The sequence below is a fragment of the Arthrobacter sp. NPDC057013 genome, from assembly GCF_042674585.1.
GTDB lineage: Bacteria > Actinomycetota > Actinomycetes > Actinomycetales > Micrococcaceae > Arthrobacter.
In genome coordinates, this window is sequence record NZ_JBHUSE010000001.1 from 613,901 (window position 1) to 671,163 (window position 57,263).

At 66.2% G+C, this 57,263-nt stretch carries 54 protein-coding genes (2 of these 54 running past the window's edge); 25 read left to right on the top strand and 29 right to left on the bottom strand.

All coding sequences use genetic code 11. From position 1 onward, the window contains the following. Positions 1-72 carry the 5' end (the start) of a sensor histidine kinase gene (locus tag ACFTSA_RS02885; protein WP_377949469.1) on the bottom strand. It extends 1,596 nt beyond the left edge of the window, so the window shows 72 of its 1,668 coding nt (coding positions 1-72); its start codon is at positions 70-72; its stop codon lies beyond the left edge, outside the window. A 251-nt stretch (positions 73-323) separates the two neighbouring features. Between ACFTSA_RS02885 and ACFTSA_RS02890 the strand changes: the two genes are divergently transcribed. Next, positions 324-1,103: a response regulator transcription factor gene (locus ACFTSA_RS02890; RefSeq protein WP_377949472.1), complete on the top strand. Its 780-nt coding sequence runs from the start codon at positions 324-326 to the stop codon at positions 1,101-1,103. A 65-nt stretch (positions 1,104-1,168) separates the two neighbouring features. Here the strand turns inward: ACFTSA_RS02890 and ACFTSA_RS02895 are convergent, their stop codons facing one another. The 18 genes from ACFTSA_RS02895 to ACFTSA_RS02980 form a co-directional block, all read right to left on the bottom strand. Continuing rightward, entirely contained in the window at positions 1,169-1,630 is a 462-nt protein-coding gene (locus tag ACFTSA_RS02895) for an Hpt domain-containing protein (RefSeq protein ID WP_377949475.1), read from the bottom strand. Between the two features lie 104 nt (positions 1,631-1,734). Continuing rightward, positions 1,735-2,607, bottom strand: coding sequence for a type II secretion system F family protein (locus ACFTSA_RS02900; protein WP_377949476.1), 873 nt, complete (start codon positions 2,605-2,607; stop codon positions 1,735-1,737). Between the two features lie 19 nt (positions 2,608-2,626). Then, a complete protein-coding gene (locus ACFTSA_RS02905) occupies positions 2,627-3,559 on the bottom strand; it encodes a type II secretion system F family protein (RefSeq protein ID WP_377949478.1) in 933 nt (310 codons plus the stop codon). A gap of 5 nt (positions 3,560-3,564) precedes the next feature. Then, positions 3,565-4,953 carry a CpaF family protein gene (locus ACFTSA_RS02910; protein WP_377949816.1) on the bottom strand — a complete coding sequence of 463 codons (1,389 nt, stop codon included), beginning with the start codon at positions 4,951-4,953 and terminating at the stop codon, positions 3,565-3,567. Positions 4,954-5,319: 366 nt separating this feature from the next. Further along, on the bottom strand, positions 5,320-6,513 hold the full coding sequence (locus ACFTSA_RS02915) for a CpaE family protein (RefSeq protein WP_377949479.1): 1,194 nt from the start codon (positions 6,511-6,513) through the stop codon (positions 5,320-5,322). Continuing rightward, on the bottom strand, positions 6,510-7,286 hold the full coding sequence (cpaB, locus tag ACFTSA_RS02920; RefSeq protein WP_377949481.1) for a Flp pilus assembly protein CpaB: 777 nt from the start codon (positions 7,284-7,286) through the stop codon (positions 6,510-6,512). The genes ACFTSA_RS02915 and cpaB overlap by 4 nt, the downstream gene beginning before the upstream one ends. A gap of 56 nt (positions 7,287-7,342) precedes the next feature. Next, on the bottom strand, positions 7,343-8,365 hold the full coding sequence (locus ACFTSA_RS02925; RefSeq protein WP_377949482.1) for a pilus assembly protein TadG-related protein: 1,023 nt from the start codon (positions 8,363-8,365) through the stop codon (positions 7,343-7,345). Next, positions 8,353-8,727, bottom strand: coding sequence for a TadE/TadG family type IV pilus assembly protein (locus tag ACFTSA_RS02930; RefSeq protein WP_377949483.1), 375 nt, complete (start codon positions 8,725-8,727; stop codon positions 8,353-8,355). Before ACFTSA_RS02930 ends, ACFTSA_RS02925 begins: the two co-directional genes overlap by 13 nt. Before the next feature lie 111 nt (positions 8,728-8,838). Beyond that, complete coding sequence (locus ACFTSA_RS02935) at positions 8,839-9,072, bottom strand: Flp family type IVb pilin (protein WP_377949484.1); 234 nt, start codon at positions 9,070-9,072, stop codon at positions 8,839-8,841. Positions 9,073-9,311: 239 nt separating this feature from the next. Beyond that, positions 9,312-10,190 carry a type II secretion system F family protein gene (locus tag ACFTSA_RS02940; protein WP_377949486.1) on the bottom strand — a complete coding sequence of 293 codons (879 nt, stop codon included), beginning with the start codon at positions 10,188-10,190 and terminating at the stop codon, positions 9,312-9,314. 16 nt (positions 10,191-10,206) lie between these two features. After that, on the bottom strand, positions 10,207-11,157 hold the full coding sequence (locus ACFTSA_RS02945; RefSeq protein ID WP_377949487.1) for a type II secretion system F family protein: 951 nt from the start codon (positions 11,155-11,157) through the stop codon (positions 10,207-10,209). Then, positions 11,154-12,659: a CpaF family protein gene (locus ACFTSA_RS02950; RefSeq protein ID WP_377949489.1), complete on the bottom strand. Its 1,506-nt coding sequence runs from the start codon at positions 12,657-12,659 to the stop codon at positions 11,154-11,156. The genes ACFTSA_RS02945 and ACFTSA_RS02950 overlap by 4 nt, the downstream gene beginning before the upstream one ends. Continuing rightward, on the bottom strand, positions 12,656-13,861 hold the full coding sequence (locus ACFTSA_RS02955; protein ID WP_377949490.1) for a CpaE family protein: 1,206 nt from the start codon (positions 13,859-13,861) through the stop codon (positions 12,656-12,658). The genes ACFTSA_RS02950 and ACFTSA_RS02955 overlap by 4 nt, the downstream gene beginning before the upstream one ends. Next, the gene (locus ACFTSA_RS02960; RefSeq protein ID WP_377949492.1) at positions 13,858-14,625 is read right to left on the bottom strand and encodes a Flp pilus assembly protein CpaB; all 768 of its coding nucleotides are present in this window, start codon (positions 14,623-14,625) and stop codon (positions 13,858-13,860) included. The genes ACFTSA_RS02955 and ACFTSA_RS02960 overlap by 4 nt, the downstream gene beginning before the upstream one ends. 49 nt (positions 14,626-14,674) lie before the next feature. Next, positions 14,675-15,694: a TadE/TadG family type IV pilus assembly protein gene (locus ACFTSA_RS02965; RefSeq protein ID WP_377949493.1), complete on the bottom strand. Its 1,020-nt coding sequence runs from the start codon at positions 15,692-15,694 to the stop codon at positions 14,675-14,677. Further along, positions 15,682-16,086 (bottom strand): TadE/TadG family type IV pilus assembly protein, encoded by a 405-nt coding sequence (locus ACFTSA_RS02970; RefSeq protein WP_377949495.1) that lies wholly within the window; start codon positions 16,084-16,086, stop codon positions 15,682-15,684. Before ACFTSA_RS02970 ends, ACFTSA_RS02965 begins: the two co-directional genes overlap by 13 nt. Positions 16,087-16,181: 95 nt before the next feature. Then, positions 16,182-16,388 (bottom strand): Flp family type IVb pilin, encoded by a 207-nt coding sequence (locus tag ACFTSA_RS02975; RefSeq protein WP_377949496.1) that lies wholly within the window; start codon positions 16,386-16,388, stop codon positions 16,182-16,184. A gap of 281 nt (positions 16,389-16,669) precedes the next feature. Beyond that, a complete protein-coding gene (locus tag ACFTSA_RS02980; RefSeq protein ID WP_377949497.1) occupies positions 16,670-17,365 on the bottom strand; it encodes a prepilin peptidase in 696 nt (231 codons plus the stop codon). 304 nt (positions 17,366-17,669) lie between these two features. On the opposite strand from ACFTSA_RS02980, the gene rplM reads away from it, so the two are divergent. The 3 genes from rplM to glmM all read left to right on the top strand — a co-directional run bounded on the left by rplM (position 17,670) and on the right by glmM (position 20,234). Beyond that, positions 17,670-18,113, top strand: a complete 444-nt coding sequence (gene rplM / locus ACFTSA_RS02985) for a 50S ribosomal protein L13 (RefSeq protein WP_003805351.1) — start codon at positions 17,670-17,672, stop codon at positions 18,111-18,113. Positions 18,114-18,149: 36 nt separating this feature from the next. Next, positions 18,150-18,656, top strand: coding sequence for a 30S ribosomal protein S9 (gene rpsI / locus ACFTSA_RS02990; RefSeq protein ID WP_354257882.1), 507 nt, complete (start codon positions 18,150-18,152; stop codon positions 18,654-18,656). 216 nt (positions 18,657-18,872) lie between these two features. Then, positions 18,873-20,234, top strand: coding sequence for a phosphoglucosamine mutase (gene glmM / locus ACFTSA_RS02995; protein WP_377949499.1), 1,362 nt, complete (start codon positions 18,873-18,875; stop codon positions 20,232-20,234). 94 nt (positions 20,235-20,328) lie between these two features. Here glmM and mscL read toward each other — a convergent pair whose 3' ends face one another. From mscL to coaA, 3 genes are all read right to left on the bottom strand, one after another. Then, the gene (mscL, locus tag ACFTSA_RS03000; RefSeq protein WP_377949501.1) at positions 20,329-20,730 is read right to left on the bottom strand and encodes a large conductance mechanosensitive channel protein MscL; all 402 of its coding nucleotides are present in this window, start codon (positions 20,728-20,730) and stop codon (positions 20,329-20,331) included. A gap of 80 nt (positions 20,731-20,810) precedes the next feature. Next, positions 20,811-21,803 carry a D-alanyl-D-alanine carboxypeptidase family protein gene (locus ACFTSA_RS03005; protein WP_377949503.1) on the bottom strand — a complete coding sequence of 331 codons (993 nt, stop codon included), beginning with the start codon at positions 21,801-21,803 and terminating at the stop codon, positions 20,811-20,813. 5 nt (positions 21,804-21,808) lie between these two features. Next, positions 21,809-22,774 (bottom strand): type I pantothenate kinase, encoded by a 966-nt coding sequence (coaA, locus tag ACFTSA_RS03010; RefSeq protein WP_377949505.1) that lies wholly within the window; start codon positions 22,772-22,774, stop codon positions 21,809-21,811. A gap of 148 nt (positions 22,775-22,922) precedes the next feature. Between coaA and ACFTSA_RS03015 the strand changes: the two genes are divergently transcribed. From ACFTSA_RS03015 to ACFTSA_RS03055, 9 genes are all read left to right on the top strand, one after another. Continuing rightward, a complete protein-coding gene (locus tag ACFTSA_RS03015) occupies positions 22,923-23,546 on the top strand; it encodes a signal peptidase I (RefSeq protein WP_377949507.1) in 624 nt (207 codons plus the stop codon). A 46-nt stretch (positions 23,547-23,592) separates the two neighbouring features. Next, positions 23,593-25,485: a glutamine--fructose-6-phosphate transaminase (isomerizing) gene (gene glmS, locus ACFTSA_RS03020; protein WP_377949509.1), complete on the top strand. Its 1,893-nt coding sequence runs from the start codon at positions 23,593-23,595 to the stop codon at positions 25,483-25,485. A gap of 4 nt (positions 25,486-25,489) precedes the next feature. Then, the gene (locus tag ACFTSA_RS03025; RefSeq protein ID WP_104136634.1) at positions 25,490-25,837 is read left to right on the top strand and encodes a holo-ACP synthase; all 348 of its coding nucleotides are present in this window, start codon (positions 25,490-25,492) and stop codon (positions 25,835-25,837) included. 19 nt (positions 25,838-25,856) lie between these two features. Beyond that, the gene (locus tag ACFTSA_RS03030) at positions 25,857-27,386 is read left to right on the top strand and encodes an NAD(P)H-hydrate epimerase (protein WP_377949511.1); all 1,530 of its coding nucleotides are present in this window, start codon (positions 25,857-25,859) and stop codon (positions 27,384-27,386) included. Between the two features lie 110 nt (positions 27,387-27,496). Then, positions 27,497-29,971: a glycogen debranching protein GlgX gene (gene glgX, locus ACFTSA_RS03035; RefSeq protein ID WP_377949513.1), complete on the top strand. Its 2,475-nt coding sequence runs from the start codon at positions 27,497-27,499 to the stop codon at positions 29,969-29,971. Beyond that, positions 29,968-32,295: a malto-oligosyltrehalose synthase gene (gene treY, locus ACFTSA_RS03040; protein ID WP_377949515.1), complete on the top strand. Its 2,328-nt coding sequence runs from the start codon at positions 29,968-29,970 to the stop codon at positions 32,293-32,295. Before glgX ends, treY begins: the two co-directional genes overlap by 4 nt. Then, the gene (gene treZ, locus ACFTSA_RS03045) at positions 32,292-34,088 is read left to right on the top strand and encodes a malto-oligosyltrehalose trehalohydrolase (RefSeq protein WP_377949517.1); all 1,797 of its coding nucleotides are present in this window, start codon (positions 32,292-32,294) and stop codon (positions 34,086-34,088) included. Before treY ends, treZ begins: the two co-directional genes overlap by 4 nt. Positions 34,089-34,175: 87 nt before the next feature. Then, positions 34,176-35,216: an L-glyceraldehyde 3-phosphate reductase gene (mgrA, locus tag ACFTSA_RS03050; RefSeq protein WP_377949519.1), complete on the top strand. Its 1,041-nt coding sequence runs from the start codon at positions 34,176-34,178 to the stop codon at positions 35,214-35,216. Between the two features lie 176 nt (positions 35,217-35,392). After that, complete coding sequence (locus tag ACFTSA_RS03055; protein WP_377949521.1) at positions 35,393-36,478, top strand: inositol-3-phosphate synthase; 1,086 nt, start codon at positions 35,393-35,395, stop codon at positions 36,476-36,478. 132 nt (positions 36,479-36,610) lie between these two features. Here ACFTSA_RS03055 and ACFTSA_RS03060 read toward each other — a convergent pair whose 3' ends face one another. Further along, complete coding sequence (locus ACFTSA_RS03060; RefSeq protein ID WP_377949523.1) at positions 36,611-37,234, bottom strand: MerR family transcriptional regulator; 624 nt, start codon at positions 37,232-37,234, stop codon at positions 36,611-36,613. A 98-nt stretch (positions 37,235-37,332) separates the two neighbouring features. Between ACFTSA_RS03060 and ACFTSA_RS03065 the strand changes: the two genes are divergently transcribed. Next, entirely contained in the window at positions 37,333-37,881 is a 549-nt protein-coding gene (locus ACFTSA_RS03065; RefSeq protein WP_377949525.1) for a DUF2306 domain-containing protein, read from the top strand. A gap of 76 nt (positions 37,882-37,957) precedes the next feature. Here the strand turns inward: ACFTSA_RS03065 and ACFTSA_RS03070 are convergent, their stop codons facing one another. From ACFTSA_RS03070 to ACFTSA_RS03085, 4 genes are all read right to left on the bottom strand, one after another. Next, on the bottom strand, positions 37,958-38,917 hold the full coding sequence (locus ACFTSA_RS03070) for a hypothetical protein (protein ID WP_377949527.1): 960 nt from the start codon (positions 38,915-38,917) through the stop codon (positions 37,958-37,960). A gap of 253 nt (positions 38,918-39,170) precedes the next feature. Then, on the bottom strand, positions 39,171-40,853 hold the full coding sequence (locus ACFTSA_RS03075; RefSeq protein ID WP_377949529.1) for a formate--tetrahydrofolate ligase: 1,683 nt from the start codon (positions 40,851-40,853) through the stop codon (positions 39,171-39,173). Between the two features lie 21 nt (positions 40,854-40,874). Continuing rightward, entirely contained in the window at positions 40,875-42,152 is a 1,278-nt protein-coding gene (mshA, locus tag ACFTSA_RS03080) for a D-inositol-3-phosphate glycosyltransferase (protein ID WP_377949531.1), read from the bottom strand. Between the two features lie 179 nt (positions 42,153-42,331). Further along, positions 42,332-43,774, bottom strand: coding sequence for a 6-phospho-beta-glucosidase (locus ACFTSA_RS03085; RefSeq protein WP_377949533.1), 1,443 nt, complete (start codon positions 43,772-43,774; stop codon positions 42,332-42,334). 125 nt (positions 43,775-43,899) lie between these two features. Here ACFTSA_RS03085 and ACFTSA_RS03090 point away from each other — a divergent pair, with 125 nt between their 5' ends. From ACFTSA_RS03090 to tsaD, 6 genes are all read left to right on the top strand, one after another. Beyond that, positions 43,900-44,991 carry a carbohydrate kinase family protein gene (locus ACFTSA_RS03090; RefSeq protein ID WP_377949535.1) on the top strand — a complete coding sequence of 364 codons (1,092 nt, stop codon included), beginning with the start codon at positions 43,900-43,902 and terminating at the stop codon, positions 44,989-44,991. A 245-nt stretch (positions 44,992-45,236) separates the two neighbouring features. Further along, complete coding sequence (alr, locus tag ACFTSA_RS03095) at positions 45,237-46,475, top strand: alanine racemase (protein WP_377949536.1); 1,239 nt, start codon at positions 45,237-45,239, stop codon at positions 46,473-46,475. After that, a complete protein-coding gene (tsaE, locus tag ACFTSA_RS03100; RefSeq protein ID WP_377949538.1) occupies positions 46,472-47,092 on the top strand; it encodes a tRNA (adenosine(37)-N6)-threonylcarbamoyltransferase complex ATPase subunit type 1 TsaE in 621 nt (206 codons plus the stop codon). Before alr ends, tsaE begins: the two co-directional genes overlap by 4 nt. After that, complete coding sequence (gene tsaB, locus ACFTSA_RS03105; protein WP_377949540.1) at positions 47,092-47,763, top strand: tRNA (adenosine(37)-N6)-threonylcarbamoyltransferase complex dimerization subunit type 1 TsaB; 672 nt, start codon at positions 47,092-47,094, stop codon at positions 47,761-47,763. Before tsaE ends, tsaB begins: the two co-directional genes overlap by 1 nt. 98 nt (positions 47,764-47,861) lie before the next feature. After that, on the top strand, positions 47,862-48,413 hold the full coding sequence (rimI, locus tag ACFTSA_RS03110) for a ribosomal protein S18-alanine N-acetyltransferase (RefSeq protein WP_377949817.1): 552 nt from the start codon (positions 47,862-47,864) through the stop codon (positions 48,411-48,413). After that, positions 48,410-49,552, top strand: a complete 1,143-nt coding sequence (gene tsaD, locus ACFTSA_RS03115) for a tRNA (adenosine(37)-N6)-threonylcarbamoyltransferase complex transferase subunit TsaD (RefSeq protein WP_377949542.1) — start codon at positions 48,410-48,412, stop codon at positions 49,550-49,552. The genes rimI and tsaD overlap by 4 nt, the downstream gene beginning before the upstream one ends. Positions 49,553-49,604: 52 nt before the next feature. Here tsaD and ACFTSA_RS03120 read toward each other — a convergent pair whose 3' ends face one another. Then, positions 49,605-50,756 (bottom strand): glutamate--cysteine ligase, encoded by a 1,152-nt coding sequence (locus tag ACFTSA_RS03120; protein ID WP_377949544.1) that lies wholly within the window; start codon positions 50,754-50,756, stop codon positions 49,605-49,607. Between the two features lie 467 nt (positions 50,757-51,223). On the opposite strand from ACFTSA_RS03120, the gene ACFTSA_RS03125 reads away from it, so the two are divergent. Then, positions 51,224-52,663 carry a glycoside hydrolase family 3 N-terminal domain-containing protein gene (locus tag ACFTSA_RS03125; RefSeq protein WP_377949546.1) on the top strand — a complete coding sequence of 480 codons (1,440 nt, stop codon included), beginning with the start codon at positions 51,224-51,226 and terminating at the stop codon, positions 52,661-52,663. Positions 52,664-52,705: 42 nt separating this feature from the next. Beyond that, the gene (locus ACFTSA_RS03130; protein ID WP_377949548.1) at positions 52,706-53,533 is read left to right on the top strand and encodes a shikimate 5-dehydrogenase; all 828 of its coding nucleotides are present in this window, start codon (positions 52,706-52,708) and stop codon (positions 53,531-53,533) included. Between the two features lie 21 nt (positions 53,534-53,554). On the opposite strand, the gene ACFTSA_RS03135 is transcribed toward ACFTSA_RS03130, so the two are convergent. Beyond that, positions 53,555-54,784 carry an SAM-dependent methyltransferase gene (locus ACFTSA_RS03135; protein ID WP_377949550.1) on the bottom strand — a complete coding sequence of 410 codons (1,230 nt, stop codon included), beginning with the start codon at positions 54,782-54,784 and terminating at the stop codon, positions 53,555-53,557. 55 nt (positions 54,785-54,839) lie between these two features. On the opposite strand from ACFTSA_RS03135, the gene ACFTSA_RS03140 reads away from it, so the two are divergent. The 3 genes from ACFTSA_RS03140 to groL form a co-directional block, all read left to right on the top strand. After that, the gene (locus ACFTSA_RS03140) at positions 54,840-55,241 is read left to right on the top strand and encodes a hypothetical protein (protein ID WP_377949552.1); all 402 of its coding nucleotides are present in this window, start codon (positions 54,840-54,842) and stop codon (positions 55,239-55,241) included. A 218-nt stretch (positions 55,242-55,459) separates the two neighbouring features. Beyond that, the gene (groES, locus tag ACFTSA_RS03145; RefSeq protein WP_003805290.1) at positions 55,460-55,753 is read left to right on the top strand and encodes a co-chaperone GroES; all 294 of its coding nucleotides are present in this window, start codon (positions 55,460-55,462) and stop codon (positions 55,751-55,753) included. A gap of 85 nt (positions 55,754-55,838) precedes the next feature. Continuing rightward, on the top strand, positions 55,839-57,263 hold the 5' portion of the coding sequence (gene groL, locus ACFTSA_RS03150; protein WP_377949554.1) for a chaperonin GroEL. The gene runs 186 nt beyond the window's last position; only the first 1,425 of its 1,611 coding nucleotides appear in the window; it begins with the start codon at positions 55,839-55,841; its stop codon lies off the right edge, out of view.

Consider the following 57,263-nt stretch of genomic DNA (forward strand, 5'->3'; position numbering starts at 1 on the left):
CGCCACCTGGACGCGGGGCTGCAGCCGGCGGAAGAATCGGTCCGTGTCGTGGACCAGCACCTGCTCACCCAATGCGGCTGCGCCCGGTACTCGCCTGCACTTCCGAATTCCAAGGCCCCTCGACGTTATATGCACACATGAAGCCCATTATGCACAGCTATAGTTCGGTATTGGAGGGTTTGGCACTACTGACGCGTGTGCGTCTAAAAGATATGGGCAATTTTGGCTCTTTGGGCACTTCTACGTTGTAGCGTAGGTAATCTGGTAAGGCTTACCGCATTGCGCTGGGCCGTGCGGTGGTTTTACCTGGATATGAGGTTGTGGTGGGCGATCTTGGTGTTGCTGTGGTTATCGAGGATGACGTTGACGTCAGGAATCTCCTTGACGCGGTTTTGCAGCAGGCTGGGTTTGAAGTGCACTCGGCAGGGACCGGCCGTGACGGGGTTGATGTGGCCAGGCAGCGCCAGGCAAACGTAATAACTCTCGACGTCGGCCTGCCGGATATCGACGGGTTCGAAGTCCTTCGCCGCATTCGCCAGTTCAGCGATGCGTACATCGTGATGCTTACAGGCCGCGATGAAGAGCTGGACACCATCACAGCGCTTCAGGGCGGCGCGGACGACTATATCGTCAAGCCCTTCCGCCCGCGCGAACTGCGGGCGCGGATAACGGCCATGCTGCGCCGGCCCCGGGTTGCCGGCGAGGCCGCCGCTTCGCCTGCTGCGGAGGCCGGGTCCTCTGGTGCCGCCCCCGCCGGCTCGCGCCGGGGGACGGTGCTTCAGCACAACGGACTGGCTCTCGATACCGAAACCCGGACCGTGAACCTCCGCGGCACGCCCCTCGGACTGACCCGCAGCGAATTCGACCTGCTGCACGAGCTGCTGAGGGGCACCGGCGCGGTGCGTACCCGGGCCGACCTGGTGCGCGTAGTGCGAGGGGAGTTCTACCGCGAGGACACCTACATCAGCGAAGCCGACGAGCGGGCCGTTGAAGTCCACATCGGCAACCTGCGCCGCAAGCTCCGGGAGGACCCGCAGGATCCACGGTGGCTGGTCACCGTGCGAGGGGTGGGTTACCGGCTGGCTCCTAAGCGGGCGGAGTAGGGCCAATAGGTCACGGTCGACGGCGGGCGGCCGGCTAAGTTGCGGCAGACTGCTTTGTGGGCGGCTCAGGCCTCCGGCGGGAGATAGCCCTGCTCCAGGCTGCAGACAGTTTGTTCGCCCGTGAGGGCCACGAATGGCAGCAACCGGCGCACGGCGGGCAGGTCGCCGCTCTTGACGAGGCGTTCCAGGTTCACCGCCAGCTGGGCCAGCCGTGCGGCGCCCACCATCATCGCGGAGTTCTTCAGGCTTAGGACGGCGTCCATGGCGGCCTCGGCGTCGTCATCCTCGATCGACGACTCAAGGTAGGTCCGGCGTTTGTCCCAGATCCTGATGTAGTCCCGGGCGAAGCTGTGCGCCACGCCGGTGCTGCCCATGTCTTCTTCGAGATCGTGTAGGACGTCCAGGTCCAAAACGGGCAAAGTGGCACTCTCCGATTCGTTGTGAGCCCCGCCATCCGGGACGCCGGACACCGGGACGCAGACGCCGTTGGCGCTGCTGTCGGGTGCTCCGGAACCTGAAATGGACATGGCTTAAGGCTACTTTCTGAGGTTGGGAAAACCCTGATTGACCTTGGATCTTGTGGAAACCCTGCGGGTACCTTGTGGTGGGGAAACCTGCGGAAGCTTGCAGTTTACTGGGTGGCGAACGTCTCGATGGTGTTGATGACGGCGGGGCCCAGGACAGCGATGAAGAGCACAGGGAAGATGAAGAAGAGCAACGGGAAAAGGATATTGACGGGGAGCTTCATAGCTCTCTCCTCAGCCCGCTGGCGGCGTTTCACCCGCATCACCTTGGCCTGCACGCGCAGGACGCGGCTGATGGCGATGCCGTAGGTGTCCGCCTGCACGACGGCCTGCACGAAGCTGCGCAGTTCCGGAATGTTGGTGCGTTCGGCAAGCGCCAAGTAGGCCTCGCGGCGGCTGCGTCCCACCTGCATGTCCTGCAGTGTACGGACCAGTTCCTCTGAAAGAGGACCCTTGCCGTTTTCGCCGGCCCGGGCCATGGCTCCCTCGAAGCCGAGACCCGCCTCGACGGAAATGAGCATCTGGTCCAAGGTGTTGGCGAGCTCGAGCTGCATGGCTTTCTGCCGCTCCTGGCCTTTGCTGTAGAGCATCAGGTCCGGGATGAAGTACCCAAGGAAGAAGACGAACAGGCCCACGAGTTTAAGGATGGGTGTCGGTCCCCCCGCGATAATGATGAGGCCAAGGATGCCGCCTACCAGACCCAGTGCGGGCTTGGCGGCAAGCAATCGGCCTAGCGGCATGGACGCCGGCCGGCCAGCGAGGGAGAGGAGCCGATCGAGCTTGTTTACGTAACCCGCGGGTGTCAGACGGTAGCCGATTTTCTCGACAAGACCGGTGTTGGTCTTTTTCTCCACGTCAGCTCGGTGGATTCCCCTGGACAGCAGGATTCGGGCGCTTGACAGCCCTTTCCGGTCGACGGAAAGGAAGGCCCATGTGAGGTAGGCCAGCGGGATGCAGATCAGGAGCAGTGAAAGTATCATCAAAGGATCCACGACCGCCTCAGAACTTCAGGTCAATGATCTTGCGCATCCACAAACCACCGATGGTCATGAGCACAATAGCGACAACAACCATGACCCAGCCCAGAGGCGTGGTGAACATCTTGTTCATGTATTCGGGGTTCATCACCAGAAGTAGCAGGACAATTGCGACCGGCAAGGCCATAAGAATGTATGCGGAGAACTTGCCTTCCGCCGCCAGCGATTTGATGTGGCCCTTGATCTCGCTACGCTCGCGGATGGTCTCGTTCACCTGGTCCAGGACCTCCGCCAGGTTCCCGCCCACCTCGCGATTGATCTGAATGCCTTGGGCGATCCAGACAAAGTCCTCGTTCTTCATACGCTCTGCCGTGTCATTGAGGGACACCAACAGATCCCGGCCGAGGCTGGTCTCCGTCACCACGCGGCGCATCTCTTCCGACGTGGGAGTCTGAGATTCGTTGGCGGCGGCGTCAATGGCGCGCAGGATACTGTGACCGGCGCGGAGACTGCCGGACAGCAACTGGAGAGTGTCGCCCAACTGCTCGTCGAACTTTGCCCGTCTTTTGCCGGCGAGGAAGCCCAGCACCAGATGTCCCACGAAGGGCGCCGCAACAACCAGCAGGATGGCCAGTAGGGGTCCGGCCACGACGAGCCCGATGAGGGCGCCTACGAAGGCCCCCACCAGGATCAGCAGTATGAATTCGGCCTGGCTCAGCCGGAGGCCGGCGTTCTCCAGGCTTTCCCGGTTGAAGTAGCGGATGCCCCTTTTGGCAAGCAGACGCTCGATGGACTGGACTGCGCTGCCGGCGAACCGGGTGAGTTGGGAGTCCGCCTCCGTACGGAAAGGACGACGCCGTTCAAGCGGCACCGTGGGTGTGCGCGGAATCAGGACGGCCACACCGCCGAGGACCACGGAGGCAATCACGAGGACAACGCCAAGGGTCACGATCATGGGAGTCAGCGCCTTTCCGAGGGGACCAAGGGCGCCCCGAAGACGCCGGCCGATACATGGATGCCAAGGTCCTCGAACCGGTCGATGAACCGCGGGCGGATGCCTGTGGGGACAGGCCTGCCAAGGAACTTTCCGTGCTGGTCGACTCCGGCGGAGTAGTCAAAGACGAAGGCATCCTGGAGCGTGACGATGTCGCCCTCCATGCCCTGTACCTCCGTCACATGAGTGATGCGCCGCGAGCCGTCCCTGAGACGCGAGATCTGGACGATCAGGTTCACCGCCGATGCGATCTGCTCACGAATGGCGCGCAGCGGAAGGTCCATCCCCGCCATGAGAACCAGGGTCTCCAGACGGGCGATGGCGTCACGGGGCGAGTTCGAGTGGACTGTGGACAGCGAGCCGTCGTGGCCGGTGTTCATGGCCTGGAGCATGTCCAGAGATTCCCCGCCACGGACCTCACCCACCACAATCCTGTCCGGACGCATACGCAGGGAATTGCGGAGTAGTTCGCGTATGGTGACTTCACCCTTGCCCTCCGTGTTCGGCGGACGGCTTTCCAAGCGGACCACATGTTCCTGCTGGATCTGGAGCTCCACCGCGTCCTCGATAGTCACGATGCGCTCGTCTGACGGGAGGAAGGAAGACAGGACGTTTAGCAGGGTGGTCTTTCCGGTGCCGGTACCGCCGGAAACGATGATGTTGAGCTTGGCCTTAACACAGGCGTTGAGCAGCTCGGCCATCTCCGGCGTGAGGGTCCCGAAATCGATGAGGTTCTGCACCGTGAGGGGCACCTTGCTGAACTTACGGATAGTCAGCGAAGAACCACCGACGGCGAGCGGAGGGATGACAGCGTTGACACGGGAGCCGTCCTCCAAGCGTGCATCCACCAGCGGCGAGGACTCATCGATGCGCCGGCCCACCCTGGAAACGATCCGCTCAATCACCTTACGGAGGTGATCTTCGGAACTGAACCTTGACTCCGTCAAGGCCAGCTGCCCCTTACGTTCCACATAGATCTGATCCATCCGGTTCACCATGATTTCGGTGACGGCGGGATCATCCAGCAAACGCTGGAGCGGGCCGTAGCCGAGCACGTCATCAGCCACGTCTGCCACCAGGCGGGTCCGCTCGTCCGCGGTCAGAGGTACCTGCTCGGCATCGATGATGCGGATGAGCTCGTCGCGGGCTGTCCTGCGAAGTTCTTGTTCCGTGAGTGCCGAATCGTTGAACCGTGCCCCCATGCGTTCAAACAGTGCCGTTGCAGCGCGCTGCTTGAGGGCAGCGAACACGTCCACCGGCTGCTGGGTCTTGGTCTTGAATGGCTCGGTCTGCGCTGTGGCGCCAGCTTGGACTGGTGCCGCTGGCACAGGCAGTCGGCGGCCCGGAGTTGGCATGCCGGGAGTGCCAGCAACGGGCTTGGCGCGCTCCTCCACGGCGTCCGGAGCAGGGGCGATTACCGCAGCGGGCGTTGTGTGAGCGGGCGACGCACTTTGTTCCTGACCAGCCTCCGCCTGGGCAGCAGCTTCAGCTGCACGCCGTGCCGCACGCGTCTGGTACGCGGCCACACCGGAGATCGGCCGTGGGGCCGCGCTCATCGACGACGCAGCTGCGGTCTGGACCGGCGTCGCGGCAGCGCGCATGAGCGCGGGTTCGGAAGCAACCTGCGCCGACGCGTGCAGAGGAGCAACCGGAACGTGCAGCGGAGCACCGGGAACTTCCGATCTGAGCTGCGCGGCCTGGATGCGTTCAGAAAGCTTCATCTAGACGACCACCCGTCGGTGGGCGCTCCGCTGTTCTTTGGCACCAGCGGCCGGACCCAGCCGGTCTACAAGCTGACTCAAGCCCTTGGCGGCGGGGTCCTTCTTGGCATCCAGCAGCACCGGCATTCCGCGGTTGGTGGACAACGTCACCGCGCGGGAACGGGGGACGCTGATGTCCACGGGAGCTCCAATGGTGGCTTCGATGTCCTGCACTGAGAGGCCGCACTTGGGATCGGCCATGTTTAGGACCACGTGCCGGCCTTCCGGCAGAATCTCCAACTGACGCAGAATGTCCATGCCTGACCGGAGGCCACGAACGCTGGGGATATCCATTGCGCTGACCCACACGACGTCTGTGCAGGCTTCCATGGCGGCCAGCCCAATTTCGGGCAGACCGGGCGCGGTATCCACCACGACGTACTGGAATTCTTCGGCGAGCTGTTCGAGCAGGCGCGTGATCTGTTCCGGCGTGATGTAGTCGGCCTCCACAGGGCTGAGGGGCGCACACAGTGCATAGATGCTGGCAGGGTGAACGGTGAGGAAGGCCTTGAGCACCAGGGTGTCCTGGGCCGCGGCTGGCGAAACGGCGTCGGTGACTGTGTACCCCGGATTCAGGTACAGCCCCGAAGCAACGTCACCGAACTGCAGGTCCAGGTCCACAAGTACCACGCTCATGGGGGCCAGCTTCCCCAACCCAACGGCGAGGTTGGTGGCAATGGTCGTCTTGCCCACGCCGCCCTTGGGGGAGAATACCCCGATAACCGCGCCCCGGTGGTTTTCCGCGGGGCCTTGATGCTCGGTCCGGTGCCGATTGGCGAAGGATTGGCAGGCGCGTTCCAATAGCACGCGAAGCTGGGCGGGATCGGCAGAGGGGCTGAGGACGTCGCGGACGCCAGCCCGCATGGCCTGTAGGACCAGGGTTGGGTCCGGTTCGCTGACGAGGAGCACCATCAGGTTTGGAACCTGCACATCCAACACAGTAGCCAGGCGTAGTGCCTCGTCAATTGGCAGGTCCGGGCCGAGGATCAGGACCTCCGGCTGTTCCTGGTTCAGCTGGGCGAACAGGTCGTACGGGCCAGCGGGCAGGATGTTCGTTAGGAAGGTCTGAACGCCGCCTTGGAGCCCGCCGGCCACGGCCTGCCGCAGGCGGCCGTCAAAGTCCGGGTTTGGCGTGATCAAAACGAAGCGGCTCACTTGTACACCTCACTCCGCTGAATGATCCGTGGACCGCTGTCCTTGGCGTTGGTGGGTTCCTTGCTCAGCCACACCTTGGCGTACTCGGCAGCGAAGACGATCTTGGCGGCGTCGACATCGCTGACAGCGACGGTCAGCATGAGGGAGCCCGTGGGAAGCGTGGTGTCCTGGGGATCGGCAGCGTTCGGATCGGCGCTTGCCGTAGGTGAGGGTTGAACAGTGGCAGCCGGCTCAGGAGCCCGCTGGACAGCCGTCACCAAGGCCTTGCGCACCGTCAGTTTGGTGGTTTCTGCATCGATCTTGTCTTCCAAACCGCCCTTGTCGAGGTTGACGAAGACGCCAACGTGGTCACCCGGAGCTAGCCGTCCGCCTACAACCCGGTCAGGTTCGAGCTGGAAGGAGACTTCCTGTAAGCCTGCCGGGATGGTGACAGAGCCAACAACTTTTACGTCTTCGGGGGCCACGAGACGCTCGGAAACCAGCTGCTCCCCGGGTACCAGGTCCACGGCAGCGACCTTGCCCTTGGAAGCATCCAGCGACTTCAGCGATGATCCAGTGACAGCCGATGCAGGCAACTGTTCTGTGGCGAGGGAAGCTCCCATTGATTCAACCGGGGTTCCGGCGCGAATCGCCGCCTTGACCACCAGGACGTCCACAGGCTGAAGGTTCTGAACGGCACGCTGGTCTGCGCCCTGGGCGTAAGAAATCACCAGCATAGCCCCCACGAGAGCGAGGACTACCGCTGCCGCGCCTGCCAACAACCGAGACTTCACGAACTGCTCCTGAGAATTTGTATCAATGAACTGCAGAACTGATGCGCTGCAGGGAACTAACTGGTCAATTCGACGATCGTGGCGCCGTTAGGGCTAACGGGCCCCAGCTTGTAACCGTCGGCGAGGGACACGTACTTGACGAACTTCCCGATAATGCCGCGGCAGCTGCCTTTGCACTCCAGGCTCTTGGCCGCGGGAGTGTTGTTGTAGACCATGGGCAGCTTGTCTGCGCCGCTGAAGGCCCAGCCCTGGACACTGAAGGCGGCAAAACTCTTCAGGTGATAGCTGGCTCCTGAACCGGTTCCGGTCACGTCGTCGTAGACAGGGAGCAATACGATGACTTGCCTTCCCGCAGTGAGCTCGCTGGCCCAATTGTTTAGAATGGCGTCACAGTTTGATGGTCCGTCATTGCCGGTGGCGCCGCCACTTTGGTTTAGGGCCAAGTTGATCAGGCCACCGCATTGGCCTGTGTTCTGCGAGGTCCAGCCGAAACCGCCGGGGACGGTCTTACCGGCTGGTCCAAGCGGACAGTCAGCGTTCGCATCAGCCGAGTGGTTCTGTAGCAGTTGCGCGGCGCCGTCTACCATGCCCGAAACCTGACAGATGGAGAACGCCAGCGGAAAGACGATGGTGCCTTCCACCGGGCTACCCCACCTCACACTGGAACTGGCATTCACTTCGGCGCTCTGGATACCCAGGACGCCCGCGAAAAATAGGGACACGGAATTCGCGGATGCGCCCGACTCCTTGGCACCAGCAGTTACTGTCACGGTGCGGTTTGTCTTGTCCAGGGCGATGGACTTTACGTTGCTCAATCCGTCGATAGCGTTCTTGTTTGCGAGGTCTGCAGCTAGGGGAGAAGTAGCGGAACATTCGGCGTCAGTGTCGTTCTTGGCGCATTTCTGAGCCATCATGAGAGCTGCGGCGTCGGAGCCGTTCTGCAGTTGCGCCCGTTCTGCGTATAGTTTGGCGACGTCGATGGCGAGCGCGGCAAAGCCGAGCATTATCACCATGAGAAGGGCAACGATAACCGCAATTCCACCGCGCTCTCCGTCAGAAGGATCGCTTAGCCGCCGCACAGCATGGTTCCTTTCCCTGTCATAGCAAATGGGCCGGCAATTCCGGTCAATGTGCTGAGGTTGTAGCTCACGGTGACTGTCATCTGCGTACCCACCGTGCAATCAGTGGCGCTGAACGTGATGTTGGCGTCGGCCAAGGGTGGGCTTAGCTGAGTCGCTGCATTTTTTGCGGCCGTCCTTGCGCTGGTCTGGCTGTTATTGATTGCCATGGACCGCACACTTTCGCGAGCGGCGTTCGTCAGCGTGGTCTGCACGTTGTAGGCGCGTCCCAATTCCATGATTCCTAGGAGCAGCATGACCAAGATTGGTGCCAGAAGCGCGAACTCGACAGCTACGGCGCCGCGTTCCGATTCTCTTACCATTGGGGTGGTGTGCCTTCCTGCAAAAGCGTCCCGGAGCCTCGGCACAAGGAAGTGGAAAATGAACCGGGTAGCGAAGGGCTGGCCTCCGCTACCCGGTGTGGACCGTGGTTACTATGAGCAGCTAGCGGCCACCGCAGGAGGTCCTGCCACAGCGGCGTGGTAGGTCTTACCCTGAACGCCACAGGCAGCGCTCTGGAACATGGTCGAGATCTGGCCGCCCAGGAAGGTGACGGCGAGGACGATGGCAACGGCGATGAGAGAAACCATCAGACCGTATTCAACGGCGGTAGCGCCCTTTTCGTCGCGACGGACCTTGGCAGCAGCGTTAGAGAAGAAAGCAAGCATTTTTTACTCCTGAGCGAGTGTTGGAAAGCTGGTCCATCACCAGCTCTGTAAAAAAGCTAGCAACGGAAATCCGCCTCAAGTAGGTTCTTTGCACACTCCTGAGCCAACCTTTAGCGCCCTGCGCATTTCCTGCGCTTGCCTTGCGCAAACCTTGAATCTTGAAGCTTCGAACGGCCCTAAAACAGGTAGGGCCCTCCCGGTTACAAGAACCGAAAGGGCCCCACACACCCGCCAAGGACCTACCCCGTGAACAGCGAAATGATGCTCATCACCGTCGGCCCCAGCACCACGATGAACAGGGTGGGCAGGATGAAGAAGATCAGCGGGAACAGCATCTTCACCGGGATCTTCATGGCGTGCTCCTCGGCGCGCTGCTTCCGCTTGATCCGCATGTCTTCCGCCTGGGTTTTCAGGACGCCTGCAATTGCCACGCCGTACGCATCCGCCTGGACCACTGCCCGGATGAAGCTGCGCACGTCCGGCACATCCACCCGCTCTGCCATGGCGAGGTAAGCCTCCTTGCGGGACCGGCCAACCTGGATGTCCTGGAGTGTACGGATCAGCTCCTCAGCCATTGGACCTTTGCCGTTGACGCCGGCGCGTCCCATCGCCGCTTCAAACCCGAGGCCTGCCTGCACCGAAATCAGCATGTGGTCCAGAGCGACCGGCAGCTCCAGCCGGATGGCTTCCCGCCGCTTCTGTGCACGGTTGCGCACAAGGAGGTCCGGAGTGAAATAGCAAAGAGCAATGAACCCCAGCATCATGAAGAAACGCTGTGCCGACGGACTGCCAACAAAAAACAGATAGCCAATCGCGGCGCCCCCGAAGGCAAGCAGCGGCTTGACCATGATGAGCCGGGCCAATGGCCAGTCCTTGGGCCGGCCGGCTCCCGCGAGCTGCCTGTCCAGCCACGCGACGTAGCCCTTCGGCATGATGCGCTGGCTGACCAGCATCAGCTTCTCGTCGACGCTGAGCGCCGGGCCCTTGTTCTTGGAGACCCGGCCGAGGTTTGCCTGGATGTTGCGGAGCCCCGCCCTGTCGCCCGTGAAGGCGAACCATGTCATGACAGTCACGGGTGCGATCACTGCAAGGATCGCCGCATAGGCCACAGGCTGCATGATGACCACCTTCTTCCTAGAACTTGGGTTTGACGATCCGGCTGAGCCAGAAGCCGCCGGCCGTGAGCAGGACGATGGCCGCCGCGATCATGAGGTAACCGGGCAGCGTGCTGGTGAAGGTGCGGGAGTACATCTCGTTGAAGAACGTCAGTCCGATGAACATCACCACCGGCAGAGCCATGAGGACGATTGCCGACATCCGGCCTTCGGCGCTCAGGGCCCGGATCTGGCCGCGCACCTGGTTGCGGTCCCGGACGGTGTCGCCCAGGTGGTCCAGCACCTCCGCCAGGTCACCGCCCACCTCGCGGTGGATCTCGATGGCCTGCGAGATGGAGAGAAAATCCTCGCTCTGGGTGCGCCTCGCCACGTCCGCCAGGGCTTCGCCGAGATCCCGGCCGATTCTGGTTTCGTTGACAATCCGCCCCAGCTCTTCAGACATCGGCGGCTGGCTTTCCTGCCCCGCCGCGTCCACGGCGCGGAGCAGGCTGTGGCCGGCCCGCAGCCCGCCGGAGAACATCTGCAACGTGTCCGGCACCTGCTGGTCAAACTGCCGACGGCGGCGCGCCGCCAGGGCATTGAGCAGCAGGTGCAGTCCCAGCGGGGCCAGCAGGGTCAGAAGGACAGCGGCAAAGAGACCGGCAAGGAAATACCCGACGACGGCGGCCGTCAGGGTGATCACCCCCGCCATGATCAGGTAGTCACCCGGTTCCTTCTTGAGCCCGCACTCATCCAGCCGGTCCTGGGTTAGCAGGCCCGTGCCGCGCTTCCTGAGACCCTTGTTGAGCGCGCCCACCGCCTGGTCAGTCAGCCGGGTCAGCGGCGAGGACTGGGCAGGGACATCGGGCCGACGGCGTGACATGGGAAGTCCCGAATTTGGCCTGAGAGCCACGCCGAAGACCAGGAAGATTGCGAGGTACAGCAGCACCAGTGCCAGCACGAAAACGCCATAGTCGGCGGTCACGGTCACCGCCCCCTTGGCGCGGCTGGGCCGGACGGCGCCACACCAATCAGGGATGCCCCGAACACTGCCGGCGAGACTTCGATGCCGAGCTCGGCGAAACGCTCAGTGAACCTCGGCCGGACGCCCGTCGGCACCGGCTTTCCGAGGAAGCGGCCGTTGGCGTCGATGCCGGCTGAGTAGTCAAACACGAATGCGTCCTGCAGGGTGACGATGTCGCCTTCCATGCCTTGCACCTCGGTGATGTGGGTGACCCGGCGCGAGCCGTCGCGCATCCGGGTGATGTGCACTACCAGGTTGACGGCGGAGGCCAGCTGTTCGCGGACGGCCCGGAGTGGGATATCCATTCCTGCCATCAGCACCAGCGTCTCGAGCCTGGCTATGGCATCCCGGGGTGAGTTGGCGTGAACGGTGGAGATGGAACCGTCGTGGCCGGTGTTCATGGCCTGCAGCATATCGAGGCATTCGCCGCCCCGAACCTCACCCACCACGATCCGGTCCGGCCGCATGCGAAGCGAGTTCCGGACCAAATCCCGGATGGATACCTCACCCCTGCCCTCGATGTTCTGCGGACGGCTTTCGAGCCGGATGACGTGCTCCTGCTGAAGCTGGAGTTCGACGGCGTCCTCGATGGTCACGATCCTGTCCTCGGCCGGGATGAAGCCCGACAGCACATTGAGGAGCGTCGTCTTGCCGGTGCCGGTTCCGCCGGACACGATGATGTTCATCCGGGCAAGAACGCATGCGTGCAGGAGCTCCGCCATCTCGGGGGAGAGGCTGCCCAGCGAAATGAGATCCTGGACCGTCAGCGCTTCCCTGCCAAACTTGCGGATTGTCAGTGCCGGCCCGTTGACAGCCAGGGGCGGGATGATCGCATTGACGCGCGAGCCGTCTGCGAGCCGCGCGTCCACCAGTGGCGAGGACTCGTCGATCCGGCGGCCCACCTTGGACACGATCCGGTCGATCACCCGACGCAGCGCGTCATCGGAGCTGAACTTGGTGTCCGTGGGGAAGATGCGGCCCTGCCGTTCCACGTAGACCTGGTCGTAGCGGTTCACCATGACCTCGGTGATGGACGGGTCGTCGAGGAACCGCTGGATGGGGCCGTGGCCCAGGACGTCGTCGATGATGTCCCGGATGAGCCGCTGCCTCTCGGGGCCGGAGAGTGGAACCTGTTCCTCGTCGACCACGATCTTCAGTTCGTCCCGGACAAACTGGTGCAGTTCCTCGTCGTCAAGGGTGGAGTCGGTGAGCCGCGAACCCAGCCGTTCAAAGAGCGTCTGCGTTGCCCGCTCCTTCAGGGTGTTCAGGGCCTCGCTGGCAACCGAAGCGACGGCAGGTGTCTCCAGGGCTGCCGTGGCGCTCGCCGCCGAGCCAGCTGCCTGCTCCTCGTGCTTCTTGCCCAGGGTGGCCGCAACCGGTTTGGGTTTGAAGACGTCAGCCGGCTGTGGCTTTTCGGCGTTAGCCTTGGGCTCGCCCCGGAGGTTCTGGAACCGGTCTGTGAGGTTCACTGGACTACCGCCCTTCTGTGCAGCTTCTTGTGGGGTCTTTCTTCCCAATTCGGTTTGAAGCGCTCCACCAGCTGGCGGAGCCCCTTTGCGGCGGAGTCCCGGCTGCCGTCCTGGAGGATGGGCACCCCCTTGTTCGTGGAATATGGCAGCGTCTTGGAGCGGGGGAGCGCAACGTCAACGGGGGAGCCGATGGTGGCTTCGATGTCCTGCAACGTGAGGCCTGCCCGCCGGTCCGTCATGTTCAGCACCACGTGCCGTTTCTCGGGTACGAGGCCGAGCTCGGCCAAGATCTGGAAGCCTGTCCGAAGGCCCCGGATGCTGGGAATGTCCATTCCGCAGATCCAGACGGCATCGGTGGCCTGCTCCAGCGTCGCCAGGACGTGCTCGCCCAAACCGGGTGCCGTGTCCACCACGATGTAGTGGAACTCCTCCCGCAGCTGGCTGAGGAGCCGGCTCACCTGCTCGCCCGAAATCCTGTCCATCTCGACCGGGTTTCGCGGCGCGCAGAGGGCGTAGATCCCTGCGGGGTGGACGGTTAGGTACGCCTTCAGGACCATGGAGTCCTGGCTGGCTGCTCCTACTACGGCATCGGTGATGGTGTGTTCAGGGTCCAGCATCAGACCACTCGCAACATCGCCGAACTGCAGGTCCAGGTCCACGATCACCACGCTCATAGGGGCAGCCTTGCCAAGGCCGACGGCGAGATTGGTGGCCACGGTGGTCTTGCCCACCCCGCCTTTGGGGGACATGACCGCGATGACCCGCCCGCCTTCACCGTGGTCGGCGTGCTCTGATGCCCCGGGGGCCAAACCACGACGGCGGCCTGCCGCCGCGAGGCTGGCCCGCTCCAGCAGGACACGGATGGCGTCCGGATCCGCAGCCGGGTCGAGCAGGTCACGGACGCCCGAACGCATGGCCTGGAGGACTACTTCCTTGGTTTCAGGCACCACCAGGACAACGCTTATCTCGGGGTACTGCAGATCCATGACGGACGCCAGTTTCAATGAGCCGTCGACGGGGAGGCCCGGTCCGAGGATCAGCACCTCCGGCGGCTCGCCCACGAGTTGCCGGAGGAAGTCCTGCGGGCTCTCGGGCAAATAGTCCGCCTGGAACACACGGAGCGAACCGTGCATGCCTGAGACGGCCAGCTGGATGCGCCGTTCGAAGTCGGCGTTGGGGGTGATGAGGACGAAGCGGCTCATCGGAACAGCCTTCCGGTGTTCACGACGCCGGACGTACCTTCCACTGCGTTGGCCGGTTCCTTGGAGAGGTAGACGGTTCCGAACTCGGTGGCGAAGATGATCCGTTCAGCATCGCCGGAGTTGCGGGCCAAGGTGATGAGGTAGCCCTCATTCGAGGTAGACCCCTTCTTCGCGTTGAGGGCACCTTTCGACGACTCTTCCGTCGCCACCGTCTCCTGCGACTTCGCGGTACTGCCGTCACTGAACTGTGCCGCCGTGACCAGGACCTTGTGGAAGGTCAGCTGCGTCTTGCCCGTCTTCGCCGTGGAGTCCTGCACGGAGAGGAAGACGCCTACGGTATCGCCCGCCGCGAGTGTGCCGCCCACCACGCGTTCGATGGGGAGCTTGAGGGTGATCTCCTGCATGCCAGTTGGAACCTGTACCCTGGCCGGACCGAGGATGGACGCTGCGTCCACCATGCGGGTGGCGAGGAGCTGCTCACCCGGCATCAGGTCTACGGCGGCGACCTTCTGTCCAACCTGGTTCAGGTCCGTCACGGCTCCGGCAGCAACTGCCAGTTTTGGTACTTCTTTCCGAACGACTGCGCCTGCCACCTTGTCTATTCCGGTCCCGGCTGCAACGGTCTTTTCTACGACGTACACGGACTCGGTCTCCGTGTCAGCCAGGGCGCGCTTGTCCGCATTCTGTACGTACGAGACCAGCAACACGGTTCCGATGATTGCCACAAGCAGCGCGGCAATGCCTCCCAGTAGGCGAGTTTTCACTGTTTTCCCCTTAAGAATTGTTTGTTGTCGTCTATCTATGTGCCAGCCCTTAATCGATGAGCTTGATAATTACGGTTCCCAAATTCGTCCCACCGCCCGATCCCCCGGTAAAGGAGTCGATTGACTCGAATTTAATGAATTGACCGATGACGCAGCGGTTGTTTCCTCCGGAGCATGCGAGGGCGCTTGTCATTCCCGGAGAGGTGGAAGTATTGCGAAACTCGTAAACACCGTTGTTGCCGAACTTCCAGCCCCAGATCTTGAATGTCGCATAACCAATAATGTGAAACTGGCCGTTTTGTCCCTGGTTGGTGGCATTGTCGAAGATGGGAAAGGCGACATCGACTTCCCCGCCGGCAAGGATGGTTGCCTTCCATCCGGAAAGGACGTTTTGACAGTCCGTAGGGGGATTGTTGCCCGGGTCCGAACCGATCTGGTTGTTGCCGTTTTGGGTGGTTGCCACGCACGGAGAGCTTCGGTCCAGCCAGCCCCAGCCCCCCGGGATCTGTGTCCCTGACGGCCCGGTGCACGTTCCACCCGGCTTGTAGGAGATTTTCTGGACCTCTCCTGTGGCAAGCGCTGCGGAGAGGTTGTAGCAGTGGTTTGAAATCGCCAGGGGAAATCCCGAGCCGCGGGTGGGGAACTCCAGGGCGGCGGTTGCATGGGCTCCCACGGTCGCCGGGGGCGCATTGACGGCCGAACTGAACATCTGCCGCAGGAAGCCCGCCCCACTTGTACCGTCACGGGTAGTAGTTCTGACGGTGACCTGGTTGGCTACGGACATATCTACCTGGAGCACCTTGGACGACGCGTCGTTTGAATTGCTGTTGGCCAAGTCCTGGGCGATGGCTTCCGCCTGGGACTGGGTACACCCCGTTGCATGGCAAGCCTGGGCAATGGCTATCGCGCCGGCATCCGCAGCGTTTTGCAGTTGCGCCCGTTCGGCGTAGATCTGGCCGACGTCCACTGCCAGTGCGCCCGCGCCCATGAGCACCAGCATCATGACGGCCACCAGGACTGCTGCCGCGCCACGTTCCTGCTCGATCCGGGAATTTTTCAGCCGCCGCATCGCATGGCTCCTACTCCGGTGACCGTGACAGTGCTGCCGAAGATGCCCGTCAGCGTGGCCGCCGGGTATGTGATGGTGACCGTCATGTTCTGGCCAGCAGCACAAGATGCCGGGCTGAAGGCGTACTGAAAGTTCCCGGTCGTGAGCCCCGGGGCGCCGGCGGCCGCGGCCGTGGCTGCTGCGCCTTGGTCGTCCTCGATGGCCATTTCCCTGGCTGCCTCCCGGGCGGCCTGGGTAACGGATATCTGGAGGTTGTAGGCATGGGAAAACTCCACGATGCCTGCCACCAGCGCCAGAAGGATGGGTGCGATCAAGGCGAACTCGACGGCGACGGCGCCGCGATCCCGCCGAGCGCGTTTCCCTGTGCTGGAGCGTGAACTGCTGCGTATCACTGGACCCTCCGCGATTAGGTACAGCTGAATGAGGACGGTGCGCCGCGGCCGGCTCAGCGAACGCGGCGCACCGATGTGTGGGAGGTGTTAGCGACTCAGTTCGACCAGCCGGCCACAGTTGTGCCCAGGTCCTTGAACCAGCCGTTGAGGCCGGTTCCAAAGGCCGTGACGCCGACGATGATGCCGAACGCGATGAAGGCCACGAGCAGCGAATACTCGGTTGCGGTGGCACCCTTTTCCGATTCCAGCCGATCCTTGATTCCGGACACGAAAGCAAGAACCGAGACCATGAGAGTAGTCATTGTTATTTCCTTAAATTCGATGGAATAAATGCTGTCGAATTCCAGCCTCCCCCATACCGCGAAAGGGCTGGCATTTCGATAGCAAAAGAATCCACCCGGGGCCCCAACCGCAACAATGCGTAGTTCTACTCGACTTTTTGAGGGGGCCCATAAGTACTCCCGCAAAGAAGTACGCAGATCAGGACGTTAAAGGTTTGGACTACTTGGCTTTAATCAAGAATTGCTCAAGAACATAGCGGTCGGCGCAGTCGGAATTTGACGTTTGACCAGTAATTCGGCCTTCAGGATGCCAATAAAGCAGTGCCCAAGGCGGCGGCGAGCATGGAGGGGCCAAAGGCGACTTCGGAGCGCAAATTGGCGTGTTTGAGCCTAATCAAAACGACGGACAAAATCCCGCCCAGTACGAAGCCGAGTGCTCCACCGTAGAACAGTTGGCTCCAGCCCAAGTAGCCCAGGTAAAGGCCCACGGGGGCGGCAAGCTTGACGTCCCCCATGCCGATGCCGTTTGGCGAAATAAGGGCCAAAATCAGGAAAACAACGAACAGCACAGCGGCCCCGGCCGCCGCGCGGAGCAGTTCGGCCCACTCGGCCGTGGCGGAGCTGCCCAGAAGGAGGAGTGCCAGGCCGGCCGCCAGCAGCGTCAGCACGAGGGGATTCGGCAGCAGGTGATGCGCCAGGTCAATGCGGGCCAGCTGCACGCCGAGGACGGCCAGCAGCAGGAAGGCCGGCAGGGACCACTCCATGCCGAACCGCAGCGCAAGGGCGCCGCACAGCACTCCGGTGAGTGCCGCCGTCGTAATTCTGGTCCGGACGCCCGGGAGTCCACCCAGGCGGGGGAGGGTGCGGGCGATGAGGAGTTCAGCGATCGGGCTCAGTAGAATGCCAACGAGTCCTACGGCCACTGCAAAGTTCGGCCCCGCAAAGATCGGACCTGCAAAGAGCGGCCCGGCGCTGGCGGCGATACCTGCTGACGACACATGGACTCCTGGCTGGAAGGGCCCGGCGCTGGCGCAGGACCCCAAGCCCCCGCCGCCGGATACCCCATTTTGACCCGGGCCTGCGGTTGGCGCTATTCTTGGTAGTCGTTGTGCGTGTCCTTTCTCGATGATGCGTGCCCGCTTGGGGATCCAGTTGCAGGATCGCTACCCGACGGGCATTTTCGGGACTAGGGGATAACTGGTCCATAGAGCCCTCACCTCTGTTCCGGTCGCGCATAGATAGTAGGCGCACCCCGCGTGACGCCTAAAACAAGAACGCCAGAACAAGAACGAGGCAAACACCGTGCGTACGTACACCCCGAAGCCCGGCGATATCAACCGCCAGTGGCACGTCATTGACGCCACCGACGTTGTCCTGGGTCGTCTTGCCAGCCAGACCGCAACACTGCTGCGCGGAAAGCACAAGCCGACCTTTGCGTCCCACATGGACATGGGCGACTTCGTCATCATCATCAACGCTGAAAAGGTTGCCCTCACCGGCGCCAAGCTGGAGCAGAAGCGCGCATACCGCCACTCCGGCTACCCGGGCGGCCTGACCTCCGTCAACTACGCGGAACTGCTGGAGTCCAACCCGGTCCGCGCCGTTGAGAAGGCCATCAAGGGCATGCTCCCCAAGAACTCCCTCGCTGCCCAGCAGCTGAGCAAGCTGAAGGTCTACCGTGGCGCCGAGCACCCCCACGCAGCCCAGCAGCCCAAGACTTTCGAAATCACCCAGGTCGCCCAGTAGTCCTGGCCACCAACACTTTTATCTACAAGGAGAACCGTGGCTCAGAACGATGAACTGACCACCGAAGCCGTTGAGGCTGAGGAAAACCTGACCAGCTACACCTCGGAAAGCAGCGCCGCTGAAGCTGCTCCGAAGAAGGAGCGCCCGGCACTGACCGTTGCCGGCGCAGCTGTTGGCCGCCGCAAGGAAGCCGTTGCACGCGTTCGCGTTGTACCGGGCTCCGGCAAGTGGACCATCAACGGCCGCGAGCTGGACAACTACTTCCCGAACAAGCTGCACCAGCAGGACGTCAACGAGCCCTTCAAGATCCTGGATCTCGAAGGCGCCTACGACGTCATCGCCCGCATCCACGGCGGTGGCCCCTCCGGCCAGGCCGGTGCACTGCGCCTCGGCATCGCCCGTTCGCTGAACGAGATCGACGTCGAGAACAACCGCGCCACCCTGAAGAAGGCCGGCTACCTCACCCGTGACGCCCGCGTCATCGAGCGTAAGAAGGCCGGTCTCAAGAAGGCACGCAAGGCTCAGCAGTACTCCAAGCGCTAAATCGCGCTTGCCCCGGGCTGGGGCCGCTGGTGCGGCCGCACCCTGGACTTCAGAAGCCCGTTCCGCCATTTGGCGGGGCGGGCTTCTGCCGTTAATCCCCGTTACGGCGCAGGCAAGGCCGGTGAGCAGGGGAAACGTCCGCAACGCCCTTCACGAACGCCGTGGGGAGCGGGTTCAAGGCAGGGACGGGCACCTGAATCGTCTAAACTTGACCCGATGTCTACATTATTTGGAACAGACGGTGTCCGGGGCCTGGCGAATGGCCTGCTGACTGCCGAGCTCGCATTGCAGCTGGCCCAGGCCGCCGCCGTCGTGCTTGGCCATGAACGCACCAGCGAAGGTGCACGGCCGCGCGCCGTGGTTGCCAGGGACCCCCGCGCCAGCGGCGAATTCATCGCCGCAGCCGTGGAGGCCGGGCTTTCCAGCTCCGGAATCGACGTCTACGACGCCGGCGTCCTGCCCACCCCCGCCGCCGCCTACCTCGTGGCAGACCTGAACGCCGACTTCGGCGTCATGATCTCCGCCTCGCACAACCCCGCTCCCGACAACGGGATCAAGTTCTTCGCCCGCGGCGGCCAGAAACTCCCCGACGAGGTGGAGGACGCCATCGAGGCCCAGATGGGCAAGGAGCCCTTCCGCCCGGTGGGCGGCGAGGTGGGCCGCATCCAGCGCTTCTCCGACGCCGAGGACCGCTACATCGTCCACCTCCTGGGCACCCTCCCGCACAACCTCAACGGCCTCAAGGTGGTCCTCGACTGCGCACACGGCGCCGCGAGCGGCTGTTCCCCCCAGGTCTTCAAGGACGCCGGCGCTGACGTCGTTGTCATCGGCGCCGAACCGGACGGCCTGAACATCAACGAAGGCGTGGGCTCCACGCACCTCGGCCCGCTGAAGGCAGCAGTCGTGGAGCACGGCGCAGACCTCGGCATTGCCCACGACGGCGACGCCGACCGCTGCCTGGCCGTGGACCACGAGGGCAACGAGGTGGACGGCGACCAGATCATGGCCATCCTTGCCGTCGCCCTCAAGAAGGCCGGCAAGCTCGCCGACAACGTCCTGGTCGCCACCGTGATGAGCAACCTCGGCCTCAAGATCGCCCTCCGTGACGCTGGCATCGCCATCCGCGAGACGGGCGTGGGGGACCGGTACGTTCTCGAACAAATGCGCGACGGCGGCTACAACCTGGGCGGCGAACAGTCCGGCCACGTGATCCTCGCCGACTACGCCACCACCGGCGACGGCGTTCTGACCGGCCTCCAGCTGGCAGCGCAGGTGGCCTTGACCGGCCGCCCGCTCAAGGAACTCGCCACCATCATGACCAAGCTGCCCCAGGTCCTCATCAACGTGAAGGACGTGGACCGGAGCCGGGTCGGCGGCGACGAGACCCTCGCCGCAGCCGTCAAGGCAGCCGAAGCCGAACTGGGCGACACCGGCCGCGTGCTCCTGCGCCCGTCCGGCACCGAGCCCGTTGTGCGCGTCATGGTGGAGGCCGGCGACCAGCAGACCGCCCAGGTCATCGCCGAACGCCTCGCCCAGGTTGTGAAGACCCAGCTGGCGCTGGCACTCGTCGGCGACTAGGTTTTCGCCCCAACGCCAAAAGCAGCCCGCCTCCCTGACTGAATAACTCAGTCGGAGGCGGGCTGCTTTTTTGCTGGCGTTATTGGGGCCCGGCCTACTTGGCCGCCTGGTTCTGGGTCTGCAGGGCGTCGCGGATCTCCTTCAGCAGGGCGATCTGCGGATCCTCGGCCGCTTCCTTCTTGGTGTCCTGCCCGATGCCCAGCTTGCGGTTACGGTGCTCGATCAGCTTGTTCATCGGGGCGACGATGACGAAGTAGAGTGCCGAGGCAACCAGCAGGAAGTTAACCACCGCCGTGAGCAGCACGCCGAACCGGACGTCGCCGAACGCCAGGAAGTTGTCAAAGTTCGGCTCTCCGACCAGCACCGAGATCAGCGGCATCAGGACGCTCTTGACCAGCGCATCCACCACGGCGCTGAACGCCGATCCGATGACCACCGCCACGGCCAGGTCGATGACGTTTCCCTTGAGAATGAACTTCTTGAATCCACTAAGCATGCCAACCAAACTACCGCACCACGTTTACGGGACCGTGACCGGCCGGCCCATAAGTAGCCGGCCCATAAGTAACAGCCGCGTCAGAGGTAGCCGGGGGCGGAAGCCAGGCCGAAATACTGCTCCAGGGTGGCGACGCCGCGCTTCCGCATGTCCGTGGCCGCCTCCACGCCGATATACCGCAGGTGCCACGATTCGTAGAAGTATCCGGTGATCGTGTGCTGCATCCACGGGTACCTCACCACGAAGCCGAACCGGTGCGCGTTTGCTTTGGCCCAGACGGCGGCCGGTTGCTCGGCGAAGCACGGCTGAAAGCTGCACGCGCCGCCGGCGTCGCCGATGTCGAACGCCCAGCCTGTCTGGTGCTCTGAGTAGCCCGGCCGCGCCGAGGCGGTGTCCGCCGCAGCCCGTCCCTGGGAGCTCACCCAGCCGTTGTAGGTGACCACCTGCGTCGCGTACGAGCGGTAGCCGCTCGCCAGCGTGATGTTCACGCCGTCCGCCGCAGCCGCGGCGAACATCCGTTCTGCGGCAGCCGCCGTCGTTCTGTTCAGCTGCGCCGCCTCACCGGTGACCGCGAGGGCGACGCGCGGCTGGACCAGATCGGCCGGAACGTAGTTGGCCGGCTTGAGCGGGCGGTGCTTGTTGACGATCACCCAGGGGCTGGCTGGATCAGTCAGAGAGAACTGTTTGGGCAGGCGTGACGCGGCCGACGGCGGTGCTGCCGCCGCCGTCGTGGACGGCGTCGCCGAAACGGACGGTGACTTAGCGGCGCCGGCCGATGACGAAGCTGCCGCCGGCGAAGCGGTCGCGGACACCGAGGCGGCGGCGGACGCGGAGCCGGACGCCGGAGAGCCGGTGGCGGAAGGCGAGGGGGAGCCCGAGCCTGCAACCGGCGTTCCGGTTCCCTCAGATTCAGGTGCCGGGCCGGGGGTGCAGGCGGTGAGGGCCGACAAGCCGGCACCTGTCATCAGCAGCCGTGCCAGCGCGCGGCGGGTGGGCTGCGCCCCAAAGGTGGGCTGGGTCCCGGTGGAGGGCCCGGCGTCGGCCGAAGGATGGGGGGAGCAGTTGCGGCACATGCGTGCTAGACCTTCCTCAGCAGCATCCTGCGGACGGAATGGTCCGCTTCCTTGGTGAGCACCAGCTGCGCCCGGCCCCGGGTGGGCAGCACGTTCTCCTCCAGGTTCGGCTCGTTGATGCGCTTCCAGATGTCACGCGCGGTCGCTTCGGCCTCGGTATCGGACAGCGTGGCATAGCGGTGGAAGTACGACTCCGGCTGGGCGAAGGCAGTGGAGCGGAGTTTGCGGAAGCGGTCCACGTACCATTCCTCGATATATGACGTCTTGGCGTCCACATAGATGGAGAAGTCGAAGAAGTCGCTCAGCGCCAGCCCCTGGCGGCCGTCGTGCCGCGGACGCGCGGGTGCGAGCACGTTCAGCCCCTCGACAATGAGCACGTCCGGCCGCCGGACCACCACTTCCTTGCCCGGGACGATGTCATAGGTGACGTGCGAGTACCAGGGTGCCCGCACCTCCTCGGCGCCGCCCTTGATCTCGCTGACGAAGCGCAGCAGCGCGCGGCGGTCATAGGACTCCGGAAACCCCTTGCGGTCCAGCAGCTGGCGGCGCTTGAGTTCGGCCAGGGGATACAGGAACCCGTCCGTGGTGATGAGTTCGACGTTCGGCGTGCCGGGCCAGCGCCGCAGCATTTCGCGGAGAACACGGGCGATGGTGGACTTGCCCACCGCCACGGAACCCGCGACGCCGATCACGAACGGGGTGCGCTGGGTCTGCTCGCCAAGGAACGTTGTGGTGGCCGCATGCAGCTGGCCGGCGGCTTCCACATACAGGTGCAGCAGCCGGGACAGGGGGAGGTAGACATCGCGTACCTCGTTGATGTCCAGGGGGTCACCGAGGCCGCGAAGGCGCAGCACGTCCTCTTCGTTAAGGGGCTGCTCCATCTGGGCCGAAAGCCGGGACCAGGTCTGCCGGTCCAGCTCCACGAACGGGGAAACACCCTCTCCGTTCGCTTCGTTGCGTTGCAAAGTCACCCTAGAGATTCTGCCCCGCCGGGCGCCGAGAGCGAAATGGGAGCCATTCTTGAGTGAATCTTGACCCTACGCGTTGCCCATTCCTGATCCTGCCGCGGGACTGTTCAGTGAATAAGGGAGAACCGACGCAGAATTTGAGGGTCCCAACATGGGAGAGGCAGTCACACCGCAGGTGCCGCAGCGAACTGGCCGCGACTTTGGTGGCAGGCGCGGCGGGGGAGCGGCCACCCGGATTTTCGAAATCCGCCGCCGTAAAAGGTTCGCAGCGGCCCGGCTCTGGGCGAACTTTGCGGTCCTCATGACCCTCCTCTTCGCAGCGCTGGGCCTAGTGGTCATTCCCCAGGCCACCGGGTCCCAGACGTACACCGTGACCACAAATTCCATGGCGCCGACGTATTCCGCCGGCACGTTCCTCGTGGTGAAACCCGCGGCCTTGAGCCAGCTGAAGTTCGGCGACATCGTCACCTACCAGGCCGTCCCAAGCAGCCCCGGGGTCCGCACGCAACGGATTGTGGGCTTCGGTGCCATGCAGGACGGTGAGAGAACCCTGATCACTAAGGGTGACAACGCCAACGCCAGCGATCCGGAGCCCGTCCGCGCCCGCCAGATCAAAGGGACGCCGCTCTACGCCATCCCGCTGGTTGGCTACCTCACCGGGGCACTCGGCGACGCGGACCGTGAGCAGTGGATGATGCTCGCAGGGGCCGGACTCGCCGGCCAGTGCCTGCTGCTCGTACTCCTGGGCATCCGGCGACGGCGGCGGGCAGGATGACGTAGCGGGGCAGGAGTTCTCCGCAAAGCCAGATAGGCTTATACCCATGTGTGGAATCGTGGGTTATGTAGGCCGTACGTCGGGTCGGGCTGAGGCCGGGCACGGCGCGTTGGATGTTGTTCTTGAGGGGCTGCGCCGTCTGGAGTACCGGGGTTATGACTCTGCCGGTGTTGCGGTGGTGGCTGACGGGGAGATTTCCTCGCGGAAGAAGTCCGGGAAGCTGAGCAACCTGCTGGCCGAGCTGGAGGAGCGGCCGTTGCCGGAGTCGCTGACCGGTATCGGGCACACGCGGTGGGCCACGCATGGTGGTCCGACGGATCAGAACGCGCACCCGCATCTGTCTGATGGCGGGAAGCTTGCGGTGATCCATAACGGCATCATTGAAAACTTTGCTGAGCTGAAGCAGGAGCTGCTGGCCAAGGGCGTTGTCTTCGCGTCGGAGACCGACACCGAGGTGGCCGCGGCGCTGCTGGGCGATATTTTCCGGAACAAGCTGGGCGGGGACGTCTCCGACGGCGGCCTGACCCGGGCGATGGAACTGGCCTGCCAGCGGCTCGAGGGCGCGTTCACGCTCCTGGCGGTGCACGCCGACCAGCCTGACGTGGTGGTGGCTGCGCGCCGGAACTCCCCGCTGGTGGTGGGCCTGGGCGAGGGCGAGAACTTCCTGGGTTCGGACGTGTCCGGGTTCATTGACTACACCCGCCGCGCGGTGGAGCTGGGCCAGGACCAGATCGTGACGATCACCGCTGACACGGTGGAGATCACGGACTTCTTCGGTGCCCCGGCGCAGGGCAAGGAGTACCACGTGGACTGGGACCCGGCCTCCGCTGAGAAGGGTGGCTTCTCCTCGTTCATGGAGAAGGAAATCCATGACCAGCCCGACGCCGTGGCGCAGACCCTGCTGGGCCGGTCGGACCTGAACGGGAAGCTGACCCTGGATGAGCTGCGGATTGATCCGCAGCTGCTGAAGAAGGTCGACAAGATCATCGTGCTGGCCTGCGGCACGGCCGCGTATGCGGGCCTGGTGGCGAAGTACGCGATTGAGAACTGGTGCCGGATCCCCACCGAGGTGGAGCTCGCGCACGAGTTCCGGTACCGGGACCCGATCGTGAATGAGAACACCCTGGTGGTCTCCATCAGCCAGTCCGGCGAGACGATGGATACGCTGATGGCGGTCCGGTACGCGCGGGAGCAGGGCGCCAAGACGGTGTCGATCTGCAACACGAACGGCTCGACCATTCCGCGGGAGTCCGACGCCGTGCTGTACACGCACGCCGGTCCGGAGATCGCGGTGGCGTCCACGAAGGCGTTCCTGGCCCAGATCACCGCGGCGTACCTGCTGGGCCTGTACCTGGCGCAGCTGCGGGGGAACATTTTCTCCGGGCAGGTCAAGGACGTGCTGGCTGACCTGGGCAAGATCCCGGCGAAGATCCAGAAGATCCTGGACTCGGCCGAGGAACTGCGCGAGCTGGCCCGGAGCATGAAGGACGAGAAGTCCGTGCTGTTCCTGGGCCGCCACGTGGGCTACCCGGTGGCTTTGGAGGGTGCGCTGAAGCTGAAGGAAATCGCGTACATCCACGCCGAGGGCTTCGCCGCCGGTGAGCTCAAGCACGGCCCGATCGCGTTGATCGATGAGGGCCAGCCGGTGTTCGTGGTGGTCCCGTCCCCGCGCGGCCGGGATTCGCTGCACTCCAAGGTGGTCTCCAACATCCAGGAGATCCGGGCCCGCGGTGCACGGACCCTGGTGATCGCCGAGGAAGGCGACGAAGCGGTCCGCGACTACGCCGAGCACGTCTTCTACGTCCCGGAAACCCCGACGCTGCTGATGCCGCTGCTGACCACGGTTCCGCTGCAGATCTTCGCGTGCGAACTTGCCGCCGGCAAGGGCTACGACGTGGACCAGCCGCGCAACCTGGCCAAGAGCGTCACAGTAGAGTAAGCCCATGATTGTTGGCATCGGCGTAGACGTAGTGGACATCGAGCGCTTCGGACGGCAGCTGGAGCGCACACCCGGACTGCGGGACAGGCTTTTTGTGCCGGCCGAACGGGAACTGAACACCCGCTCCCTAGCGGCACGGTTTGCCGCCAAGGAAGCCGTGGCCAAGGTCCTGGGCGCGCCTGCCGGCATGAACTGGCAGGACTGCTGGATCGGCCTGGACCAGAACGGGCCCACCATCCAGGTCAAGGGAACGGTGCTCGCCGTGGCCGACGCCAAGGGCGTCAAACGGTGGCACCTCTCGATGAGCCACGACGGCGGCATTGCCACGGCCACCGTCCTGGCCGAGGGCTGACCCCGGACGGACTGACTCCATGATCAGCGCCTATACCGGAACCCAGATCAGGGAAGCTGAAAAGCCCCTGCTGGATTCGGGTATGGGCGCTGTTCTCATGCAGCGGGCAGCCCGCGGCATGGCCGGCGCCGCCATCGCCGAGCTGCGCCGCCGCGGACGCCGCCTGTACGGCGGCAGCGCCGCCGTCCTGGTTGGCAAAGGCAACAACGGCGGCGACGGCCTCTTCGCCGCAGCGCACCTCGCCGGACGGGGAATGCGTACGACGGCGGTGCTCGCCTCCGCCACGGCCCACCCGGACGGCCTGGCCGCCTTTCGGCGCGCCGGAGGCCGGGTTCTGACGCTGACCGACGCGAACGCCGGCGAACTGGCCGCGTTGGCGGGCAGGGCCGACGTCATTATTGACGCTTTGCTCGGAACCGGTGCCCAGGGCGGGCTCAGGGGAGCCACGGCGGACCTCGTGGCGCGGCTTGCCGGCAGTACGCACGGCCTCGTGGTGGCGTGCGATGTGCCCAGCGGCGTGGACGCCGACACCGGCGAGGCCGCCGGTCCCGTGCTCCCCGCGGACATCACCGTCACGTTTGGCGGGGCCAAGGCCGGTCTGCTCGCGGATCCCGGGGCCGACTTCGCCGGCCGGGTGGTGGCGGTTCCGATCGGCATCGAGGACTCGCTCCCGTGGCCTGCCCTGCGCCGCCTGGAGACCGCCGACCTGGCCACCCTGCTGCCGCGGCCTGCACGGCGCGCCCACAAGTATTCGCGGGGCGTCCTCGGCGTGGTGGCCGGCTCCCCGGCCTACCCGGGCGCCGCCGTGCTCGCCTGCCGCGGCGCGCTGGCCGCCGGCGTCGGGATGGTCCGCTACGTCGGGCCACCCGAGGTGGCCGACCTCATCCGCCACAGCTGCCCCGAGGTGGTCTGCAGCACCGGCACGGTGGCAGAGACCCACGTCCAGGCCTGGCTTGTCGGCTCCGGGATGGACGGCAAGGACGAGGAAGAGATGCAGCGCGTCCGCGACGCCGTCGACTCCGGACTGCCCGCCGTGGCCGACGCCGGCGCCCTGCCCGTGCTGCCGGACGTGCTTGCCCCGCAGGTGGTGCTGACGCCGCACGCCGGGGAACTGGCCACCCTGCTGCAGCGTCTCGGCGCCGACATGGACCGCGAGGCCGTCGAAGCCTCCACCCTCCCTGCCGTGCGCCGGGCCGCCGGCCTGACCGAGGCCACGGTGCTGCTGAAGGGCGCCAGCACGCTGGTGGCATCGCCCTACCAGGATTTCTACAGTCAGTCCGAGGGAACGCCCTGGCTGGCCACCGCCGGAAGCGGTGATGTGCTGTCCGGAATCATTGGTGCGCTGCTCGCCCAGGTGGGGTCCGACGTCGGACGCTTCCGGGCGGTGGGCATCGATCCGGACGAACGCTGGGCGGCCATTGCTGCGATGGGGGCGAGCCTGCACGGCCTCTCCGGAGCGGCGGCTGCGGCCGGCGGCCCGCTGACGGCGGGGCGCATATCCGACGTCCTACCCGAAATATGGGGTAAAGTCAGCACGCTTAGTAATTAGCGACGGGTCACGTAATAGTCATACCCACCCGCTACGGTAAGACCAAGTTCCGTGCAGGTAGTGCGTGAAGACCTGCCGGACGCGGTGTTGGACGATGTATAGGAGCACGAATGGAAATCTGGCCCGGATCGGCTTACCCGCTGGGAGCCACGTTTGACGGCACGGGAACCAACTTCGCATTGTTCAGCGAGCACGCAGAAAAGGTGGAACTCTGCCTCTTCGACGACGAGGGGACCGAAACCAGGGTCACGCTCCGTGAAGTCGACGGCTACGTGTGGCACTGCTACCTGCCCCAGATCCAGCCCGGACAGAAGTACGGCTACCGCGTTCACGGACCCTACGACCCCGCGAACGGCCAGCGCTTCAACGCCAACAAGCTGCTGCTTGACCCCTACGCCAAGGCAGTCGCCGGCCAGATCGACTGGGATCCCGCGCTGTTCTCGTACAACATGGGCGACCCCTCATCCAAGAACGACGCGGACTCCGCGGCCCACATGATGATGGGCGTGGTCATCAACCCGTTCTTCGACTGGGACAACGACCAGAACCTGCGCATCCCGTACCACAAGTCGGTCATCTACGAGGCGCACGTCAAGGGGCTCACCGAGCTGCACCCGGAGATTCCCGAGGAACAGCGCGGCACCTATGCCGGCGTGGCACACCCGGCCGTGATCTCGCACCTGCAGAAGCTGGGCGTCACCGCGATCGAGCTGATGCCGGTGCACCAGTTCGTCAATGACGGCACGCTGCAGGAGAAGGGCCTGAGCAACTACTGGGGCTACAACACCATCGGCTTCTTCGCGCCCCAGAACACCTACAGCTCCACCGGCGACACCGGCCAGCAGGTCCAGGACTTCAAGGCGATGGTCCGCTCGCTGCACCGCGCCGGCATCGAGGTCATCCTCGACGTCGTCTACAACCACACCGCGGAAGGCAACCACCTCGGGCCCACCCTGAGCTTCAAGGGCATCGACAACGAGGCCTACTACCGCCTGGTGGAGGACGACAAGCAGTACTACATGGACTACACGGGCACCGGCAACACCCTGAACGTCCGCCAGCCGCACTCCCTGCAGCTGCTCATGGACTCGCTGCGCTACTGGGTCACCGAGATGCACGTGGACGGGTTCCGCTTTGACCTCGCCGCCGCGTTGGCCCGCGAGTTCTACGACGTCGACCGTCTCTCCACGTTCTTCGAACTCATCCAGCAGGATCCCGTCGTGTCCCAGGTCAAGCTGATCGCCGAGCCGTGGGACGTCGGGCCCGGCGGCTACCAGGTGGGCAACTTCCCGCCGCAGTGGACGGAGTGGAACGGCAAGTACCGCGACACCGTGCGCGATTTCTGGCGCGGCGAACCTGCCACGCTGGGCGAGTTCGCCTCGCGCATCACCGGCTCGGCCGACCTCTACGAGCACTCCGGCCGCCGCCCGGTCGCCTCGATCAACTTCGTCACCGCACACGACGGCTTCACCCTCCGTGACCTGGTGTCCTACAACGAGAAGCACAACGAGGCCAACGGCGAGGACAACAAGGACGGCGAGTCCCACAACCGTTCCTGGAACTGCGGGGTGGAGGGCCCGACGGACGATCCCAAGGTCCTCTCCCTCCGGGCCCGGCAGCAGCGCAACTTCATCGCCACCATGCTCCTCTCCCAGGGCGTGCCGATGATCCTGCACGGCGACGAGATGGGCCGCACCCAGCAGGGCAACAACAACGGGTACTGCCAGGACTCGGAGCTGACCTGGGTCAACTGGGACAGCGTGGACCAGCCGCTCATCGAATTCACCGCGGCGGTCAACTCGCTGCGCGCCAAGCACCCCACGTTCCGGCGCAGCCGCTTCTTCGACGGCCGGCCCGTCCGGCGGGGCGAGGGCGAGCGGCTGCCGGACATCGTATGGCTCGATCCGGACGGCAACCTCATGTCCCCGGAGGACTGGGACAGCGGCTTCGGCCGTTCGGTGGGCATGTTCCTCAACGGCGACGGCATCCAGGGCCATGACGACCGCGGCCGCCGGATCACGGACGTGAACTTCCTGCTGTACTTCAACGCCCACGACGGCGACGTCGAGTTCACGCTGCCGCCGGACGAATACGCGCCGGCCTGGGACGTCATCATCGACACCGCCGGTGAAGGGGCCGACTCCAAGCCCGCGGACGCCGGAACCATCCTGTCCGTTGCGGCCAAGTCGCTGGTTGTGCTTCGCGCCCACAGCGCACCGGAGGAGGAGCCTGACCATTCCGTGGCTGCTTCCCTGGCTGCACTGACGCAGACCGCCACCGCCGAGACGGCGGCGCTCACCGCTCCTGCCGTTCCCGAGCCGGCCAAGACGAAGAAGCCGGCCGATCAGCCTGCGGAGCCGGCCGCTGACCCGGTTGCTGAGCCGGCCGACCCGCCGGTTGCTGACCCGCCGGTTGCTGAGCCGGCGCCGGAACCGGCTGCGGAGCCTGCGAAGTCCGCAGCGGAACCTGGTGCGGAGCCTGCGAAGGACCCGGAGGAGCAGCCGGCGGAAAAGCCGGCGCGCAAGCCTGCGGCAAAGCGCGGCGGCCACCTGAGGGCGGTCAAGCCCGCTGGGGAGGACGCATGAGAACGCCAGTCTCCACGTACAGGCTGCAGATCAGGAAGGGATTCACACTCTTCGACGCGGCCAAAACCGTTCCGTACCTGCACTCGCTCGGCGTCGACTGGGTTTACCTTTCTCCGGTCCTGACTGCCGAGCAGGGCTCCGACCACGGCTACGACGTCACCGATCCCTCCGCCGTCGACCCCGAACGCGGCGGGCCGGAGGGCCTCGCGGCGGTTTCCAAGGCGGCCCGCGCCGCGGGCATGGGCGTGCTGATCGACATCGTGCCCAACCACGTCGGCGTCGCGACGCCGGTGCAGAACCCCTGGTGGTGGTCGCTGCTCAAGGAGGGACGCCAGTCCCGTTACGCGGAGGCGTTCGACGTCGATTGGGACCTCGCCGGGGGACGCATCCGGCTGCCGGTCCTCGGCAGCGACGATGACCTCGACCAGCTCGAAATCAAGGACGGGGAGCTGCGGTACTACGACCACCGCTTCCCGCTCGCCGAGGGAACCTACACCGAAGGCGACGCCCCGCGGGATGTCCACGCCCGGCAGCACTACGAGCTCATCGGCTGGCGCCGCGCGGACAACGAGCTGAACTACCGCCGCTTTTTCGCGGTGAACACGCTCGCCGGCGTCCGCGTGGAAATCCCCGCCGTCTTCGACGAGGCACACCAGGAGGTGGTGCGCTGGTTCCGCGAGGACCTTGCGGACGGCCTGCGGATCGACCACCCGGACGGCCTCGCGGACCCCGAGGGGTACCTGAAGCGGCTCCGGGAAGTCACCGGCGGCGCTTACCTGCTGATCGAAAAGATCCTGGAGCCGGGGGAGCAGCTGCCCGCCAGCTTCGAGTGTGAAGGCACCACAGGCTACGACGCCCTCGCCGACGTCGACCGGGTTCTCGTGGACCCGCGCGGCCAGGAACCGCTGGACCGGCTTGACGCGTCCCTGCGTGGCGGCGAGCCCGCCGACTACCAGGACATGATCCGCGGAACCAAGCGCCGGATCACGGACGGTATCCTGCACTCGGAAATCCTGCGGCTGGCCCGGCTGGTTCCGGGCGACGCCAACGTTTCAATCGACGCCGGAGCCGACGCTCTCGCCGAAATCATCGCCGCCTTCCCGGTCTACCGCACCTACCTGCCGGAGGGCGCCGAGGTCCTGAAGGAGGCGTGCGAGCTTGCCGCGCGTAGGCGGCCGGAACTCGACCAGGCCATCCAGGCTCTGCAGCCGCTGCTGCTGGACACGGACCTGGAGCTTGCCCGGCGCTTCCAGCAGACCTCGGGCATGGTCATGGCCAAGGGCGTGGAGGACACCGCGTTCTTCCGCTACAACCGCCTGGGCACCCTCACGGAAGTGGGCGCCGACCCCACCGAGTTCGCCGTGGAGCCGGACGAGTTCCACGCCCGGCTGGCACACCGGCAGGCCGAGCTTCCGCTGTCCATGACGACGCTGAGCACGCACGACACCAAGCGCAGTGAGGACACCCGGGCAAGGATTTCGGTCATTTCCGAGGTTGCGGGTGACTGGGAAAAGGCCTTGAACCGGCTGCGTGACCTGGCCCCGCTGCCGGACGGCCCGCTGGCCGCGCTGCTGTGGCAGGCCATTGCCGGCGCCTGGCCCGCCAGCCGGGAACGCCTGCAGTACTACGCGCTGAAGGCCGCGCGTGAAGCGGGGAACTCGACCAACTGGACCGATCCGGTCCCCGCGTTCGAGGAGAAGCTGAAGGCCGCGGTCGACGCCGTGTTCGACAATCCCGCCGTGCGGGCCGAGGTGGAAGCCCTCGTCGAGCTCCTGGAGCCGTACGGGGCTTCGAACTCCCTCGCCGCCAAGCTCGTGCAGCTGACCATGCCCGGCGTTCCGGACGTCTACCAGGGCACGGAGTTCTGGGACCGGTCGCTGACGGACCCGGACAACCGGCGGCCGTTCAGCTTCGACGACCGCCGCGCCGCGCTGGAGCAGCTGGATGCCGGCGACCTTCCCGCGTCATTTACCGATGAGCGGACGAAGCTGCTGGTGACGTCGCGCGCGCTGCGGCTGCGCCGGGACCGTCCGGAGCTGTTCACCGGGTACCGTCCGGTCCTGGCCAGCGGGCCCGCCGCCGCGCACCTGCTCGCGTTCGACCGCGGCACCGCGGCGGCGCCGGGTGCATTGACCCTCGCCACGCGGCTTCCCTACGGGCTGGAACAGTCGGGCGGATGGCGGGACACCGCCGTCGAACTTAACACCGCCATGAAAGACGAACTGACCGGTGCCGGCTTCGGACCGGGGGCAGTGAAGATCGCCGACATCTTCCGGTCGTTCCCCGTTGCGCTGCTGGTGCCGCAGACAGGAGGAGAGTCATGACGCACACCTACCCGCGGGCAGCCGCGAAACCCGTTCAGGGCCCCGCACGCTTCGACGTCTGGGCGCCCAACGCTGAATCCGTGACGCTGCTGGCCGGCGGGGAGCGCTACGCCATGCAGCGCCGGGCCGGGACCGGGCCGGAGGACGCCGGCTGGTGGACCGCCGCCGGAGCACCAGAAGATGGAGCCGTGGACTACGGGTACCTTCTGGACGGCGACGAAACACCGCTTCCGGATCCGCGGACCCGCCGCCAGCCCGACGGCGTTCACGCCCTGTCCCGCACGTTCGACCCGTCCGCGTACAGCTGGCAGGACGACGCCTGGCAGGGCAGGGAACTGCAGGGCGCCGTCATCTACGAGCTCCACCTCGGAACATTCACGCCCGAAGGGACGCTGGACACGGCCGCCGTGAAGCTGGACTACCTCGCCGGCCTGGGCGTCGACTTCATCGAGCTGCTGCCGGTGAACGCTTTCAACGGCACGCACAACTGGGGTTACGACGGTGTGCAGTGGTTCGCTGTGCACGAGGCATACGGCGGGCCGGAAGCGTACCAGCGGTTCGTCGACGCCGCCCACGCCGCAGGCCTTGGCGTGATCCAGGACGTGGTCTACAACCACCTCGGCCCCAGCGGGAACTACCTGCCGCGGTTCGGGCCGTACCTCAAGCAGGGCGAGGGTAACACGTGGGGCGACTCCGTGAACCTGGACGGGCCCGGCTCCGACCATGTGCGCCGGTACATCCTGGACAACCTGGCCATGTGGCTGCGTGACTACCGGGTGGACGGCCTGCGGCTGGACGCCGTCCACGCCCTGAAGGATGAGCGGGCGGTGCACATCCTGGAGGACTTCGGGGCGCTGGCCGATCAGATCTCCGCCGAGGTGGGACGGCCGCTGACGCTCATCGCCGAGTCCGACCTCAACAACCCGCGGCTGCTGTACCCGCGGGACGTCAACGGGTACGGGCTGGAAGGGCAGTGGAGCGACGACTTCCACCACGCCGTCCACGTCAACGTCACCGGCGAAACCACCGGCTACTACAGTGACTTCGACTCGCTGGCCGCCCTCGCCAAGGTGCTCCGGGACGGCTTCTTCCACGACGGCAGCTACTCCAGCTTCCGGGAACGCCACCACGGACGGCCGATTAATTTCAGCGCCGTACACCCAGCCGCCCTGGTGGTCTGCTCGCAAAACCACGACCAGATCGGCAACCGTGCCAGGGGCGACCGGCTCTCCCAGACCCTGCCGTACGGAAGCCTGGCCCTCGCTGCGGTGCTGACCCTGACGGGACCCTTCACGCCCATGCTGTTCATGGGCGAAGAGTACGGCGCCAGCACGCCGTGGCAGTTTTTCACCTCGCACCCGGAGCCGGATCTCGGCAAGGCCACCGCGGAGGGCCGGATCAAGGAGTTCGAGCGCATGGGGTGGGATCCCGCCGTCGTGCCCGATCCTCAGGATCCTGAGACGTTCCGCCGGTCCAAGCTGGACTGGGCGGAAGCCGCCGAAGGCGACCATGCCCGGCTGCTGGAGCTGTACCGTTCGCTCACCGCCCTGCGCCGCTCTACGCCGGACCTCACCAAGCTGGGCTTCGAGGACACGCAGGTGGCGTTCGACGAGGACGCCCGCTGGCTGCGGTTCCGCCGGGGTGGCGTGCAGGTGCTGCTCAACTTCTCGGAACAGCCCGTGAGCCTGGACGGGGCGGGCACGGCCCTGCTGCTGGCCACCGACGACGCCGTCCGGCTGGAAGGTGAGCGTGCGGAACTCGGTCCGCTGAGCGCCGCCGTCGTCAGCGACTGACGTTTTCTTGGGGGCGGCGTCCACCGCCGGTGACCGGATGGTGGACGTCCGCCCCGAAGCCTCGGCGCGGCTGGCAGGATGGAACGCATGACTTATGTGGCCTCGGACACCCGCTACGACACCATGCCCTACCGCCGCGTCGGACGCAGCGGCCTCAAACTGCCGGCCATCTCGCTGGGCCTGTGGCACAACTTCGGCGACGACAAGCGCTTCGATGAACAGCGCGCCATCCTGCGCCGCGCCTTCGACCTCGGCGTCAACCACTTCGACCTCGCCAACAACTACGGCCCGCCGGACGGCTCCGCGGAGACCAACTTCGGCCGGCACCTGCAGGACGACTTCAAGCCGTACCGCGACGAGCTGGTCATCTCCACCAAAGCCGGCTACTACATGTGGCCCGGCCCGTACGGCGAGTGGGGCTCCCGGAAGTACCTGATCTCCAGCCTGGACCAGTCGCTGCAGCGCATGGGCCTGGACTACGTGGACATTTTCTACAGCCACCGCCCCGACCCGGAGACGCCGCTGGAGGAAACCATGGGCGCGCTCGATTACGCTGTCCGTTCCGGTAAGGCCCTGTACGCCGGCATCTCCTCCTACACGCCGGAGCAGACCCTCGAGGCCGCCCGCATCCTGAAGGAACTCGGCACCCCGCTGCTCATCCACCAGCCCAGCTACTCCATGCTGAACCGCTGGACCGAAAACGGCTCGCCCAACCTCTACGAGGCACTGGACCAGGTGGGCGCCGGCTCAATCGCGTTCTCCCCGCTGGCGCAGGGCCTGCTGACCGACAGGTACCTCAACGGCGTCCCGGCCGACTCCCGCGCGGCCAAGGCGAGGTTCCTCTCCGAGTCCGCACTGACCGAGGACAAGCTCGACCGGGTCCGCGGGCTGAATGCCATCGCCGCCGGCCGCGGACAGTCATTGGCGCAGATGGCCATCGCCTGGATCCTCCGCGACCAGCCCAAGGGCTCCCCGGTGACCTCCGCGCTCGTCGGGGCGTCCAGCGTCAGGCAGCTCGAGGACACCCTGGCCGCCATCAACAACCTGGAGTTCAGCGCTGACGAGCTGACGGCGATCGACGAGTTCGCCGTCGAATCCGACATCAATCTCTGGGCGCAGCCGGCCTGAACCCACCTCCAACGTGGCGCGTAATCAAATGGCCGGGGCCGGCGGGAACAAAGCCGGCCCCGGCAGCGTTTGGTTAGACTGATAAGCGCGCCGCGTGGCGCGGTGCCCGTCAGCCGCCGTCGTACAGCAAGGTACAGACGCGCAGGGTACATGAAGTTTGTTCTCAAAGGAGTTCCGTGTCTTCAAATCCGATTCGTGTAGCTATCGTCGGCGTGGGTAACTGTGCCGCTTCGCTGGTTCAGGGTGTCCATTACTACCGGGATGCCGACCCCCAGGCCACGATTCCGGGTCTGATGCACGTGGAGTTTGGCAAGTACCACGTCAACGATGTCCAGTTCGTTGCCGCGTTCGATGTTGACGGCAAGAAGGTCGGTCACGACCTGGCCGACGCTATCCTGGCGAGCGAAAACAATACGATCAAGCTGGCCGAGGTCCCGCCGACCGGCGTGACGGTTCAGCGCGGCCACACCCTGGACGGCCTGGGCCGGTACTATCTGGAGACCATCGAGCAGTCCACCGAGGAACCTGTCGACGTCGTCCAGGCTTTGAAGGATGCCCAGGCCGACGTCATGGTCTGCTACCTGCCGGTCGGTTCCCAGGATGCCGCCGAGTTCTACGCCCAGTGCGCCATCGACGCCGGCGTGGCGTTCGTGAACGCACTGCCGGTCTTCATCGCCGGCACCAAGGAATGGGCCGACAAGTTCACCGCCGCCGGCGTGCCGATTGTGGGTGACGACATCAAGAGCCAGATCGGTGCCACCATCACCCACCGCGTGATGGCGAAGCTGTTCGAAGACCGTGGCGTCACGCTGGACCGCACCTACCAGCTGAACGTCGGCGGCAACATGGACTTCAAGAACATGCTGGAGCGCGACCGCCTCGAGTCCAAGAAGATCTCCAAGACCCAGGCCGTGACCTCCAACGTCGAGGCCGAGCTCGCCGCGAAGGACGTGCACATCGGCCCGTCCGACTACGTGCAGTGGCTCGACGACCGCAAGTGGGCCTTCGTCCGCCTCGAAGGCCGGAACTTCGGCGACGCCCCGGTGTCCCTGGAATACAAGCTTGAGGTCTGGGACTCCCCGAACTCGGCCGGTGTGATCATCGACGCGATCCGTGCGGCGAAGATCGGCCTGGACCGCGGCATCGGCGGCCCGCTGATCTCCGCGTCCAGCTACTTCATGAAGTCCCCGCCGGAGCAGTTCAACGACGACCTCGGCCGCGAAAAGGTCGAGGCCTTCATCCGCGGCGACCTCGACCGCTAAACGCTCTCGCCCTTCCTGCAGGTTTTCACCAGACGCTCCCTCAGATCCTGTCGGTTCTGACCGGACCCTCTCTCACCCTTTGCGGGTTTTGATGCGGTGCTCTCTCACCTTCGAGTGGGGGAGCACCGCCATTTAAGCGTGCTCTTCATAGCGCCGGATCGCATGGCTAGCCTGCGCGAGTGCCAGTAACTTCAGGACCAGCTGCCCGTGCAGGTGCATGCCCACGGCCGCCGTCATCATCAGCCGGTTGACGTCCTCCGGCGCCGTGGTGGCCGAAATATCCACTGCGGCAATGGCGTCCACGGCCTGGCTATAGGCGTCGAGCAGGTCGCCGGATACGCGCACGCCGAGACTTTCCATCCGGGCCAAATGGGCATTGAGCGAGTTTCTGGCGTCACTCGGTACGTCCGGCCAGTTCCGGGAACGTACGACGGCGTCACCCGCCGGTGTGTGCAAGTCGCCTTGCGCTGCACTCACCCCATCGAGGCCCAGCACCGTTCGCTGGACCGCGGCCAAAAGCTCAAGGCGGGGAACACCGCCGTCGGCCATTCTGAGCAGGGAACCGATCTGGGCGATATTCAACCCGACCACGCGCCTCAGCGCATGAATGAGTTCCAGCCGGCTCACGTGCTGTTCTGAATACTCCGCCCGGGTGGCGTGCACCGACCGGCCCGCGGGCAGCAGCCCCTCGCGGAGGTAGAACTTGATGCTGGCGGGGGAGACACCGGTCCGCTCGCTGAGCTCCTTCAGTTGCATGCCTGTTCGGTCCTTCGTCTGGATGGTCACCTTGGATAGCTTCGGCCGCGCTGGCTATCTTGATGTACATCGCTGGATAGTGCTCCTATCCTAGATGCATGGAGCCTTGGAATGTACTGCTTGCCAGCCACGTCATTGCCGCCCTCTTTGTCCTCGCCATCGGCCCGGTCCAGATCCTTCGCCGCAGCCGTGACCGTATCCACCGCACCATGGGACACCTGTGGGTTGCGGCGATGTACTACGTCTGCTTCAGCAGCTTCTGGATTGTCAGCAACGGGCACTTCAGCTGGCTTCACGGGCTGTCGGCATTCACGATCGTGACCGTCAGCCTCGGACTCGTCAGCGCGGTCCGGCGGAACATCCCGGCGCATCGGGGCAACATGATCGGCAGCTACATTGGCATCGCTGTGGCGTTCGGCTTCGCGGTCTCCGTGCCGGGCCGGGCGATTCCTCGCCTGCTGGCCGAGGATTTCCCGACCGCCCTGTACGTCACCGCGCTGGTGGCTCTCAGCGTCGCCGTCGTCTTCGTCTCCCTGCGCCGCGGCGGCCGTTCCGGGAGCAGGTCCGCATCACAGGGGCCAGATGTGGTGCCTGCCGGGCGAGGCGTCGAGCGTGCAGCCGATGTCGCTGCCAAGGTGGACGGGTAGCTGTCTGTTAGCCATACGGCGCCCGCAGCCCCAGGGATCCTCTATCACTTCCTGCAGAGATGACGGCCACCCTCTCTCACCGGGGGCCGGCAAAGCCGGACGCATGAGGATGGTCCAGCTGCGCCATTCGCCTTGCCCGCTTTATCCGGATGACCGCCCCATGAAATCCCTCATCGAGGTCGTCCTTTCCTACCGTCAGGACGGTCCATCCCGCCGCCTCGAAAGCTTTGTCTCGCCGTCTGTCGCGGAAGATCTGAGCTTCGACGAGGTGATGACCGCCGTCGTACTGAATGGCGATCCGCTGCGCACGGTATCCGAGATCTGCCGACGGCGACAACGGGTCGCCGCTTCTCAGTGTGAGTTGGAGGTCAGGTTCAGGGAGTCCGGCGTCCACCATCGCCAGACGAAGCATTGATTCAGGCGCCGAGTCTGCGCCCACCCGCATCAGCTCCAGGGCTTCCCTGGCACGGACAATGCCCTGAAGATTGGGGTGGCGCAGAACGAGGGAGCGTAAACCGTTCAGAGTGTCGAAAGGCTGCGCCCGGCCCTCGAATTCCATTCGTGGAATACGGATTATCTGGTCACCCATGCACACCAAGTCCCGCAGCGGCAGTCTTCGTGCCAAATCCAGCCATGTCCGTGACCGGGTGCTGATACGGATGCCGTCGACTGTTTCAATCTCGTCTTCTTCCGCCAGCAGGGTATGGCCAAGCACTCCCTTACGACGCACCGAGGGAAGACATTTGGGTTTGCTCAAATGTAGTTCTGTAGAGTCCGCGAGCCATGGCGGCAGCACTTGGCACCGGAGCCGCGCCGCAGTGACGTGGGAGATCCATGCGCCCGGAGAAGCCTCCGACAGCGCCCTGGCCGCCGCTTCCAGATCAAAGTCCCAGTCCCACGGGCGGTAGAGTCCGCGCCCCACATGAATCACATCCCGACGCCGCAGCCTTGAGGCGGGAATGCCTTCGGTCCGAGCCGAGTCGAAGGTGAATGGGGCTGACGCCAATCGGGGAGGTAAGCTGTCGCGCGTTTCCATGCAGGCATTGTGACTCAGATCCAGGAACTGCCGCAGAAGTTATCCACAGGCGGCAGAGGGTCGGGCCGAAACCCGCAGGTAGTGAGAGAGGGCCGGGGATAAACCCGCAGGTAGTGAGAGAGGGTCGGGCCGAAACCGGCAGGTAGTGAGAGAGGGTCGGGCCGAAACCGGCAGGTAGTGAGAGAGGGGCGGGCCGAAACCGGCAGGTAGTGAGAGAGGGTCGGGGTTGAGGCGACGGGACGTGAGGAGGCGTCTAGAAGAGGCCGATTGGGTTGCCGGCGTCGTCCACGTCCATCCGCATTGCCGCGGGTACGGCGGGGAGGCCGGGCATGGTCATCACCGCTCCGGTGAGGGCCACGATGAAGCCGGCTCCTGTCTTGGGGATGAGGTCACGCACATGGATGGTGAACCCCTTGGGCGCCCCCAGCCGTGAGGCGTCGTCCGTGAACGAGTACTGGGTTTTCGCCATGCAGACCGGCAGGCCCGACCAGCCGTTCTTCTCGATGTCCGCCAGCCGGCGCAGCGCAGGCACCGAGAAGTCCACGCCGTCGGCGCCGTAGATCTCCTGGACAATCGTGCGGATCTTGTCCTCCACCGACATGTCCAGCGGGTAGAGATGCCGGAACGACGACGGCCCGCTCACCGCAGCGGCGACCTTGGCAGCCAGTTCATCGCCGCCGTCGCCCCCTCCGCCGCGTCCCCAGATGTCCGCCACGGAGGCCTGGATGCCCTCGCCTGCGCACCAGCCGAGCAGCCAGTCGAGCTCCGCCGGGGTGTCGGAGGGGAACCTGTTGATGGCCACCACCGGCGTCACGCCGAACCGCTCCACGTTCCGGACGTGCCGGCGCAGGTTCACCACACCCGCCTGCACGGCCTCAACGTCGGGCTCGTTCAGCCGGTCCTTGGGAACCCCGCCTTGCATCTTGAGTGCGCGAACGGTCGCCACCACCACGACGGCGGCCGGCGCCACGTCTGCGATCCGCGCCTTGATGTCCATGAACTTCTCCGCGCCGAGGTCGGCCCCGAACCCCGCCTCCGTCACCACGATGTCGGCCAGCCGCCGCGCGGTTTGCGTGGCGATCAGCGAGTTGCACCCGTGGGCGATGTTCGCGAATGGCCCGCCATGGACCAGTGCGGGGGTGCCGGCGATGGTCTGGACGAGGTTCGGCTTGATCGCGTCCTTCAGCAGCAGCGTCAGCGCGCCCTGCACGCCCAGGTCGGCAACGGTAACGGGCGTCCGGTCATGGGTGTAGCCGAAAGTGATGCGGCCCAGCCGGTCCCGCAGGTCGGCTACGTCGGTGGCGAGGCAGAAGACCGCCATGATTTCGGAGGCAACGGTGATGTCGAAGCCGTCCTGGCGCGGGACGCCCTGGGCGGGGCCGCCAAGTCCGATCACGATCTCCCGAAGGGAGCGGTCATTCATGTCCAGGACCCGCTTGAACGTCATGCGGCGCGGGTCGATGTTCAGTTCGTTGCCCTGGTAGATGTGGTTGTCCACGAGGGCCATGAGGGCGTTGTTGGCGGACGTCACGGCGTGGAAGTCGCCGGTGAAGTGCAGGTTGATCTCGTCCATGGGCAGCACCTGGGAGAGGCCGCCGCCCGTGGCACCGCCCTTCATTCCGAGGATAGGGCCGAGCGAAGGCTCCCGCAGCGCGACCATCACCCTGTGGCCCGCCCGGGCAAGGGAGTCCGCCAGTCCCACGGTCGTGGTTGATTTTCCTTCTCCCGCCGGCGTTGGCGACATCGCCGAGACCAGGACCACCTTTCCGGCGGGTGCGGGGGCTGACAGCTTCGCGGGGTCGATCTTGGCCTTGTACCGGCCGTAGTGCTCCACCGCCCCGGCGTCGATGCCGGCAGCCGCGGCGATGTCCTCGATGGGCCGCAGCACTGCCCTGCGGGCAATGTCCAGGTCGCTCAGGGGAGTGCTGTCAGACATCGTTGTCCTTTCAGGATGGGTTCAGCCCGTGAGCCGGGTCCCGTAGACGGCGGCCATGGGGTGGCTGGAGGCGTATTCGTCGACGGCGGCGTGGTAGCTGTCGAGGGTGATGGCGGCGGTGCGCTGCCACCCGGAGTTTGTGGCGTGGATGGCGGCGGCGGTCCCCATGGTGTGCCGGGTGTCGGGGTCGTCGTGCAGGGCTTCGAGGGCGTCGGCCCAGTCTGCGGCACCGTGTCCGTCCACGAGGAGGCCGGTGCGGCCGTGGCTGACCGCGCGGGTGAGTCCGCCGACGCGGGTGGCGAGGACTGGGGTGCCGCAGGCCTGGGCCTCGAGCGCGACCAGGCCGAAGGACTCGCTGTAGGACGGCATGACGACGACGTCGGCGGCCCGGAACCAGCCGGCAAGTTCAGGGGCGCTGACGGGCGGGTGGTGGGTGACGACGTCGTCGAGCCCGGCGGCGCTCACGAGGGAATTGAGGTTGAAGTCCTTGGCTCCGCTGAGCGCGCCGAGGATGGTGAGTTTGAGGTCGATGTCGGGGCGGCGGCGACGCAGCAGTGCGGCGGCCTTGAGCAGGATCTGCGGGCCCTTGAGGCGTTGGATCCGGCCGGCGAAGAGCAGGTGGAAAGTGCCGGAGGCGATGCCGTGGGCCGTGCGGGACCGGGCGCGGAAGGCGGGGGTGAACACGGAGAGGTCCACGCCCGGGGGTGCGACGTCGATGTGGTCGAAATCAGCACCGTAATGGGAGACGAGTTCGGCGGCTTCGGCGGTGGTGTTGGCGATGAGGCGGGTGGCGCCGTCGACGATCCGGTGTTCGCCGTCCTCGCGGCGCCGCGGTTCGGGCTGTTCGCCGGAGTGCAGGAGGAGGTTCTTGACCTTGGCCATGGTGTGCATGGTGTGCACGAGCGGGACGTTCCAGAGGGCGGAGAGCTCCAGGCCCGCGACGCCGGAGACCCAGTAGTGGGAGTGAATGAGGTCGTAGCGTCCGTGCGGCTGCTGGGCGCGGATGCGCTCGATTTCCGCGACCATGCTGTGCAGAAGTTCGGGGAGTTCTTCTTTAGGCAGCTTGCGGGGCGGGCCCGCCATGACGTTGTGGACGCAGACGCCGGGGTCCGGATGTTCGACGGCGGGCTGGCCGGCGGCCGTGGACCGGGTAAAGACTTCCACTTCGATGCCGGTTTCGGCCAGGGCGGAGGCGAGGCCGCGGATGTAGACGTTCATGCCGCCGGCGTCCCCGGAACCGGGCTGTTCCATGGGGGAGGTATGCAACGACAGGAAAGCCACTCGTTTGATGACGGACACGGCCCTCCCTCCTCTCCGTGCTGCGGGAACTGCGTCGGATAAAACACTACTCCTCAACGCTCAGCGGAACGGTGGCGCTGGAACTGCTGCCAACGTGGCCTCCCGCACGCCAGCCAGGGCTACATGCGGTGTAGCACGGCAGTGCTAAAACCCGTCCGGCGCGTAACCGCTGCACGGGCTCAGTGCCGCCACAACGCGGCCAACTCCGGGAACGCATCCTCGTAGCCGGTGAGCAGCGCCTCAGCCGAGCCGTACGAACCAACCAGGGGGTGTTCCGCGAACGCTTCCAGCGCAGCATCGCGGTCACCAGTGGAGGCGGCGCGGACCGTGAGCAGCTCCACCTTCTTTACCTGCTGCAGGAGGCCGAGTTGCGGTTCGGCGGGCCGGCCCTGCGGGATGGGAACCGCCCCTTCCGGCGTGACCGCGCAGGGAACTTCGACCACGGCGTCCCCCGGCAGCCCGGGAATTGCGGCCTGGGTGCCGCCCGCACCTGCAAGCTGTCCGGCGGAGTTCGGGGCATTGAGGATCAGCTCCGTAGGGCCGCCACCGGCCAGCGCCCGCATCACCGCCAGCGCCACCTGCTCGTAACCGCCGCCGGCAAGGTCCTCGGGCTTCCGTGCCTCGCCGGCGGGCCTGGCCTCGGCCAGGTACCCCTCCTCGCGGGACCGCCGCGCCGCCTCCCACAGGCCGTATGCCTGGTCTCCGGCACCCGCCAGCCGCGGATACAGCTCCGCCTGCTGGCCGTGGATCGACTCGCCGCGCGTCATCGTCATGGCCCGCATGCCCGACGCCGCGCGCGCCGTCTCGTAGTAATAGAACAGGTACTCGTTCGGCAGCAGCCCCAGATCGCGCAGGAACGGCTGCGGAAACAGCCGGCCCTCTTCAAAGCTGGCGAGGGCGCCGGCATCCGCCAGCAGGCCGGGGAGGACATCCCGGCCGCCGCTCTCCAGCCGGTACAGCCAGCCGAGATGGTTCAGCCCGTAGTAGCCCACGCCGTCGAGCTTTCCCGCCGGCAGCGGCACGCCGGCCGCCTCGGCGGCGCGGTGCACCAGGGCACTCGCGGAATCACAGATGCCGATCACCTTCCGTCCCAGCACGGGAACCAGCGCCTCGGTGACCATCCCCGCCGGGTTGGTGAAGTTGACCAGCCACGCGCCCGGGCAGTGCGTCCGCATGCCGGCGGCCAGCTCCAGCATGGCCGGGATGGACCGCAGAGCATACGAGATGCCGCCGGCGCCGGTGGTTTCCTGTCCCAGCAGCCCGAGCTTCTGTGCCACCCGTTCGTCGGCGATCCGGCCGGCCGTTCCGCCCGGACGGATGGCGGCGAACACCACATCCGTCCCGTCGAGTGCCTGGCGGAGGGACGTTGTGGAGGTCACCACGGGCGGACGCCCGGAGGAATGTCCGACGCCGGAACTTCCGTCCGCCGCGCCGCTCGCCTCCGGTGACCTGCTGATTTCCGAAGACATGGACCGCAGCACGGCCTCGATGGCGGCCAGGCGGCCGCCGTCGACGTCGTACAGGACCACCTCACTGACCAGGCCGGAATAGGGTCCGGAACAGAGGGCACGGTAAACAAGGGGAACCCGGAATCCGCCGCCGCCGGCGATCATGAGCCGCATGGCAGGAGTTTATGCGCAGCAACCAGCGACACGCCCCGAACTGCGGCGCCACATCCAGCCCGGATGCGTCCGGCCCCCAATTCGCGGGGTTTCAACACAAAGGTGCACAGCGTAATGTGCCGAGCATGGAGGCGAATCACGCACGCCGGTTCGACCCCCTCGCTGCCGTCCGTATGCAGGCCGCGGGGGAGTTCGACCTGCTGCTGGCCGGGACCGTTTTTCAGGACATCATCTTCACCGGGCTGCCGCACGCGCCCGAACCCGGAACGGAAATCTGGAGCGAGGGAATGGGCAGCTGCCCCGGCGGCGTGGCCAACCAGGCCATTGCGGCGGCGCGCCTTGGCTTGCGGACGGGGCTGGCGGCGGCCTTCGGGGACGACGGCTACGGCGATTACAACTGGAAGATCCTGGACCGGCAGGAGCACGTGGACCTGTCCCTGTCCCGCCGGGTCCCGGGCTGGCACTCGCCGGTGACCGTATCCCTCAGCGTGAACCACGACCGCTCGATGGTCACGCACGGGCACCCGGCGCCGGTGACCTCCTCCGAGCTGATTGGGGATCCGCCCCGCGCGCTGGCTGCCGTCGCGGACCTCGGCCATGAAGTGGAGCCCTGGGCGCTCGCGGCGCACAGGGAAGGCGTGAAGCTGTTCGGCGACGTCGGCTGGGACCCAACCGGCCAATGGGCCCACGCGCGGCTTGCGAACCTGCAGTATTTCCACGCCTTTATGCCCAACCAGCGCGAGGCCATGGCCTTCACCGGCAAAGACGATCCCTGGGCGGCGCTGTATTCGCTGGCGGATCGGGTGCCGGTGGCGGTGGTGACCCTGGGGGCGCAAGGGGCCGTAGCCGTGGACTCCGAATCCGGCGAGGAGGAGTGGGTGCCGTCGCTGCCGGTGGCCGCCTACGATCCGACCGGCGCCGGGGACTGCTTCGGGGCCGCGTTCATCGTCGGGAGCCTGGCGGGGTGGCCGCTCAGCGACCGGCTGCGTTTCGCCAACCTCTGCGCCGCGCTGGCCGTCCAGGAGGTGGGCGGTTCCCTCGCAGCGCCCGGATGGGGTGACATCGCCGACTGGTGGAAACGCGCCAATGCCCGGCCCGAACGCCGCGGCAGCCAGTGGCTCCGCCGCTATTCCTTCCTCGCCGACATCGTCAGGGACGTTCCGCAGGAAGCCCCGCGGCGCGCTGCCGCCACCATCGCGCACCTCTCGGACGCCTGAGCAGGGTCTGGGGACACCGAAACGGCCCCTGGACGCGCAGCCGGTTTGGGGACGCGCGCATTCACGCGTCCTGCGGCCGATTGTGCGTCCTGCGGTGCTTGGCGTGTCCTCGGGCCGACCACGTTTCCTGTGGAGCATCCCTTGTCCTCCGCCCGCATGCGCGTCGCCGGGAACTTTCCGCGTCCCCGGCACGCCGTTTTCCGGGCAATTATTTGGCCCGAAGCGCCAGCACTAGAATCAGTAGAGTGATTTATCCAGCAGCAACAGGTGACCGCCCGGCAGTATCGGGCCCGGCCGGGACGTTCCACGCATACGACCGGATGGCCCATGAGCGCTCCGCCGTCATCGATCTCGAGGCCATCCGGCACAACGTCCGGCGGCTCGCCGCGGCCGCCGAGCCGGCCAAGGTCATGGCAGTGGTCAAGGCTGACGCCTATGGCCACGGCGCGGTGCCCGTAGCCCGCGCGGCCCTCGAGGCAGGCGCCAGCTGGCTGGGCGTGGCACACATCTCCGAGGCGCTGGCACTGCGCGCGGCCGGCATCGAAGCCCCGCTGCTCGCCTGGCTGCACACCCCGGAAAGCAACTTCGGGGCGGCGGTGGCTGCCGGGATCGACATCGGGTGCTCCGGCTGGGAGCTGGAACAGATCGTGGCCGCCGCCCGGGAACAGGAACGGCCCGCCCGCGTCCACCTCAAAGTCGACACGGGGCTGGGCCGCAACGGCGCCACCGTCGAGGTGTGGGACCGCCTGGTGGGTGAAGCCGTGGAATACCAGGACCAGGGCCTGCTGCGCGTGGTGGGCATCTTCTCCCACCTTGCCGTGGCCGACGAACCCGAGCGCCCGGAAACGGATGACCAGCTCGCCGCATTCCGCGAGGTCCTCGCCATCGCCGAAGACGCCGGTGTGGATCCCGAAGTCCGGCACCTGGCGAACACCCCGGCCACGCTGTCCCGGCCGGACACGCACTTCGACCTGGTCCGCGCGGGGCTGGGGATCTACGGCCTCTCGCCCTTCGAGGGACAGACCTCTGCGGAGCTGGGCCTCCGCCCCGCGATGACCCTGCGCACTGTCGTGTCCCACTGCAAGGACGTGCACTCCGGCCAGGGAGTCTCGTACGGCTTCAACTACCGCACCTCCGGCGAGAGCACGCTGGGGCTCATCCCGCTCGGCTACGCGGATGGCGTGCCCCGCGTCGCCACCGGCGGACCCGTCCGCGTGGAGGGCGTCACTTACCCCGTGGTGGGGCGGATCGCGATGGACCAGATGGTGATCGACCTCGGCCCCCTCGACGTGAGCCGGGGCGGCCACAGCGTCCTCGGGGCAGAGGCGGTCCTCTTCGGCGATGGTGCCGACGGCGGCCCCACGGCCGATGACTGGGCCCGCGCCGCCGGCACCAACAACTACGAGATCGTCACCCGCATCAGCCCCCGTGTGCCTCGTGCCTACATCAACGAAACGGCCGCCGCCGAAACGCCGGCGCCATGAGTGTTCCGGAAACCGGCGGCGTTCCGGAAACCGGCAACGTTCCGGAAACCGGCAATGCTCCGCTGTGGGTCCAGACCCTGACGGTCACGACGGCGGACCAGACCCATGCGCTCGGCGCAGCCCTGGCGGAGGTGCTCCGGGCGGGGGATCTCCTGGTGCTGACGGGAGAACTGGGCGCCGGCAAGACGACCTTTACGCAAGGCCTGGGCGAAGGCCTGGGCGTCCGCGAGGGCATCATTTCCCCGACCTTCGTGCTGGTGCGCATCCACCCGAACCTCCCCGACGGGCGGCGTCCTGGCGGGCCTGACCTGGTGCACGTGGACGCGTACCGGCTGGGATCGGCGTCGGAAATCGACGACATCGACCTGGAGAACACGCTGGACTCTGCCGTGACTGTCGTGGAGTGGGGCCGGGACCGCGTGGAGCACCTGACCGAGAGCCGGCTCGAGGTGGAACTGCACCGCCAGTTGGGCGGCGCCGCCGCGGCCTACCGGACCGGGAACGGTGCCCTGGATTTCGAGTCGGAGGACGACGACGAGCCCCGCACCATCATCATCCGCGGCTTCGGGCCGCGCTGGGCCGAACAGCCTGTTCTGGCCCCGGAAGGAATCTCCTGATGCTCATTCTTGCCATCGACACCTCAGCCGTGGCCAGCGCCGCGCTGGTGTCCGACGACGCCCTGGAGGGTGTGGTGGGCAACTTCTCCACCGAGGACACAAGGAGCCACGCCGAGGTCCTCGCCCCCGGGATCGAGCGGCTGCTCGCGGACGCCGGCGTGACCGGAGCCGACATTGACGCGATCGTGGTGGGCGTTGGCCCCGGTCCCTTCACCGGGCTCCGGTCCGGCATTGCGACGGCGCGCACCCTGGCCTTTGTCTGGAACACCCCGCTGCACGGCATGATGAGCCTCGACGCCGTGGCCCTCGAGGTGGCCGAGGCCACCGACGCGCCGGCCGAGTTCCTGGTGGCTACGGACGCCCGGCGCAAAGAGGTCTACTGGGCGCGCTACACCCTGGCCGCGGGCCAGCTGCCAAAGCTCACGGACGGGCCGCACGTGGGCTTCGCCGCTGACCTTCCTGACCTGCCTGCTTACGGCGCGGGCGCAGGGCTGTACCCCGACGACGTGCGTGCGGATCCGGACTTCAGCACCGAACAGCCGGACGCACTGTACCTGGGCCAGTTCGCGCTGGCGAGGCTGGAATCGGGCGAGGAGCTCCTGGACTCCACGCCGCTGTACCTCCGTGAATCGGACGCCCAGGTCCCCGGCCCCCGGAAGCGTGCCCTGTGAACCTGCTGCCCGAATCATCCGGAGCTTCCGCCAGCCAGGCCCCCGGCACCGCACCTGTCCTGCCCCGCCGGCTGGACTCGGGCGTGACCATCCGCGACATGCTCCCTGACGACATTCCGGCCGTCCACAAACTGGAGGTCCGGCTGTTCCCGGTGGACGCCTGGCCGCTGCAGATGTTCTGGGACGAACTGGTGCAGCCGGAGACGCGCCGGTATCTCGTGGCCGAGGGCCCGGACGGCGTCGTCGGCTACGCGGGGCTGATGTGCGTGGAGCCGATCGCGGACGTCCAGACCATCGCCGTCGTCCCCGAGTATGAGGGCAAGGGCATCGGCACGGCGCTCCTCACGGACCTGATCGCCGAGGGGCGGCGCCGCGGCGCAGCCGACATCCTGCTCGAGGTCCGCGCCGACAATCCGCGCGCCCAGCAGCTGTACCTCCGCTTCGGCTTCGAGCAAATCCACGTCCGGAAGAAGTACTACCGCGACGGCGTGGACGCCCTGATCATGCGGCTTCAGCTGGAGGACGTGCTGTCCGTTCACCAGGACATAGTGCACCGGGACATCGTGCACGACGCCGGACCCCAGCCCGCGCAGACTGACGAAGCCGGCCGCGCCGGCGAAACCGCTCCGACGGAGGCAGACCAGAAATGAACCGCTCGCAGCCGCTAGTCCTCGGCATTGAGTCCTCGTGCGACGAAACGGGCGTGGGCATCGTCCGCGGGACCGACCTCCTGACCAACACGGTGTCCTCGTCCATGGAGGAACACGTCCGGTTTGGCGGCGTCATCCCGGAAATCGCCTCCCGCGCCCACTTGGATGCCTTCGTCCCTGCCCTGCAGGCAGCACTGGCCGAGGCGGACGTGACGCTGGATGAGATCGACGCCATCGCGGTGACGTCCGGTCCGGGCCTGGCCGGCGCCCTGATGGTGGGTGTATGCGCCGCCAAGGCGCTCGCCGTCGCCACCGGCAAGCCCCTCTATGCCATCAACCACCTGGTGGCCCACGTGGGGGTCGGCCTCCTGAACTCCCGCGCCGGAACGGGAACGGAGGCCGGTGCCGCTGAAAAACCGGTACTGCCCGAAAACGTCGGCGCCCTGCTGGTGTCCGGCGGCCACACCGAGATCCTGCGCATCCGCAGCATCACCGACGACGTCGAGCTGCTCGGCTCCACCATCGACGACGCCGCCGGCGAGGCGTACGACAAGGTCGCGAGGATCCTGGGCCTGGGATACCCTGGCGGCCCGGCCATTGACCGGCTGGCGCGCGAGGGCAACGCCAAGGCCATCCGGTTCCCGCGCGGACTGACGCAGCCCAAGTACATGGGCACCGCGGAGGAGCCGGGCCGGCACCGCTACGACTGGTCCTTCAGCGGCCTGAAGACCGCGGTGGCCCGGTGCGTCGAACAGTTCGAAGCCGCGGGCGATCCCGTGCCGGTGGCGGACATCGCCGCAGCGTTCCAGGAAGCCGTGGTGGATGTCATCACGTCCAAGGCGGTGCTGGCCTGCCGGGAGCGTGGCATCACCGACGTGCTGCTGGGCGGGGGAGTGGCAGCAAATTCGCGGCTGCGGCAACTGACCGAACAGCGCTGCTCTGCCGCGGGCATCACGCTCCACGTTCCGCCGCTGGACCTGTGCACGGACAACGGCGCGATGGTGGCAGCCCTCGGCGCGCAGCTGGTCATGGCGGGCATCGAACCCAGCGGCATCAGCTTCGCGCCGGACTCCTCCATGCCGGTCACCACTGTTTCCGCGCCGGCAACAGACACGGCCCACGCCAGCGCGGGAGCCTAACACCAGACGGGCCGGCTGCCCCGAGACCGCGGAGGCCGGGGCAAGGCGGGCCCTACGCCGTCGGGCCGTTCCGCATCTGCTTCACGAGGTCGAGGACCACGGCCTGCAGGTTCCCGCCGCTTTCGGCGGCCACCCGGCGCTGGCGCTGGTAGCCGGCGCCACGGCTGATGATCTTCTCGACGTCGGCCAGCTCATCCAGGCAGCCCAGCTTCGCGGCGATGGGTTCGAGCCGGTTGAGCGTCTCGAGCAGGTGGTCGGTGACCAGCCGCTCGTTGCCCTCGGCGTCGAGGATGATGATGGCGTCCATGCCGTAGCGTGCGGCCCGCCACTTGTTCTCCTGGACGTGCCACGGCGGCATGGTGGGAATGCTGCCGCCGGCGTCGAGGATGGTGGAGAATTCGTGGACCAGGCACTGCGTCAGGGCAGCCACGGCGCCCACTTCCTCAAGCGTGGCCAGGCCGTCGCAGATGCGCATCTCGATGGTGCCGAGTGCCGGCACCGGGCGGATGTCCCAGCGGATCTCCGAGATGGTGTCGATCACGCCGGTGGTGAACATGTCCTGGACGTAGGACTCGTATTCCTCCCAGCTGGCGAACTGGAACGGCAGTCCCGCCGTCGGCAGCTGCTGGAACATGAGGGCCCGCTGCGAGGCGTAGCCGGTGTCCTCGCCGCCCCAGAACGGGCTTGATGCGGACAGGGCCTGGAAATGCGGGAAGTAGTTGACCAGGCCGTCAAGCACGGGGAGCACCTTGTCCCGGCGGTCCAGGCCGACGTGGACGTGCACCCCGTAGATCACCATCTGGCGGCCCCACCACTGCGTGCGGTCGATCAGCTTGGCGTAGCGTTCCTTGTCCGTGACCGGCTGCAGCTGGGGCGGGCTGAACGGGTGGCTCCCGGCGCAGAAGACTTCGACGCCCATCGGGTCCGTGACTTCACGGACGGCGGCCAGGGAGCGGGCGAGGTCTTCCTTCGCTTCCGCGGCGGTCTCGCAGATGCCGGTGACCAGCTCCACGGTATTGAGCAGCAGCTCCTGCTTGATGTGCGGGTGCTCGTCATCCTCGTTCAGTTCGGGATGCCGGGCCACGACCCCACGCAGGACCTCGTTGGCCACCGACGAAAGTTCACCGGTCTGCGCATCCACCAGCGCAAGTTCCCATTCCACACCAAGAGTTGATTGCCTGGATGAAGCGAAATCAATCTTCATGTGTTCCTCGCTGTGTGCTGACGTGGGGTCCGGTCGCCGTCCGTTCCTGGCGAACGGCTGGCAGGGGAACGGTCATCCAAGTCTAGTGCAGGGGTAGCATCGAGTTGATGGCTTGGCTACACAGGGCGCGTGAGAGTCTTCACACAACCAGCCGCCCCCAAATCCCCAGACAACATTCCGGCATTGCATGTCCGCGGACTGCGGCAGCGCTCGCGGCGCTGTTCGCTCTTGCGTCGTGCACGGCGCCGCCGTCACCCGGGCCGGGACAAAGCACGACGACGGCGCCCGCGCCTTCCGCTTCCAGCTCACCGCAGACGGCACAGACCGCTACCCCGCAGCCAGGCGCACCCCAGACCGATGCGCACAGCCCCGCCCCGTCCACGGCAAAGCCCGCGAAGGAAACCGCGGCGCTGGGCTGGGGCCCGCAGCAGCGGGACGCCGAGGCTGCGGCCGCGGCAGTGGCGAAAATGACTCTGGAGGAGAAGGCCGGGCAGGTGCTCCTGCCCTTCTACACCGGCCTCGACCACGAAGCCCAGGCTGCCATGGTGGAACGCCTGCACCTTGCCGGCTCCATGATCATGGCCGACAACGTGCCCGGCACCGCCACCGGCCTGGTGGACGTCCAGGCGCTGGCCGGCCTGACGCGCCGGCTGGACCAGGCGTCCCGCGCCGGGGGCCGCACCTGGCCCGGCCTGATCGGCGTCGATCAGGAAGGCGGCGCAGTCAGCCGGGTCGGCGCCCCGCTGACCCGCTGGCCCACCCCGATGAGCTACGGCGCCGCCGGCAGCGTGCCCCTGGCCGCGGAGGCCGGCACCGGGCTGGCGGCGGAACTCGCGCCGCTGGGCTTCACCGTGGACTTCGCGCCCGCGGCCGACGTCACGATGGGCCCCGCCGATCCAACCATCGGCGCGCGGTCCATGTCCGCTGAGCCCCGGGCCGCGGCATCGCTCAGTGCCGGCTTCGCCAAAGGCATGCTCGCCGGCGGGGTGCTGCCCACCGTCAAGCACTTCCCCGGGCACGGTTCCGTGACCACCGATTCCCACAAGGGTCTCCCGGTCCAGAACGCCACCCTCGCTCAGCTGAGGGCGCGGGACTGGAAGCCGTTCCAGTCCGCGGTCAAGGCAGGCGCGCCCATGATCATGACCGGTCACATTGCGGCGAGGGCTCTCGAGCCGGGCGTCCCCGCGTCCCTCTCGAAGGCAACCTACAAGGCGCTCCGCGGCCTGGGTTTCAAGGGCGTGGCCGTCACGGACGGGCTGAACATGGGCGCGGTGGCCGGCCGCTACCCCGGCGGGTCAGCAGCACCGGCCGCGCTGGCAGCCGGGGCGGACCTGCTGCTGATGCCGGCGGACGCAGCCGCCGCCCATGCCGCCGTCGTCCGTGCTGTCACAGAGGGAAAGCTCCCGCTGTCGCGCCTGGAGGACGCGGCCCGCCGCGTGGTCACCATGATGATCTGGCGCGGACGGACGGCCCGGCCGAAGCCTCCGGCGGCGCCGGGAAGCGGCGAGGCCATGTCTGCGAAAATCTCGGCCCGGGCCATCACCGTGGTGGCCGGCAGGTGCAAGGGCGCTTCCGTAGCAGGCCACGTGCGGGTGGCAGGGGGTTCACCGGTGGACCGGGCCCGCTTTGCCGCCGCAGCCAAGGACGCGGGGATCACGCTGGGGACGACGGGTCCGCTGGTCAGCCTGATCGGCTACGGTGCAGGCCCCGCGAAGGGCGATATTGCGGTGGCCCTGGACGCACCGTGGCCCCTGGCGCAGTCCGTCGCACCGACCAAGATCGCCCTCTACGGACGGACGCCCGGAGCATACAAGGCGCTGCTGGCTGTCCTGGCGGGGAAGGCCACCGCCCCCGGAAAGCTGCCGGCCGCCGTCGGACCCTACCGCTCCGGTACCGGCTGCAGGTGACGGCAGCCGGTAATAAAGGCGGTGCCGCCGTTTAATGGAGGGGTGCCGATTCTGAATAAAGACATGACCCTGTGCATCTCCCTCTCGGCCCGGCCGAGCAACAACGGGACCCGCTTCCACAACCACCTGTACGACCAGCTGGGCCTGAACTGGATCTACAAGGCCTTCGCACCCACTGATTTAGCCCAGGCGATCGCGGGCGTCCGCGGCCTGGGGATCCGGGGCTGCGCTGTTTCCATGCCCTACAAGGAGGATGTGATCGCCCTGGTGGATGCCATGGACCCGTCGGCCAAGGCCATCGACTCCGTCAACACCATCGTCAATGACGGCGGCCGCCTGACCGCCTACAACACGGACTACACGGCCATCGAGCAGCTGCTGCAGCGCAATGCCGTGCGGGTGGAGTCATCGGTGCTGCTCAAGGGCGCCGGCGGAATGGCCAAGGCCACGGCCGCAGCCCTGCGCGACGCCGGGTTCAAGGACGTGACCATCATCGCCCGCAACGAAGCTTCCGGCCGGGCGCTCGCCGACCTCTACGGCTTCGGCTGGCGCGCGGAGCTCGGCACCGGCCCGGAGGCCACCGCGGACATGGTCATCAACGTCACGCCCGTGGGAATGGCCGGGGGACCGGAAGCCGACGCCTTGTCCTTCCCCGCCGAAACGATTGAAGCCGCCACAGTGGTGTTCGACGTCGTGGCCCTGCCCGCTGAAACGCCTCTCATCAAGGCTGCCCGGGAGGCCGGCAAGCAGGTCATCACCGGCGCCGAAGTGGCCACCATCCAGGCGCTGGAGCAGTTCGTGCTGTACACGGGCATCCGTCCCACCGACCAGCAGGTCCGGGACGCCGAGGCGTTCGTGCGCGCCCAGTAGGCAGCAGTATGGCCCCTGCAGCTACACGGGCTCCACGGAGACAGCCACTCTTTCTTCCCCGATCCGGGTGAGGACCAGGGTGGCTGTCTTCTTGCCCGCTGCCTTGCCTGCCGCCTTCCCCCCGGGCAGCAGCTGCTTGCGCAGCTCCTCCGGGGTGACGGACGTGCCGCGCTTCTTGATGTCCAGAACGCCGACGCCGTTCTCCCGGACCCAGGTTTTGAGCGCCTTGACGTTGAACGGCATGACCTCCAGGACCCGGTAGGCCCGGGCAAACGGAGTGTCCAGCAGCTCCGGGGCGCAGATGTAGGCGATGTGCTCGTCCACGAGGTGGCCGCCCAGGTCCAGGGCGAGGTCCGCCACCAGACCCGCACGGATGACGGCGCCGTCCGGCTCGTAGAGGAAACCTTCCACCGGGCCCACAGGGGCAACCGGGCCGCCGTCGAACTCCTCACCGCTGGTGAGTTCCGCCGCGCCCTCCGCGCCGATGACCAGGGCGGCCCGGCGGATCCCGGGCCTGGCCACGGCGTTGAACCACAGCGTGACCTCGGTGACGTCGCCGCCCACCGAGACCCACTGCGCCTCACAGCCGGCAGGCACCGAATCGTGCGGCATGCCCGGGCCCATCTTCACGCCGACGGCGCGCCCCGCGGCGGCCAGCGACTCCACGAAGGACAGCGGGGGAGAGAACGCCTCGGGGTCCCAGATCCGCTTGGTGCCCGAGGTGGTGGTGGTGCGCCGGGCGGGGTCCAGCCAGACGCCGGCACCGTCCTCCAGCGCCACCGACGTCGCGTCCGAATGGACCACCGTGGCGTGCGGAAAAGGGATGAGGTTGATCGTGGCGCAGGCGGCGGTGGTCTCGTCGACCTCCACGGCGGTCACGGCGATGTCCAGTGACGCCAGGGCCATGGCATCCGCGCCGAGCCCGCAGCCGAGGTCCGCAACGTGGCGGACGCCCGCCTGGGCAAAGCGCTGGGCGTGCCGGGCGGCAACGTTGAGCCGGGTGGCTTGCTCCAGTCCGGCCTGGGTGAAGAGCATCTGCCGGGCAAACTCGCCGAACTTGGCCTCGGCCCTGGTCCGCAGCCGTGACTGCGTCAGCACGGCGGACACGAGTTCGGGGGAGTGGCCGGCCTTGCGCAGGCTTGAGCTGAGCGTGAAGGAGTCGTCCTCCCGGTAGGGTCCGAGCGAGGCCAGCAGCTCCCATCCTTCTTCTGTGAGGAGCGGGGCGATCTGGTCCTGCGGTGCGTCAGACATGGGATCAAGCCTAGTGGAGCCGCCGGCCCAGCCTCTTCCCGATAGGGTGGTCTGAATGGAATCCAGCGAAACGCCAACCCCCGGTCAGCCCGAAAGCTCCAACCCCGGCCCGGTGCAGCATAGCCGCCTGGTCCGGTATGCACGCCCCGTGCTGATCGCCGGCGCCGTTATCGCCCTCGTCTGTCTTGTCCTGCTGGTGATCATCTTCCTGCTGGACTCCTTCAACGCCACTGTCTATTCGGTGGGCGGCAAGAACATCAGCGACCCCACCGAGGAAGCCCGGCAGATCCGCGACCTGTACCTGGGCGCCCGTATTGGCGGCATTGTGGTGCTTATCGTGTCGGCCGTGATCGCCGCGGCGGCGGCAGTCGTGCTTGTCCGCGACCAGCGAAAAGCGGGAGACGGGGACGCCGACGGCGACGAGGACCTGGGGTTTGACGACCTTGCCGGGCGCTGAACGAGAGGCCCGCGCGGGTTACGGCAGATGAAATTCTGGCACTCACCTTGACCGAGTGCTAACCCCTTACATAGAGTCATCATTAGCACTCTCCCTAGGAGGGTGCTAACACACGAAGAGCTGCCAGCCTGGCTGCTGCCGGCACCGCGACGACGGTCTGCCGCCAAGGCGCAACAGTTTTTACTGTCCATGAATTTTGACGAAAAGGAGAGGTCCGAGTGTCGGTCTCTATTAAGCCTCTTGAGGATCGCATTGTTGTCCGCCCGCTCGAAGCCGAGCAGACCACGGCTTCCGGCCTGGTCATCCCGGACTCCGCGCAGGAGAAGCCGCAGGAAGGCGAAGTTGTTGCAGTAGGCCCCGGCCGCTTCGAAGACGGCAACCGCGTACCGGTCGACGTAGCCGTTGGCGACGTTGTCATCTACTCCAAGTACGGCGGAACCGAAGTCAAGACCGGCGGCACGGAGTACCTCGTGCTCTCCGCCCGCGACGTTCTGGCGATCGTCGTCAAGTAACTCTTTGGATCCCCGTGCCGCTGCCCGCGTCTGATTTCATTCCGACCGGGCGGCTGCACGGGGTTCTGTCTTGAAAGGACAAACCATGGCAAAGCAGCTTGCGTTTAACGACGCTGCCCGCCGGTCGCTTGAAGCCGGCATCGACAAGCTCGCCAACACGGTCAAGGTGACACTTGGTCCCCGCGGCCGCAACGTCGTGCTGGACAAGAAGTGGGGCGCACCCACCATCACCAACGACGGCGTGACCATCGCCCGTGAAGTCGAGCTGGACGACCCGTACGAGAACCTTGGCGCCCAGCTGGCCAAGGAAGTCGCCACCAAGACGAACGACGTCGCCGGTGACGGCACCACCACCGCAACCGTGCTCGCCCAGGCACTGGTCAAGGAAGGCCTGCGCAACGTTGCCGCCGGCGCCGCCCCTGGCCAGATCAAGCGCGGCATCGAGGTCTCCGTCGAGGCCATCGCAGCCCGCCTGCTGGAGAACGCCCGTCCGGTCGAGGGCACCCAAGTGGCCAACGTTGCCGCCATTTCCGCCCAGAGCGACGAGGTGGGCGAACTGCTCGCCGAGGCATTCGGCAAGGTCGGCAAGGATGGTGTGATCACCATCGAGGAATCCTCCACCACGCAGACCGAGCTGACTCTGACCGAAGGCATGCAGTTCGACAAGGGCTACCTGTCCCCGTACTTCATCACCGACACCGAGCGCCAGGAAGCTGTCCTCGAGGACGCCCTCATCCTGATCAACCAGGGCAAGATCTCCTCGGTGCAGGAATTCCTGCCGCTGCTGGAGAAGGCGCTGCAGAGCTCCAAGCCGCTGTTCATCATCGCCGAGGACGTCGACGGCGAGGCGCTGTCCACGCTGATCGTCAACCGCATCCGCGGCACCCTGAACGTGGTTGCCGTCAAGGCTCCGGGCTTCGGCGACCGCCGCAAGGCCATGCTGCAGGACATCGCGACGCTGACCGGCGCCCAGGTTGTGTCCCCGGAACTGGGCCTGAGCCTGGACTCCGTGGGCCTCGAGGTGCTGGGTACCGCCCGCCGCATCACGGTGACCAAGGACAACACCACCATCGTCGACGGCGCAGGTTCGGCCGAGGACGTATCGGCACGTGTTGCCCAGCTGCGTGCAGAGCTGACCCGCACCGATTCCGATTGGGACCGGGAAAAGCTGCAGGAACGCCTGGCCAAGCTGGCCGGCGGCATCGGCGTGATCAAGGTCGGCGCAGCCACCGAGGTTGAGCTGAAGGAAAAGAAGCACCGCATCGAGGATGCAGTGTCCTCCACCCGCGCCGCCCTCGAAGAAGGCATCGTGGCCGGTGGCGGTTCCGCCCTGATCCACGCGCTGAAGGCACTCGACGAGGACCCGGCCGTCACGGCACTCGAAGGTGACGCGGCTGCAGCCGTCGGCATCGTCCGCCGTGCACTGGTCCAGCCGCTGCGCTGGATCGCCCAGAACGCCGGCCATGACGGCTACGTTGTGACCGCCCGGGTTGCCGAGCAGGACAACAAC

Coding starts and splice junctions, on each gene's coding strand:
- ACFTSA_RS02940 (WP_377949486.1), bottom strand. CDS start 10,190: ATGCAGCCTGTGGCCTATGCGGCGATCCTTGCAGTGATCGCACCCGTG.
- ACFTSA_RS03140 (WP_377949552.1), top strand. CDS start 54,840: ATGGAATCCAGCGAAACGCCAACCCCCGGTCAGCCCGAAAGCTCCAAC.
- ACFTSA_RS03025 (WP_104136634.1), top strand. CDS start 25,490: ATGATTGTTGGCATCGGCGTAGACGTAGTGGACATCGAGCGCTTCGGA.
- ACFTSA_RS02895 (WP_377949475.1), bottom strand. CDS start 1,630: ATGTCCATTTCAGGTTCCGGAGCACCCGACAGCAGCGCCAACGGCGTC.
- ACFTSA_RS03065 (WP_377949525.1), top strand. CDS start 37,333: ATGGAGCCTTGGAATGTACTGCTTGCCAGCCACGTCATTGCCGCCCTC.
- glgX (WP_377949513.1), top strand. CDS start 27,497: ATGGAAATCTGGCCCGGATCGGCTTACCCGCTGGGAGCCACGTTTGAC.
- ACFTSA_RS03075 (WP_377949529.1), bottom strand. CDS start 40,853: ATGTCTGACAGCACTCCCCTGAGCGACCTGGACATTGCCCGCAGGGCA.
- ACFTSA_RS03030 (WP_377949511.1), top strand. CDS start 25,857: ATGATCAGCGCCTATACCGGAACCCAGATCAGGGAAGCTGAAAAGCCC.
- ACFTSA_RS03015 (WP_377949507.1), top strand. CDS start 22,923: ATGGGAGAGGCAGTCACACCGCAGGTGCCGCAGCGAACTGGCCGCGAC.
- treY (WP_377949515.1), top strand. CDS start 29,968: ATGAGAACGCCAGTCTCCACGTACAGGCTGCAGATCAGGAAGGGATTC.
- ACFTSA_RS03135 (WP_377949550.1), bottom strand. CDS start 54,784: ATGTCTGACGCACCGCAGGACCAGATCGCCCCGCTCCTCACAGAAGAA.
- ACFTSA_RS03125 (WP_377949546.1), top strand. CDS start 51,224: ATGACTCTGGAGGAGAAGGCCGGGCAGGTGCTCCTGCCCTTCTACACC.
- rimI (WP_377949817.1), top strand. CDS start 47,862: ATGCTCCCTGACGACATTCCGGCCGTCCACAAACTGGAGGTCCGGCTG.
- glmM (WP_377949499.1), top strand. CDS start 18,873: ATGTCTACATTATTTGGAACAGACGGTGTCCGGGGCCTGGCGAATGGC.
- ACFTSA_RS03090 (WP_377949535.1), top strand. CDS start 43,900: ATGGAGGCGAATCACGCACGCCGGTTCGACCCCCTCGCTGCCGTCCGT.
- tsaD (WP_377949542.1), top strand. CDS start 48,410: ATGAACCGCTCGCAGCCGCTAGTCCTCGGCATTGAGTCCTCGTGCGAC.
- ACFTSA_RS02955 (WP_377949490.1), bottom strand. CDS start 13,861: ATGAGCCGCTTCGTCCTCATCACCCCCAACGCCGACTTCGAACGGCGC.
- ACFTSA_RS02965 (WP_377949493.1), bottom strand. CDS start 15,694: ATGCGGCGGCTGAAAAATTCCCGGATCGAGCAGGAACGTGGCGCGGCA.
- tsaE (WP_377949538.1), top strand. CDS start 46,472: ATGAGTGTTCCGGAAACCGGCGGCGTTCCGGAAACCGGCAACGTTCCG.
- ACFTSA_RS02975 (WP_377949496.1), bottom strand. CDS start 16,388: ATGACTACTCTCATGGTCTCGGTTCTTGCTTTCGTGTCCGGAATCAAG.
- ACFTSA_RS02930 (WP_377949483.1), bottom strand. CDS start 8,727: ATGGTAAGAGAATCGGAACGCGGCGCCGTAGCTGTCGAGTTCGCGCTT.
- ACFTSA_RS03120 (WP_377949544.1), bottom strand. CDS start 50,756: ATGAAGATTGATTTCGCTTCATCCAGGCAATCAACTCTTGGTGTGGAA.
- mgrA (WP_377949519.1), top strand. CDS start 34,176: ATGACTTATGTGGCCTCGGACACCCGCTACGACACCATGCCCTACCGC.
- tsaB (WP_377949540.1), top strand. CDS start 47,092: ATGCTCATTCTTGCCATCGACACCTCAGCCGTGGCCAGCGCCGCGCTG.
- ACFTSA_RS02905 (WP_377949478.1), bottom strand. CDS start 3,559: ATGATCGTGACCCTTGGCGTTGTCCTCGTGATTGCCTCCGTGGTCCTC.
- ACFTSA_RS02900 (WP_377949476.1), bottom strand. CDS start 2,607: ATGATACTTTCACTGCTCCTGATCTGCATCCCGCTGGCCTACCTCACA.
- ACFTSA_RS03070 (WP_377949527.1), bottom strand. CDS start 38,917: ATGGAAACGCGCGACAGCTTACCTCCCCGATTGGCGTCAGCCCCATTC.
- ACFTSA_RS03085 (WP_377949533.1), bottom strand. CDS start 43,774: ATGCGGCTCATGATCGCCGGCGGCGGCGGATTCCGGGTTCCCCTTGTT.
- treZ (WP_377949517.1), top strand. CDS start 32,292: ATGACGCACACCTACCCGCGGGCAGCCGCGAAACCCGTTCAGGGCCCC.
- mscL (WP_377949501.1), bottom strand. CDS start 20,730: ATGCTTAGTGGATTCAAGAAGTTCATTCTCAAGGGAAACGTCATCGAC.
- ACFTSA_RS02935 (WP_377949484.1), bottom strand. CDS start 9,072: ATGCTTGCTTTCTTCTCTAACGCTGCTGCCAAGGTCCGTCGCGACGAA.
- ACFTSA_RS03005 (WP_377949503.1), bottom strand. CDS start 21,803: ATGTGCCGCAACTGCTCCCCCCATCCTTCGGCCGACGCCGGGCCCTCC.
- ACFTSA_RS03060 (WP_377949523.1), bottom strand. CDS start 37,234: ATGCAACTGAAGGAGCTCAGCGAGCGGACCGGTGTCTCCCCCGCCAGC.
- ACFTSA_RS02910 (WP_377949816.1), bottom strand. CDS start 4,953: ATGCCAACTCCGGGCCGCCGACTGCCTGTGCCAGCGGCACCAGTCCAA.
- glmS (WP_377949509.1), top strand. CDS start 23,593: ATGTGTGGAATCGTGGGTTATGTAGGCCGTACGTCGGGTCGGGCTGAG.